The 57,671-nt window shown below is 36.4% G+C and carries 57 protein-coding genes (1 of these 57 running past the window's edge); 32 read left to right on the forward strand and 25 right to left on the reverse strand.

What is annotated here, in order from left to right:
• Positions 1–399: 399 nt before the first annotated feature.
• On the reverse strand, positions 400–1,209 hold the full coding sequence (locus ACTJIP_RS07300; protein WP_428168614.1) for a DUF4197 domain-containing protein: 810 nt from the start codon (positions 1,207–1,209) through the stop codon (positions 400–402).
• A gap of 234 nt (positions 1,210–1,443) precedes the next feature.
• On the opposite strand from ACTJIP_RS07300, the gene ACTJIP_RS07305 reads away from it, so the two are divergent.
• The 6 genes from ACTJIP_RS07305 to ACTJIP_RS07330 all read left to right on the forward strand — a co-directional run bounded on the left by ACTJIP_RS07305 (position 1,444) and on the right by ACTJIP_RS07330 (position 8,039).
• Positions 1,444–3,708, forward strand: coding sequence for a glycoside hydrolase family 20 protein (locus ACTJIP_RS07305; RefSeq protein WP_440704305.1), 2,265 nt, complete (start codon positions 1,444–1,446; stop codon positions 3,706–3,708).
• Positions 3,709–3,726: 18 nt separating this feature from the next.
• Positions 3,727–4,368 carry a Crp/Fnr family transcriptional regulator gene (locus ACTJIP_RS07310; RefSeq protein WP_180565499.1) on the forward strand — a complete coding sequence of 214 codons (642 nt, stop codon included), beginning with the start codon at positions 3,727–3,729 and terminating at the stop codon, positions 4,366–4,368.
• A gap of 275 nt (positions 4,369–4,643) precedes the next feature.
• The gene (locus ACTJIP_RS07315; protein ID WP_219072414.1) at positions 4,644–5,438 is read left to right on the forward strand and encodes a sulfite exporter TauE/SafE family protein; all 795 of its coding nucleotides are present in this window, start codon (positions 4,644–4,646) and stop codon (positions 5,436–5,438) included.
• A gap of 84 nt (positions 5,439–5,522) precedes the next feature.
• Positions 5,523–6,947 (forward strand): MBL fold metallo-hydrolase, encoded by a 1,425-nt coding sequence (locus tag ACTJIP_RS07320; RefSeq protein ID WP_440704306.1) that lies wholly within the window; start codon positions 5,523–5,525, stop codon positions 6,945–6,947.
• Positions 6,948–6,958: 11 nt separating this feature from the next.
• Positions 6,959–7,522 carry a YeeE/YedE family protein gene (locus tag ACTJIP_RS07325; RefSeq protein ID WP_077415228.1) on the forward strand — a complete coding sequence of 188 codons (564 nt, stop codon included), beginning with the start codon at positions 6,959–6,961 and terminating at the stop codon, positions 7,520–7,522.
• A 28-nt stretch (positions 7,523–7,550) separates the two neighbouring features.
• Positions 7,551–8,039: a DUF6691 family protein gene (locus tag ACTJIP_RS07330; RefSeq protein ID WP_428168610.1), complete on the forward strand. Its 489-nt coding sequence runs from the start codon at positions 7,551–7,553 to the stop codon at positions 8,037–8,039.
• A 50-nt stretch (positions 8,040–8,089) separates the two neighbouring features.
• Here ACTJIP_RS07330 and ACTJIP_RS07335 read toward each other — a convergent pair whose 3' ends face one another.
• The 4 genes from ACTJIP_RS07335 to ACTJIP_RS07350 all read right to left on the reverse strand — a co-directional run bounded on the left by ACTJIP_RS07335 (position 8,090) and on the right by ACTJIP_RS07350 (position 11,850).
• The gene (locus ACTJIP_RS07335) at positions 8,090–9,490 is read right to left on the reverse strand and encodes a TolC family protein (protein ID WP_180565503.1); all 1,401 of its coding nucleotides are present in this window, start codon (positions 9,488–9,490) and stop codon (positions 8,090–8,092) included.
• Position 9,491: 1 nt separating this feature from the next.
• Positions 9,492–10,649: an HlyD family secretion protein gene (locus ACTJIP_RS07340; protein WP_077415222.1), complete on the reverse strand. Its 1,158-nt coding sequence runs from the start codon at positions 10,647–10,649 to the stop codon at positions 9,492–9,494.
• A gap of 5 nt (positions 10,650–10,654) precedes the next feature.
• Complete coding sequence (locus ACTJIP_RS07345; RefSeq protein WP_077415220.1) at positions 10,655–11,020, reverse strand: DUF3302 domain-containing protein; 366 nt, start codon at positions 11,018–11,020, stop codon at positions 10,655–10,657.
• Positions 11,021–11,244: 224 nt separating this feature from the next.
• Positions 11,245–11,850, reverse strand: coding sequence for a Crp/Fnr family transcriptional regulator (locus ACTJIP_RS07350; RefSeq protein WP_077415218.1), 606 nt, complete (start codon positions 11,848–11,850; stop codon positions 11,245–11,247).
• Between the two features lie 109 nt (positions 11,851–11,959).
• On the opposite strand from ACTJIP_RS07350, the gene ACTJIP_RS07355 reads away from it, so the two are divergent.
• The 8 genes from ACTJIP_RS07355 (at position 11,960) to ACTJIP_RS07390 (ending at position 24,414) form a co-directional block, all read left to right on the forward strand.
• The gene (locus ACTJIP_RS07355) at positions 11,960–12,958 is read left to right on the forward strand and encodes an isoaspartyl peptidase/L-asparaginase family protein (RefSeq protein ID WP_077415216.1); all 999 of its coding nucleotides are present in this window, start codon (positions 11,960–11,962) and stop codon (positions 12,956–12,958) included.
• Positions 12,959–13,005: 47 nt separating this feature from the next.
• Complete coding sequence (locus ACTJIP_RS07360; protein WP_440704307.1) at positions 13,006–13,560, forward strand: hypothetical protein; 555 nt, start codon at positions 13,006–13,008, stop codon at positions 13,558–13,560.
• Positions 13,561–13,580: 20 nt separating this feature from the next.
• Positions 13,581–14,243 carry a copper homeostasis protein CutC gene (locus tag ACTJIP_RS07365; RefSeq protein WP_440704308.1) on the forward strand — a complete coding sequence of 221 codons (663 nt, stop codon included), beginning with the start codon at positions 13,581–13,583 and terminating at the stop codon, positions 14,241–14,243.
• 126 nt (positions 14,244–14,369) lie between these two features.
• Positions 14,370–16,838, forward strand: coding sequence for a beta-mannosidase (locus tag ACTJIP_RS07370; protein WP_440704309.1), 2,469 nt, complete (start codon positions 14,370–14,372; stop codon positions 16,836–16,838).
• Between the two features lie 137 nt (positions 16,839–16,975).
• The gene (locus ACTJIP_RS07375; RefSeq protein WP_077415208.1) at positions 16,976–17,884 is read left to right on the forward strand and encodes an AEC family transporter; all 909 of its coding nucleotides are present in this window, start codon (positions 16,976–16,978) and stop codon (positions 17,882–17,884) included.
• 439 nt (positions 17,885–18,323) lie between these two features.
• Positions 18,324–20,771, forward strand: coding sequence for a replication restart helicase PriA (gene priA / locus ACTJIP_RS07380; RefSeq protein WP_180565507.1), 2,448 nt, complete (start codon positions 18,324–18,326; stop codon positions 20,769–20,771).
• Positions 20,772–20,932: 161 nt separating this feature from the next.
• Positions 20,933–22,402 (forward strand): D-alanyl-D-alanine carboxypeptidase/D-alanyl-D-alanine endopeptidase, encoded by a 1,470-nt coding sequence (gene dacB / locus ACTJIP_RS07385; RefSeq protein WP_077415204.1) that lies wholly within the window; start codon positions 20,933–20,935, stop codon positions 22,400–22,402.
• Between the two features lie 83 nt (positions 22,403–22,485).
• Positions 22,486–24,414 (forward strand): M1 family aminopeptidase, encoded by a 1,929-nt coding sequence (locus ACTJIP_RS07390; protein WP_077415202.1) that lies wholly within the window; start codon positions 22,486–22,488, stop codon positions 24,412–24,414.
• 66 nt (positions 24,415–24,480) lie between these two features.
• Here the strand turns inward: ACTJIP_RS07390 and ACTJIP_RS07395 are convergent, their stop codons facing one another.
• A complete protein-coding gene (locus ACTJIP_RS07395) occupies positions 24,481–25,359 on the reverse strand; it encodes a cupin-like domain-containing protein (protein ID WP_077415200.1) in 879 nt (292 codons plus the stop codon).
• Positions 25,360–25,517: 158 nt separating this feature from the next.
• Between ACTJIP_RS07395 and kbl the strand changes: the two genes are divergently transcribed.
• The 5 genes from kbl (at position 25,518) to gldG (ending at position 30,638) form a co-directional block, all read left to right on the forward strand.
• Positions 25,518–26,714 (forward strand): glycine C-acetyltransferase, encoded by a 1,197-nt coding sequence (kbl, locus tag ACTJIP_RS07400; RefSeq protein WP_440704310.1) that lies wholly within the window; start codon positions 25,518–25,520, stop codon positions 26,712–26,714.
• A 165-nt stretch (positions 26,715–26,879) separates the two neighbouring features.
• Positions 26,880–27,530 carry a hypothetical protein gene (locus ACTJIP_RS07405; protein ID WP_077415196.1) on the forward strand — a complete coding sequence of 217 codons (651 nt, stop codon included), beginning with the start codon at positions 26,880–26,882 and terminating at the stop codon, positions 27,528–27,530.
• Between the two features lie 93 nt (positions 27,531–27,623).
• Complete coding sequence (locus tag ACTJIP_RS07410; protein WP_077415194.1) at positions 27,624–28,175, forward strand: CopD family protein; 552 nt, start codon at positions 27,624–27,626, stop codon at positions 28,173–28,175.
• Between the two features lie 59 nt (positions 28,176–28,234).
• Positions 28,235–28,963 carry an ABC transporter permease gene (locus tag ACTJIP_RS07415; protein ID WP_047376920.1) on the forward strand — a complete coding sequence of 243 codons (729 nt, stop codon included), beginning with the start codon at positions 28,235–28,237 and terminating at the stop codon, positions 28,961–28,963.
• 4 nt (positions 28,964–28,967) lie between these two features.
• Positions 28,968–30,638, forward strand: a complete 1,671-nt coding sequence (gene gldG / locus ACTJIP_RS07420; RefSeq protein WP_428168608.1) for a gliding motility-associated ABC transporter substrate-binding protein GldG — start codon at positions 28,968–28,970, stop codon at positions 30,636–30,638.
• A gap of 131 nt (positions 30,639–30,769) precedes the next feature.
• Here gldG and ACTJIP_RS07425 read toward each other — a convergent pair whose 3' ends face one another.
• The 3 genes from ACTJIP_RS07425 to ACTJIP_RS07435 all read right to left on the reverse strand — a co-directional run bounded on the left by ACTJIP_RS07425 (position 30,770) and on the right by ACTJIP_RS07435 (position 33,431).
• Positions 30,770–32,002: a serine hydrolase domain-containing protein gene (locus tag ACTJIP_RS07425; RefSeq protein ID WP_440704311.1), complete on the reverse strand. Its 1,233-nt coding sequence runs from the start codon at positions 32,000–32,002 to the stop codon at positions 30,770–30,772.
• Between the two features lie 250 nt (positions 32,003–32,252).
• Complete coding sequence (locus ACTJIP_RS07430) at positions 32,253–32,882, reverse strand: hypothetical protein (RefSeq protein WP_440704312.1); 630 nt, start codon at positions 32,880–32,882, stop codon at positions 32,253–32,255.
• 120 nt (positions 32,883–33,002) lie between these two features.
• Positions 33,003–33,431: a DUF4268 domain-containing protein gene (locus ACTJIP_RS07435; RefSeq protein ID WP_077415186.1), complete on the reverse strand. Its 429-nt coding sequence runs from the start codon at positions 33,429–33,431 to the stop codon at positions 33,003–33,005.
• A gap of 176 nt (positions 33,432–33,607) precedes the next feature.
• Between ACTJIP_RS07435 and ACTJIP_RS07440 the strand changes: the two genes are divergently transcribed.
• Entirely contained in the window at positions 33,608–34,015 is a 408-nt protein-coding gene (locus tag ACTJIP_RS07440; protein ID WP_077415878.1) for an RrF2 family transcriptional regulator, read from the forward strand.
• A 31-nt stretch (positions 34,016–34,046) separates the two neighbouring features.
• On the opposite strand, the gene ACTJIP_RS07445 is transcribed toward ACTJIP_RS07440, so the two are convergent.
• Positions 34,047–34,295: a hypothetical protein gene (locus ACTJIP_RS07445; RefSeq protein WP_139348489.1), complete on the reverse strand. Its 249-nt coding sequence runs from the start codon at positions 34,293–34,295 to the stop codon at positions 34,047–34,049.
• Between ACTJIP_RS07445 and ACTJIP_RS07450 the strand changes: the two genes are divergently transcribed.
• Together ACTJIP_RS07450 and ACTJIP_RS07455 are read left to right on the forward strand one after the other, a co-directional pair.
• Positions 34,283–35,170 carry a sulfite exporter TauE/SafE family protein gene (locus tag ACTJIP_RS07450; protein ID WP_077415184.1) on the forward strand — a complete coding sequence of 296 codons (888 nt, stop codon included), beginning with the start codon at positions 34,283–34,285 and terminating at the stop codon, positions 35,168–35,170. The two genes, ACTJIP_RS07445 and ACTJIP_RS07450, sit on opposite strands and share 13 nt — an antisense overlap.
• An 88-nt stretch (positions 35,171–35,258) precedes the next feature.
• Entirely contained in the window at positions 35,259–35,549 is a 291-nt protein-coding gene (locus ACTJIP_RS07455; RefSeq protein WP_047376912.1) for a putative quinol monooxygenase, read from the forward strand.
• A 131-nt stretch (positions 35,550–35,680) separates the two neighbouring features.
• Here the strand turns inward: ACTJIP_RS07455 and ACTJIP_RS07460 are convergent, their stop codons facing one another.
• Together ACTJIP_RS07460 and ACTJIP_RS07465 are read right to left on the reverse strand one after the other, a co-directional pair.
• The gene (locus ACTJIP_RS07460) at positions 35,681–36,973 is read right to left on the reverse strand and encodes a T9SS type A sorting domain-containing protein (protein WP_077415182.1); all 1,293 of its coding nucleotides are present in this window, start codon (positions 36,971–36,973) and stop codon (positions 35,681–35,683) included.
• Positions 36,974–37,167: 194 nt separating this feature from the next.
• Positions 37,168–37,974 carry a T9SS-dependent choice-of-anchor J family protein gene (locus ACTJIP_RS07465; RefSeq protein WP_077415180.1) on the reverse strand — a complete coding sequence of 269 codons (807 nt, stop codon included), beginning with the start codon at positions 37,972–37,974 and terminating at the stop codon, positions 37,168–37,170.
• A gap of 95 nt (positions 37,975–38,069) precedes the next feature.
• On the opposite strand from ACTJIP_RS07465, the gene ACTJIP_RS07470 reads away from it, so the two are divergent.
• The 9 genes from ACTJIP_RS07470 (at position 38,070) to ACTJIP_RS07510 (ending at position 47,616) form a co-directional block, all read left to right on the forward strand.
• A complete protein-coding gene (locus tag ACTJIP_RS07470; protein WP_180565514.1) occupies positions 38,070–40,175 on the forward strand; it encodes a TonB-dependent receptor plug domain-containing protein in 2,106 nt (701 codons plus the stop codon).
• A gap of 16 nt (positions 40,176–40,191) precedes the next feature.
• Entirely contained in the window at positions 40,192–41,307 is a 1,116-nt protein-coding gene (locus ACTJIP_RS07475; protein ID WP_440704313.1) for an HmuY family protein, read from the forward strand.
• Positions 41,308–41,329: 22 nt separating this feature from the next.
• Positions 41,330–42,208: a heme/hemin ABC transporter substrate-binding protein gene (locus ACTJIP_RS07480; protein WP_426480309.1), complete on the forward strand. Its 879-nt coding sequence runs from the start codon at positions 41,330–41,332 to the stop codon at positions 42,206–42,208.
• The gene (locus ACTJIP_RS07485; RefSeq protein ID WP_077415173.1) at positions 42,192–43,232 is read left to right on the forward strand and encodes a FecCD family ABC transporter permease; all 1,041 of its coding nucleotides are present in this window, start codon (positions 42,192–42,194) and stop codon (positions 43,230–43,232) included. The genes ACTJIP_RS07480 and ACTJIP_RS07485 overlap by 17 nt, the downstream gene beginning before the upstream one ends.
• Positions 43,232–44,005 carry a heme ABC transporter ATP-binding protein gene (locus ACTJIP_RS07490; protein ID WP_180565515.1) on the forward strand — a complete coding sequence of 258 codons (774 nt, stop codon included), beginning with the start codon at positions 43,232–43,234 and terminating at the stop codon, positions 44,003–44,005. The genes ACTJIP_RS07485 and ACTJIP_RS07490 overlap by 1 nt, the downstream gene beginning before the upstream one ends.
• Before the next feature lie 2 nt (positions 44,006–44,007).
• On the forward strand, positions 44,008–44,658 hold the full coding sequence (locus ACTJIP_RS07495) for a class I SAM-dependent methyltransferase (RefSeq protein ID WP_440704314.1): 651 nt from the start codon (positions 44,008–44,010) through the stop codon (positions 44,656–44,658).
• A gap of 4 nt (positions 44,659–44,662) precedes the next feature.
• Positions 44,663–45,691 carry a hemin-degrading factor gene (locus ACTJIP_RS07500; protein ID WP_180565516.1) on the forward strand — a complete coding sequence of 343 codons (1,029 nt, stop codon included), beginning with the start codon at positions 44,663–44,665 and terminating at the stop codon, positions 45,689–45,691.
• A 168-nt stretch (positions 45,692–45,859) separates the two neighbouring features.
• Entirely contained in the window at positions 45,860–46,732 is an 873-nt protein-coding gene (locus ACTJIP_RS07505; RefSeq protein ID WP_219072425.1) for a ChaN family lipoprotein, read from the forward strand.
• A gap of 248 nt (positions 46,733–46,980) precedes the next feature.
• Positions 46,981–47,616: a peptide deformylase gene (locus tag ACTJIP_RS07510; protein WP_077415163.1), complete on the forward strand. Its 636-nt coding sequence runs from the start codon at positions 46,981–46,983 to the stop codon at positions 47,614–47,616.
• A gap of 52 nt (positions 47,617–47,668) precedes the next feature.
• Here ACTJIP_RS07510 and ACTJIP_RS07515 read toward each other — a convergent pair whose 3' ends face one another.
• The 4 genes from ACTJIP_RS07515 to ACTJIP_RS07530 all read right to left on the reverse strand — a co-directional run bounded on the left by ACTJIP_RS07515 (position 47,669) and on the right by ACTJIP_RS07530 (position 49,798).
• Complete coding sequence (locus tag ACTJIP_RS07515; protein WP_426480304.1) at positions 47,669–48,103, reverse strand: hypothetical protein; 435 nt, start codon at positions 48,101–48,103, stop codon at positions 47,669–47,671.
• A gap of 170 nt (positions 48,104–48,273) precedes the next feature.
• A complete protein-coding gene (locus ACTJIP_RS07520; RefSeq protein ID WP_077415159.1) occupies positions 48,274–48,699 on the reverse strand; it encodes an organic hydroperoxide resistance protein in 426 nt (141 codons plus the stop codon).
• The gene (locus tag ACTJIP_RS07525) at positions 48,700–49,134 is read right to left on the reverse strand and encodes a MarR family winged helix-turn-helix transcriptional regulator (protein WP_077415157.1); all 435 of its coding nucleotides are present in this window, start codon (positions 49,132–49,134) and stop codon (positions 48,700–48,702) included. It abuts the gene before it with no gap.
• Between the two features lie 31 nt (positions 49,135–49,165).
• Entirely contained in the window at positions 49,166–49,798 is a 633-nt protein-coding gene (locus tag ACTJIP_RS07530) for an NAD(P)H-dependent oxidoreductase (protein ID WP_440704315.1), read from the reverse strand.
• Positions 49,799–50,058: 260 nt separating this feature from the next.
• On the opposite strand from ACTJIP_RS07530, the gene ACTJIP_RS07535 reads away from it, so the two are divergent.
• A complete protein-coding gene (locus ACTJIP_RS07535; protein WP_077415155.1) occupies positions 50,059–50,811 on the forward strand; it encodes an SDR family oxidoreductase in 753 nt (250 codons plus the stop codon).
• Positions 50,812–50,839: 28 nt separating this feature from the next.
• On the opposite strand, the gene ACTJIP_RS07540 is transcribed toward ACTJIP_RS07535, so the two are convergent.
• From ACTJIP_RS07540 to trpC, 9 genes are all read right to left on the reverse strand, one after another.
• Positions 50,840–51,115 (reverse strand): hypothetical protein, encoded by a 276-nt coding sequence (locus ACTJIP_RS07540; RefSeq protein ID WP_077415153.1) that lies wholly within the window; start codon positions 51,113–51,115, stop codon positions 50,840–50,842.
• A gap of 105 nt (positions 51,116–51,220) precedes the next feature.
• Positions 51,221–52,180 (reverse strand): protein-glutamine glutaminase, encoded by a 960-nt coding sequence (locus ACTJIP_RS07545; protein WP_139348487.1) that lies wholly within the window; start codon positions 52,178–52,180, stop codon positions 51,221–51,223.
• Between the two features lie 373 nt (positions 52,181–52,553).
• Entirely contained in the window at positions 52,554–53,282 is a 729-nt protein-coding gene (gene lipB, locus ACTJIP_RS07550) for a lipoyl(octanoyl) transferase LipB (protein ID WP_077415149.1), read from the reverse strand.
• A 31-nt stretch (positions 53,283–53,313) separates the two neighbouring features.
• On the reverse strand, positions 53,314–54,048 hold the full coding sequence (trpA, locus tag ACTJIP_RS07555; RefSeq protein WP_426480298.1) for a tryptophan synthase subunit alpha: 735 nt from the start codon (positions 54,046–54,048) through the stop codon (positions 53,314–53,316).
• A 52-nt stretch (positions 54,049–54,100) separates the two neighbouring features.
• Complete coding sequence (gene trpB, locus ACTJIP_RS07560) at positions 54,101–55,279, reverse strand: tryptophan synthase subunit beta (RefSeq protein WP_428168606.1); 1,179 nt, start codon at positions 55,277–55,279, stop codon at positions 54,101–54,103.
• A 4-nt stretch (positions 55,280–55,283) separates the two neighbouring features.
• The gene (locus ACTJIP_RS07565; protein ID WP_077415143.1) at positions 55,284–55,829 is read right to left on the reverse strand and encodes a GNAT family N-acetyltransferase; all 546 of its coding nucleotides are present in this window, start codon (positions 55,827–55,829) and stop codon (positions 55,284–55,286) included.
• Positions 55,826–56,338, reverse strand: a complete 513-nt coding sequence (locus tag ACTJIP_RS07570) for a hypothetical protein (protein WP_077415141.1) — start codon at positions 56,336–56,338, stop codon at positions 55,826–55,828. The genes ACTJIP_RS07565 and ACTJIP_RS07570 overlap by 4 nt, the downstream gene beginning before the upstream one ends.
• A 25-nt stretch (positions 56,339–56,363) precedes the next feature.
• Positions 56,364–57,044 carry a phosphoribosylanthranilate isomerase gene (locus tag ACTJIP_RS07575; RefSeq protein WP_175627213.1) on the reverse strand — a complete coding sequence of 227 codons (681 nt, stop codon included), beginning with the start codon at positions 57,042–57,044 and terminating at the stop codon, positions 56,364–56,366.
• A 20-nt stretch (positions 57,045–57,064) separates the two neighbouring features.
• Positions 57,065–57,671: the 3' portion of an indole-3-glycerol phosphate synthase TrpC gene (gene trpC / locus ACTJIP_RS07580; protein ID WP_077415139.1), read on the reverse strand. The gene runs 167 nt beyond the window's last position; the window shows 607 of its 774 coding nt (coding positions 168–774); its start codon lies beyond the right edge, outside the window; its stop codon occupies positions 57,065–57,067.

Consider the following 57,671-nt stretch of genomic DNA (forward strand, 5'->3'; position numbering starts at 1 on the left):
TGTTTCTTTTGTTTCAAGACAAAAGAAATTAAAACCCAACAAAAAAGCTGCCTCAACATAAAACAGTTTTTTTATCATTTAAAATTTGACAAATATCTCTAATGATGACCCTAAAGCGACATAGGAAATCGTAGCGTTAAGAAAATAATCCTGTGAACGTTAAGAAAATTCTCCTGTCCGAAGCGCTAGACGAATTCAGTACCAATTAAGAAATAATGACTTCGCGCAAGTTTAGAATTTTTAGAGAGCAGGAATTATTTTTAGCGGAGAGGTCCCAGTCTTGAATTTTTGTTTCTTTTGTTTCAAGACAAAAGAAATTAAAACCCAACAAAAAAGCTGCCTCATCAATGAAACAGCTTTTATATATTTTAACGGTTAGTAGGTCATTCAACCTCTTAATTATTTCCCATCCTGAGCCCCAAATACCTTCTGCAAAATGCTTGTCGTCCTCATTGCAGGTGTATTTCTGATTCCGCTTTCTTTATCGGCTACCATTTTGAATACGCCGTTGATGGTTTCTGTAGTAACATATTCGTTAAGATCTGTTGTTACAGACTGTCCCGTAAAAGTATTATATTTTGAAATCAGATTTTTCCAAAGCGTATCAGCTCCTACTTTTCCTAATGAGGCTTTTACTTTAGGCTGAAAAGCACTGAACAGCTGAGATTGGGTTTTCCCCTGAAGATAACTTGTTGCTGCGTTATTACTGCCCAATAAAATATTCTTGGCATCCGTAATGGTCATAGAGGTAATAGCGTTGGTGAAAATAGGAGCAGCTTCCGTTACGGCATCTTCAGCAGCTCTGTTTAATAATTTCACACCTTCATCAGCAAGGCTTCCCATACCGATGGAACGTAAAGTAGTGTCGATCTTTCTTAATTTTTCAGGCATTAAAATTTTTACCGCTTCATTTTTAAAAAAACCATCTGTAATCGCCAGTTTTTTGACTCCGTCCGTTACCCCCATGCTTAAAGCTTCTTTTAAACCTGAAGAAATCTGGGTAGAAGTAAGGTTTCCAAGATTGGCAGATGAATTATTAGTCTGACTGGAAGTTGTGGTGGTAGTGGCTTTAGTACCGTTAGTTTTTACCGGAGCATTCAGATCTACACCTGTTTTATCTTTAACGGCAGATTTTATGATATCGAAAATCTGTGCCTGTGTTGACATTGAGAATAATAATCCGGCTGCCAGAAAAATGTTTTTTTTCATCTTATTTTTTTACAAATTTAAATCTTTTAATTTTTTTAAGTCGTCTAAGTTGATCAAAAAGCAAACCATAATGTACAGAATATAATAGAAGAATATCTAAGAACATGTTTTAGCAAATGGTAAATTGTCCATTCATAAGAATCTAAACAATTGAAGGTGCTTAAATTTTGTTTTTAAAAAGACCCCAAGAGTTTTGAAAAATAATTATCTTAGCTCAAACCTTAACCACTTCCAATGATACGGACTTTTTTAGTATTTTTTGTATTGATTTCAAACGTGATTTTAGCCCAAAATAAATTGAATCTAATCCCTTACCCTCAAAAAGTTGAATCTTTACAGGGAGAATTTATCATTCCTGAAAAATTCGTATTAAGTGGTGATCTGCCAAAAGAGGAAACAGAATATTTCAAAAAAAGGATAGGATCTCAGTTCGAATTTCAATATGCTCAGAAGAGTGGTGGTATTCATTTAACGAGTTCTATGATTCCTCCGCTTTCTCCGGCAGATGCTGAACAGAAAAAAGAATATTACTCAATAGAAATTTCTCCAAACCAAATTCATGTAAAGTCTTATACCAAGCAAGGATATTTTCTGGCTCTTCAAACTTTAGTTCAGATTATTGAGCAGTTTAAAGAAACAAAAAAAATTCCGGCAATGAAGATTGAAGATCAGCCGAAGTTTGCCTGGAGAGGAATGCATCTGGATGTATGCCGTCACTTTTTCACAGTGGATGAGGTGAAACAGTATATCGACTATCTGGCCATGTACAAACTGAATACTTTCCATTGGCATTTAACAGATGACCAGGGATGGAGAATTGAAATAAAAAAATATCCAAAGCTTACTCAGATTGGATCAAAACGTAAAGAATCCATGATTGGAGCTTATGTTGATAATACTTTTGACGGAAAGCCATACGGACCTTATTTTTATACCCAGGAACAAATAAAAGAGGTGGTAAAATATGCTCAGGACAGACATATCATAGTAGTTCCGGAAATCGAAATGCCGGGCCATGCTTTGGCTGCTTTATCCGCATATCCTGAATTGGCCTGTACAAAAGGGCCTTTTGAAGCCGCTACGAAATGGGGTGTTTTTGATGATGTTTTCTGTCCGAAGGATGAAACATTTATGTTCCTGGAGAACGTTTTGGACGAGGTGATGAAGCTATTCCCATCCAAATATATTCACATCGGCGGTGACGAATGCCCGAAGACGAGATGGAAAGAATGTGCACACTGTCAGGAATTAATTAAGAAAAATAACTTAAAAGATGAGCATGGCTTACAAAGCTATTTCATTCATAGAATTGAAAAATATGTCAACAGCAAAGGACGAAAAATCATTGGCTGGGACGAAATTTTAGAAGGAGGATTGGCACCCAATGCTGCTGTAATGAGCTGGACTGGTGTAAACGGAGGTATTGAAGCTGCAAAATCAAAGCACTTTGCTGTAATGACGCCCGGAGCATATTGTTATTTCGACCATTATCAGGGAGATCCGCAGTCAGAGCCAAATGCTTTTGGAGGTTTTACTCCTTTAGACAAAGTATATTCTTATAATCCTATTCCTTCCGAACTGAATGCAGAACAGGCAAAATATATCATGGGAGTTCAGGCCAATTTATGGACAGAATATATTTTAGACTTTAAACAGGTGCAATATATGATCTTTCCAAGATTAATGGCACTTTCTGAAGTAGGCTGGGGAACATCGGACCCCAAAAATTATAAAGAATTTGAAAACAGGGTAATCAACCAGTTTAAAGTTCTGGATAAGATGAAGGTGAACTATGCAAAGAGTATTTATAATATCACCGGAAAAGTAATTCCTTCAAATAACGGAATTGCTTATGAACTGTCAACTTCACAAAACTCAAGTGGGATCAGGTACACGTTGGACGGAACAGATCCTTCCATCAATTCTAAAACCTATCAGAATGCTGTACAGATTCCTAATTCTTTAACGATAAAATCTGCTTATTTTGAAGACGGCCAGTTGAAAAGCGCTGTTTCTACTCAACAATTTACCATTTCAAAGACCACAGGGAAAAGTATAAGTCTTGAACAGCAGCCCAGTGAGAATTATTCTTTCGGAGGCGCTTTTACTTTAGTTGACGGTATTATTGGAAATGTAAAACAGTTGGGTAAAACATGGCTTGGTTTTCAGGGGAAAGATGTGGTGGCAACTATAGATTTTGGACAGAAAACAGCTTTTTCAGAAGTTTATTTCAATACTCTTGAAAATAAAGGAAGCTGGATTCACCTTGCCAGATCTGCAAAAATTTTCGTTTCTGATGACGGTAAGAATTTTAAAATGATCAAGGAAATTGCTGCTGCAGAGATCCAAAATGCCAAAGGAAAAGTCAAATTGAACGTAAGAACACAAAATGCAAAATTCCTGAAGGTAAGTATTGAAAATGCAGGAATCATTCCGGCAGGAAACCCAGGAGCAGATTCAAAAGCATGGTTGTTTGTTGATGAAATTGGTGTAAATTAGCTTTATTAGAAATAAAAAATGCAGGACGATACCGTACTTTCTTCCGAATTTTCATCATCACCGGATCTGGTAGAAAAGCTGTATCAATATGGTACAACCAAAAGCTATCATGAAGGAGATATTATATTAGATGAAAATGCTTCCATTCGTTCCATTCCTATTGTGATGAAAGGAATGCTGAAAGTCATCAGGACAGAAGAAGACGGACGTGAAATTTTACTGTACTACATCAAAGCGGGAGAAAGCTGTATCATGTCTTTTCTTGGCGGGATGCACAATGAAAAAAGCATTGTAAGGGCCGAGATTGAGGAAGATGCGGAAATCCTTTTTCTGCCTGTAGACAAAGTGTCTTTATTCATCAAAGAACACCCGGAATGGTTAGACTATATCTTCAGATTGTATCATAAAAGATTTGAAGAACTATTGGATATCATCAATGCCATTGCTTTCAAAAAAGTAGATGAAAGACTGTTGAATCTGCTGCAGAAAAAATCAGAACTTATCCATTCTGAAACCATTAACACAACTCATGAGCAGCTTGCGAATGAGCTGGGAACCGCAAGAGTAGTAGTTTCCAGACTCCTAAAACAGCTTGAAGAAGAAGGAAGACTGAAATTAGGCAGAAACAAAATCACCCTTTTAAAAACCCTCAATTCATAAACTATACCTCATTTTAATAAAGGATACTCAAATTCCCATCCTTTGGAGGGGGCAAAAATTCAGAGAATTTTTGACGGGATGGTCAATGATCATCACAAACCAAAAGTAAAGCAATCTCAAAGTTGAAAGATTACTCTATCTCCCAACATAATCTCTTGTGTCCTTTGTGAACATATTAGTGCTCATTCGTGTTAAACCTTTCCTTATGTAACAAAAGTAGCTGTAGCCTTCCCCTCACTTTCCCATTTTTGTATCAGAATTATTTGAATAGTGAAATGGAAATTATAGGATATGCAGCAGCAGTTTTAATCGGGATCTCTCTCGGTCTGATCGGAGGTGGAGGAAGTATTCTCACCGTTCCCGTTTTGGTTTATCTCTTTGGTCTCGATGCCTTTCTGGCAACGGAATATTCCCTTTTTATAGTGGGAGTAAGCAGTTTGGTGGGGTCAATGTCGTATTTTAAAAAAGGGTTGGTCAATTTTAAAATGGCAATGATATTTGGAATTCCTTCTGTGATTTCCATTTTTCTGACCAGAATATATCTTCTTCCTTTTATTCCGGAAGAGGTGCTCAGAGTGCAAAACTTTATCATTACCAGAGATATTTTTTTATTATTGGTTTTTGCAGGTCTGATGATTCTGGCTTCTTATAAAATGATAAAAAGTAATGTTTCAGAAAAACTTCCAGAAAGGACTTTGGATAAGAATAATGCTTTGCTGGCAGCTGGGCAGGGTTCTGTTGTAGGCGTTCTGACCGGATTGGTAGGAGCAGGAGGTGGTTTTATGATCATTCCTGCGTTAGTCAACCTTTTGAAAATTCCAATGAAGATTGCGATAGGAACTTCTTTGGTCATTATTTCCTTCAATTCTTTGATAGGCTTCTTCTCTTCTGTAAATCAAGTAAAAATAGAATGGAAACTATTGATCTCTATTACAACAATTGCCATTGCAGGAATTGTAATAGGTTCACAGTTATCAAAAAAGATAGACGGTAAAAAACTGAAACCGGCATTCGGATGGTTTATCCTTATCATGGGCATTTATATTATGTCTAAAGAAATATTCTTTTAAATTTCTTATGTAACAAAAGTAGCTGTAGAGGAAAAAATAAAGCAGGAAATTTGTATCAGATAACAAAATCAAAAAAAATATATAATGAAAATAGAACAGATTTATACAGGATGTCTTGCGCAGGGAGCTTACTACATTACTTCAGCTGGGGAAGCAGTAATTATTGATCCTTTAAGAGAAACACAGCCTTATATCAACAGATTGCAGGAAGATGGAGTACAGTTGAAATATATTTTTGAGACTCATTTTCATGCAGATTTCGTAAGCGGGCATCTTGATTTAAGCCATAAAACCGGAGCTCCGATTGTGTATGGACCGAGCGCAAATCCTGAGTTTAAGGCCATCATTGCAGAAGATCATCAGATATTTGAAATAGGAGATATTAAAATTAAAGTCCTTCATACACCTGGACACACTCTTGAGAGCTCATGTTATCTCTTGATGGACGAAAATGGCGTTGAAAAAGCACTTTTCAGCGGTGATACCTTATTCCTTGGAGATGTAGGCCGTCCGGATCTGGCACAGAAAGGAGCGAATATGACTCAGGAAGAACTGGCAGGACTTTTATATGACAGTTTGTATCATAAAATTTTGCCTTTACATGATGATATTACTGTATATCCTGCCCACGGGGCCGGTTCTGCCTGTGGTAAAAATATGCAGAAAGAAACGATAGATACATTGGGAAACCAGAAAAGAACCAATTATGCTTTGAATCAAAAAGACAGACAAAGTTTTATAAAAGAAGTAACAGATGGACTTTTACCTCCTCCTGCTTATTTTGCAATGAATGTTATGATGAATAAAAAAGGATACAACAGTTTTGATGAAGTTCTTTCTCAGGGATTGCATGCTCTTGCTCCGGAACAGTTTGAGGAAATTGCTGAAGTTTCAGGAGCTTTAATTTTAGATGTAAGAAACAATCGTGAATTTGCAAAAGGTTTTATCCCACAGTCGGTAAATATAGGACTGGATGGTGATTTTGCCCCTTGGGTAGGAGCTTTAATTGCTGATGTAAACCAACCTATTCTTCTGGTAACGGAAAAAGGAACTGAAGAAGAAGCGGTAACAAGATTAAGCAGAGTGGGATTTGATCATATTTTAGGATTTTTGGAAGGTGGATTTAAAGCTTGGGAAATGAATGGAAAAGAAACAGACTTTATCAACCGAATTTCTGCAGAACAGTTTGAAACCAAAATAAAAGAAAAAGAAGAAAAAATCATTGATATAAGAAAAGAAAGTGAATACAATGCAGAACATATTCATGAAGCCTACAGCATGCCTTTAGCGTATATTAATGAATGGATTAATGAATTACGGGCGGAAGAACATTTTTATATGCATTGTGGAAGCGGATACAGAAGTACAATGGCCGCAAGCATCCTTCAGGCAAGAGGATATAGGAATTTTACAGAAATTGAAGGAGGTTTTAAAGCTATTGCATCCACTAAAAGTATTCCTAAAAGTGATTTTGTGTGTCAGACTAAAATTTTAAATAAATTAGATTAAAAAAAGAAAAAATGCTGGAGATTATAAAAGAACCGTGGCCATGGTATATTGCAGGCCCATTAATTGGTCTTACCGTTCCTGCCTTATTGCTGATGGGAAATAAATCCTTTGGAATAAGCTCTTCGCTGAGGCATGTCTGTGCTGCCTGTATACCGGCAAATGTGAACTTTTTCAAATACGACTGGAAAAAAGAAGCCTGGAATTTATTTTTTGTACTAGGAATCTTCTTCGGAGGGATGATTGCTGCCAATTTTTTGCTTAATCCTGCAGAAATAATAGTTAATCCTGATCTGAAAACCGAACTGGCAGGCTACGGAATTACAGATTACAGCAGTCTGATCCCGGTACAACTGATGAATTTTGAAAATCTGCTGACCTGGAAAGGATTTATCACAATGGTTGGTGGTGGTTTTTTAGTAGGTTTCGGAACAAGATATGCAGGAGGATGTACCAGCGGGCATGCAATTATGGGGCTTTCCAATTTGCAGTGGCCTTCTTTGGTGGCAACAATCTGTTTTATGATCGGAGGTTTTGTAATGGCCAATCTTATTCTGCCTGTGATCCTTTCCCTGTAAGTTTAATTTGTAAAGAGAATTTGAAATAATGATAAAAGAAAAAGAACAAGATATACGCCTTCAGGATACTGTTTGTGTAAATGAAAGTAAGCTTACGCATCAATGGTATCACAACCTGAAATACCTTGCTGCAGGAATTATTTTCGGGATTATATTTGTGAAAGCGGAAGTGATCAGCTGGTTCAGAATACAGGAAATGTTCCGTCTGCAGTCTTTCCATATGTACGGAATCATCGGAAGTGCTGTATTAGTGGGAATGATTTCTGTAGAGTTGATCAAGAAATTCAAGATAAAAACAATATATGGCGAACCCATTACACTGGCTCCCAAGAAGTTCAATAAAGGTCAGATTTATGGAGGATTGATATTTGGTTTTGGATGGGCCATCACCGGAGCTTGTCCCGGACCTCTTTTTGCTCAGATCGGAACAGGAGCTTTGGCAGTATCTGTTACTCTGTTGAGTGCTGTTGCAGGAACATGGGTATATGGATATTTCAGAGACAGATTACCCCATTAATATCTTAAAAAAGACTGTAGAAAATAATCTGCAGTCTTTTAAGTATAAAATTATGAATAAATGAAGTTCTCTGCGCCTAAAGCCATATAAAGATTAATGCGCTCTATTCTGTACTGAAGCTCCAGACTGATGAGGTTCATTTCGTTTTTCAGGAGATCCCTCTGTTTACGGATCAATACAAAACTGTTGTTTGTGCCTACTTTTATTTGTTTCTCGGTGAGCGTAATATTATTTTTCAGCTCATTGACGGCCTTAGTAGTAAAAGTAATCTGTTTTTCAATAGAACGGAGATTGGCCAAAGAAGACTCCACTTCGTTCAAAGCATTCAGAACAGCTTTTGAATATTCTTCAACAACCTGTTTCTGCTGGGAAGTTTTTATTTCCACATTCTTTTTTAATTTTCCGCTGTTGAATAGCGGAGAAACCAATCCGCCACCCACTTTTAATAAGGGACTTGAAAATAAAGAATTGATAGATTCCACATTACTTCCGGCAGATCCAAGAGATGAAGTTATGTTCAATGAAGGAAGTCTTGCTGCCTTTGCCTGCTGTACTTCATAAAAAGCCTTTTCAATCTGAAAATGACTGGCCTGTATGTCTGATCTGTTTTCCAAAAGTTCAAGAGGAAAAGACTCAGGAATACTATTCCCGGCAGGATTAAAAAAGTTTTGGGTTGCCAGTTTCCCTTCCGGATATTTTCCGGTGAGCAGTTCCAGTGATCTTCTGGATTGTGCATTCGCATTTTTTACCTTTTCCAGATAGCCTTGCAGGGAAATAATCTCTCCTGTTATATTAGAGATATCCAAAGCATTTGCTGTTCCAACCTTCTTTTGAATAACATATAGCTTTTCCAGGTCTTTAGATTTCTGAATGTAACTTTCAATCTTATCTTCCTGAATATTTCCTGCGATATTCAGAAAATAAGCTTTAGCAATCATCCCGGCGATAGATTGATGCAGCAAGGTATTCTGATGTTTTGCAGAAAAATAATTGCTGGTGCTTGCCATCTGTGAAGATTTGTTTTTCCCCCAAAGATCAATCTCCCAATTAGCTTTTAATGCAAGACGCCTGATCTGGCTGTCACTTACTAAATTATTAGAAGTATTGGCTACTGCGCTTACACTGGGATAAAGATCACTTCCTGCAATTTCCATTGCCAGTTCAATCTGATTCAGTTTTTCCTTTGCAATAATCAGATCAGCATTGTATACCATTCCTTCATTAATCAGGGTTTCCAGTTGAGGTGTTTTAAGATCATTGATCCAGTCATAGGAAATGGATCTGGAGTTCGCTTTTCTGTCGAAGATCCATTCATCCGGGATTTCTATATGAGAAGCAATTTCACTCTTTTCTTTAAGCTGGTTTATATTTTCCTTAGTTGGCTCTTTATAGCCAAGGCATGAACTTAAACTTACGGAAAGTACACCCAATAAAATTAATTTCTTGTACATGTTAATGAAGTTTAGGAATCAGATAGTTGATTTTACTGCTGACACGTACCATTACTTTTCGGATAAGATGAAGCGGTTTGATATGGTCAGAATAAATGACAGCCGTTCCCCTTGCCCCGACGGTAAGCTGTTTCTGGCTATCTTCCAATACAAACTTGGCGATAAGTTTCCCATCAGTTTCCGGTAATTGTCTCGCAGTATCAGGAAGCCCCGCTGTAGAACCGTTTCCTCCCAACATTCCTCCTGCATTATTCATAATTCCCTGGCTGGTAGCATCAATCACGTATTCAAGTCTGGCCTTCACTACTTTTCCCGGTTCTGTTTTAAGAGCCAGCTCCACTTCATCACCGTTTTTTACCGTTTCCAGTTCGTTCTGGGCAAAAAATCCAATCACTGACTGTTGCTTCTGAATCAGAACGAAAGCAGATTTAAAAGGTGCCATGATTGCTCCTTCATTCAACTGAACATTGGGAATTACTCCATCGGTGGGAGCCAGAACAACGGTTTGGGAAAGATTCCATTTTGCCTGATCCAGCTTTGCCTGAATTTCAGATACCGATGAATTTTCTCCACCATAAGAAGCATTGGATTTAGTCTCCAAAGATTGTTGCTGTGACTGTGCAGCACTGATTCTGGACTGCAGATCCTGTACATTGGTGACTGCCTGCTCAAGATCAAATTTATTAGCCGCTCCTGCTTCCACCAATTCCTTATACTGAACTGCTCTTTTATTAGCTAGATCCAGCTGTGACTGTAAACCTGCAATATTTTTCCTGGAAGCTGAGATGTCTGTATTATAAGAACTTACAGTAGCTTTCATATTGCTTAGTTTAGCTTCCAGAGATTTGATTTCCTGTACATAAGGCTCTCTGTCCAGTACAAATAAAGTGTCTCCCTTTTTTACTTCCTGATTAGTGGTGACATATACTTTTTTCACTTTCCCTAAAACCTGAGTGGTAATATCCACACTCCTGTTTCCCACCTTTACATCAGAAGTGATAGGACAGTAGTAATTTAAGCTTAATATCAAAGCAATAGATCCGAAGATAGGTAATGAATATACCACCACCTGTGTGGTAAATGTCCAAGGGATCAGTTTTAATTTTTTAATAAGGAGCCAGCATATTCCGGCATATATTGCGACGAGTAGTTCCAGCATATTTGTTAATTTTCGAGGGTTTTAAATTCTTCTTCAGTAGAATCTGTGTTATCCATGTCTTTTTTAGGGGGTTCTGGGTTTCCGTAATCATAGTTGGCCCAGATTAACGCAATCGGCCATAAAAGGCCTCCGAAAACAAGGGAAAGGAGGCACATACTTTTTATGGCGTTCAGCTGAGGATGTTTTTTTTTCTCAGCTACTTTTTCCGGATAGATATGAACTTTCCAGAAAAGATAAATTCCTGCAATAGGTAAAACAAGTAAAATTAACCAAGAAGCAGAATTTGCTATATTATCTTCTAAGCTGCCTGTTGATGCCTGAACAAAATTGCATGATAATAACAGGCAAAGAAGTAAGGATATTCTTTGCATAAAATAATTGTATGAGGTAATAATAAAATGTAAACAAGGTTGTAACCTGGCGGTCAGTATTTAACCTGCCGATTACTGTGAATCTTAAGAAATATTAAAGGTAATTCAATAATAAGTCGTTTTTTTAGGTGATATTTTTCTCATTTTGCTTTTTAATTAATGGTATAATAGTGTTTTGAGTAAGCAAAAATAGAATGAATAAAGTGAGAAAAAGTATTCCTAAGTTATTTTTTTCTTTCGTTCCTTTTTTTATGGATACGGGCTGTCATTCTTGAAAGTGAGTTGGGAGTGATACCCAGAAAATTAGCAATATACTTTCTGTTGGCATTCTGTGAAGTAAAAGGACGGGTTTCCAGAAACTCTTCATACCGGGAATGCGGGGAAGTAGAACAAAACTGTTCTGTACGTACTTTTAATATACTGATGATCTGTTTCAAAGATTTGAGATATACATTATAAATCCCTCTGTTCTGAAATGCAGCTTCTTCAAATTCATTCTTGTTGAAAAGGAAAATCTGACTTTCCAATACGGCTTCTATAGTATATTTTCCTTCATTTTTATTAGCATATGACTCCGGGCTTTCCATAATGGCAGCTTCCTTTTCAGAAGGGAGAAAAAGATTGCTTTCAACGCCGTCTTCATCATCAAAGAAAAACCTTAATAATCCATGGGAAAGAATGAATAATTGATTAAAAGACTTGCCGGGTTCTGTAAGCTTTTCTTTTCTTTGAAGCAATTTTGGGGTACTGATATTAACCAAAATAGTAATTTCTTCATCAGAAAGTTCCTGAAAAAAAGAGATATTTCTGAAAGTTTTAAATGAGTCCATTACAGCAGTAAAGATAAATAAAAATAATACACGGATATTCGTTGAGCCGCCATGAGGATTTCATAGAAGTTTTTTTTAGATTTGTGGGTATTATACAATTTGAGATACCATGAACAATAACCGAAGAAGTTTTATTAAAAAACTGGGAATTGCAACAGCCGCACTTGCCGTAAACCCACTGGATCTAATGGCTGCCGAATTACCTGAACCTATTGTCACAGCTGTAAATAAACCGATTGTCCTTTCTACCTGGAATTTCGGATTAAAAGCTAACGAAGAAGCATGGACGATCCTTGGAAAAGGAGGAAAGGCTTTGGATGCAGTAGAAAAAGGAGTTCGTCTTGTAGAATTAGATCCTAAAGAAAGAAGTGTGGGGTATGGAGGCCGTCCGGACAGAGATGGAAGAGTAACGCTGGATGCCTGTATCATGGATGAAAATTATAATATTGGTTCAGTAGCATGTCTGGAGCATGTGAAAAACCCTATTTCCGTTGCCAGAGCAGTTATGGAAAAAACACCCCATGTTATGCTGGTAGGTGACGGAGCATTGCAGTTTGCCCTTTCACAAGGATTTAAAAAAGAAAATCTTCTCACTCCGGAATCTGAAAAAGAATGGAAAGAATGGTTAAAAACCAGCCAGTATAAGCCCATAGCCAATATTGAAAATCACGATACCATAGGAATGATCGCGTTGGATGCCCAGGGAAACCTTTCCGGAGCATGTACAACCAGCGGAATGGCTTTTAAAATGCATGGAAGAGTAGGAGATTCCCCCATTATCGGAGCAGGCCTGTTTGTAGATAATGAAGTAGGAGCGGCTACGGCAACCGGTCATGGCGAAGAAGTGATAAGAACGGTAGGAACCCATCTTGTGGTTGAACTGATGAGACAGGGTAGAAATCCACAGGAAGCCTGCAAAGAAGCAGTAGACAGAATTGTAAAAATCGCACAGCGAAGAAACAAAAACCTAAAAGACATTCAGGTAGGCTTTATTGCGATTAATAAACAGGGAGAATATGGTTCTTACTGTATTCAGGACGGATTCAACTTTGCCGTTTATGATCAGAAAGGAAACCGCCTTGAGAAACCGGAATTTGCTTTGAAATAATTTAAAAATTCAATAGGAATGAGCTTTATCCAAAACATACAACAAATATGAAAAGAACGATTATCGCTTCTTTATTTCTGATTATTGCATGCAAAGAAGAAAAGAAGGAGATGAAAACAGCCATAGAACTACAGCAGACAGAAAAAAAAGTAGTTTTAAATAATGAATCCAATGAAGTAGAAGATGCAAAAAAATGGTTGGAAAAGAGCATTGTTGATTATTTTAAAGCTGATATCGGAAGTGAAGAAAAGAGTATGCAGAAGATCACAACCAAAGATTATTTCGATTATAAAACGGATGCAACAAATGTAGATATGGATGTAGATGGAAGCCTTACAGAAAAAGAGTTTCAGGATAAGTGGAAATCGAAATTTGATACGAGTAAATCAGGGATTGGAGTAGGTTTCTTAATTACGGCTCAGGATTGGAATAAGATTGAAGTCGGAAGCTGTGATTTAAAATCTTCCTCAAAAGATGAATATACCTTTAATGTAGTGTTGGTTGATGATGGTTTTAAAGCGAAATATCCTTCAGTAATAAAAGTAGTAAAAGAAAACGGTTCCTTTCTCATTGCAGATGTATTGCAGGACGAACCAAAATAGAATTAAACAGATATAATACAATGTCAAAGATAGAAATAGCGTGTTTTAATCCTGAATCAGCAATGATTGCTTTTGAAAACGGAGCTGACAGAATAGAATTATGTGACGGTCTCAGTGAAGGTGGTACAACCCCGGATTTTGAAACCATGGAAAAGCTTCATGAAAAAATTAATATCCCAATTTTTGTAATGATCCGTCCTAGAGGAGGAGATTTTACTTATTCTGATTCAGAATTTGAACAGATGAAAAATGATTTGGTTTATTTGAAATCTTTAAAGGCAGATGGCTTTGTATTCGGTATTCTCGACGAAAATGATGAGGTTAATATTGAACAGAATAAAACATTAGTAGAACTGGCTGCACCGCTTCCATGTACTTTCCACCGTGCCTTTGACCGTGCTGCAAGCCTGGAAGAATCGTTAGAAAAAGTAATTGAATGCGGCTTTACAACCATTCTTACTTCCGGCCAGAAACCCAATGTATCAGAAGGAAAAGAAAATCTGAAAAAGCTGGTTGAACTTTCCGATGGAAGAATAGAAATACTTATAGGAGGTGGACTTCGTTCATCCAATATTGAAGAAATAAGAGCAACTACAAATGCAGATTACTTCCATTCTTCTGCAATTACTGATGGCGGGGCTTTTGCCAATCCGGATGAGGTGGCTGCATTGAAGAGTAAATAATAAATGATATACGCTCAGTTTGTCATTCCAAGCGCAGCAGGAATCTAAATTCTTAGAGTAGAGATTCCTTCGTTCCTCGGAATGACAAAATCACTGGTATTGTAATGATACAAAACAAATTTATTGATGAATAGAACGATCCTTTTTGCTTTTCTTTTCACGCAGAATATCCTTTCTGCACAGTTTTCCCAGAGAAGTTTATCTTCCGAAAACTGGCAGTTTAAAAATTCAAAAGATCAAAACTGGCTTCCTGCGAAAGTACCGGGAACAGTTCATTTGGATCTGATGAATAACAAGATTATTCCTGATCCTTTTAAAGATGAAAATGAAAAAAAAGTACAATGGATAGAAAATGAAAATTGGGATTATCAGACTCAATTTACGGTTTCATCTCAGGAATTGAAAAATGATAATATTGATTTGGTTTTTAATGGTCTGGATACATTTTCTGAAGTTTATCTTAATGGAAAGCTCTTAAAAAAAACGGATAATATGTTCAGGAAGTGGAATATTCCTGTAAAACAATATTTAAAAGCAGGTAATAATATCGTACAGGTAAAGTTTCAATCTGCCGTCAATACCGGAAAAGAACTGGCTAAAAAAGTCTCGTTTACGATGCCGGAATCACCAAGAAGCTTTGTGAGAAAAGCACAATATCAGTTTGGCTGGGATTGGGGACCAAGGCTTGTTACTGCAGGAATCTGGAAGGATGTTCAATTAGAATTCTGGAATAATGCTAAAATTATTACCGTTAAAGATATTCAGAACAAAACTTCTAAAACTATTAATGATTTACGTTTTGACATAGAAATTTATGCTGAAAATACAGGTGATTACACCTTAGATCTTAATAAAATTCACCAAAAAATATCTTTAAAAAAAGGAATCAATACAATTTCGGTTCCTTACGAAACAAAAGGAATGAAGCTTTGGCAACCTAACGGACGTGGTGATGCTAATCTTTATGATTTTAAAATAAAACTTTCAAAAGATCTTAAGAATATTGATGGTAAAAATATCAGGATAGGATTAAGAACGGTTGAATTGGTACAGGAAAAAGATGAAAAAGGAAAGTCGTTCTATTTTAAAGTGAATGGACATCCGTTATATATTAAAGGAACCAACTGGATTCCGGGAGACAGTTTTTCACCTAGAATGACCAAAGAAAAATACCATCAGCTGATCAAAGATACCAAAGACGCCAATATGAATATGATCCGTATCTGGGGCGGAGGTATTTATGAAGACGATGAGTTTTATAAAGCATGCGATGAAAACGGGATTTTAGTCTGGCAGGATTTTATGTTTGCAGGAAGTTTCTACCCTGCAGACGAAGCATTCTTGAACAATGTAAAAGAAGAAGTAAAAGACCAGGTCAGCAGACTTCAGAATCATCCTTCGATTGCTTTGTGGTGCGGGAATAATGAAATTGATGAAGCTATTGTCAACTGGGGATATCAGAAACAGTTTAAATATTCAAAAAACGATTCGCTGCAGGTTTGGAAAGACTATAAAAAGTTATTCCATGATGTGATTCCCAATGCATTGGCAGAAAGCCTGAAGTCAGATAAAAATATATATTGGCCGAGTTCGCCGTCCATTGGCTGGGGACATAAAGAAAGCCTTACAGAAGGAGATTCTCATTATTGGGGAGTTTGGTGGGGTGAGCAGCCATTTGAAATTTACAACGAAAAAGTAGGGCGTTTCATGTCTGAATATGGTTTTCAGGGAACACCCAGCCTTGAAACTACAAAATCCATGTTTTCAGGAACTCCGGATTTAAATCTACAAAACTCAACCATCAAAGCGCATGAAAAGCATGCCCGTGGCTGGGATATTATTAATGAATACCTGAAACGCGATTATAAAATTCCTGCAGATTTTACACAATACAATTATGTTTCACAGCTATTGCAGGCAAGAGGAATGCAGATCGCGATCGAAGCTCACCGCCGTGCAAAACCTTATAATATGGGAACACTGTATTGGCAGCTTAACGACTGCTGGCCTGTAGTTTCATGGTCGTCTATAGATTATCTTGGAAACTGGAAAGCCTTCCATTATCAGGCAAAAAGAAGCTTTGAACCTGTATTGGTATCAGTTGTAGAGACCGAAAAAAACTATGATATTTATCTGATAAGCGATCTGTTGAAAGAACTGAAAACAGATATAAAGTTTGAACTCATTGACCTCAAAGGAAAAACACTTTGGAAAGCCAATCACTCAGATGTTGTAAATGCCGATGTAAGTAAGAAAATTAGAAGCATTAACAAATCAGAATTGGCTCAGTTTAATCTGTCTGAAACTGTTTTAAAGATCAGTTCCGAAAAAGATGCAGCACTTCAAAAACTGTTCTTTTTCAATAAACCAAAAGATATAAAGCTCCCAAAACCTGAGATTAAAATCAGAAAAATATCACCCACTGAAATTGAAATGTCAACAGATGTCTTGGCAAAAGATATCTATCTGATCGGAGATACTCATTTCAGTGATAATTTCTTTGATCTGTTACCAGGAACTTCAAAAAGAATTACCCTTTCCAAACCTTTGGAAAAAATTGAAGTCATGAGTCTTTGGGATGTGATGAAGGACTAATGTTTTTCTAACGCTCTCAAGTAGTCAAACCATGTCAAGGTTCTAAACCTTGACATGGTTTATACCTAAAAAAATATAAATTTTACCCTTCCAACTCAAAAATCAGCCGTAAATTTGCATCATATTTCTTTATAATTATGGTAAATTTTGTTCTGATTGCAGTGTGTATCATTGCAGGAATGATATTCAAAGCAACAAAATCTATCCACCCCGATGCCCACAAGGGTATCAATACCTGGATTCTTTATCTTGCTCTTCCGGCAGTTTCGTTTAAATATCTGCCTAAAGTAAAATGGACAACAGAAATGTTGTTTCCGATTGCAGCCACATTTTTAATTTCTGTGTTCTGCTTTTTCTTTATGATGTTTTACAGCAAGAGCAGGGGATATTCAAGGCGTTCAAGAAGTACTTTGGAACTGGCAAGCGGTTACAGCAATACATCATTCATAGGATTTCCCTTAATCAGTGCTTTTTATGGAGAAGGTCTCCTGAGTATTGCCATTATTTGTGATCAAACAATGTTCTTTGCCCTTTCAACCCTCGGAATTATTGCTGCAGTGAAAGGAGGAAGCAGATCAGGAAAAGTAAGTGCAGTATTTATTTTAAAAAGGCTTATTACGTTTCCACCATTAATTGGCTGTATCTCCGCTTTAGTATTATCGCAGTTCATTGATTTTACCGTTGCAGAACCGTTTTTTGATAAGCTTGCAGCTACGGTAAGTCCATTAGCCCTGTTTTCGGTTGGACTACAGCTGAAATTTAACGGATGGAGAAAACTCATTCCGCAGATGTCGATGTCAATGCTTTATAAGCTTATTCTGGCACCGGCAATTGTTCTTGGGATGGCTTTATTATTGGGAATAAAAGGAGATTTAGCTAAAATTACTGTATTTGAAGCGGCAATGCCAACATTGGTTACCTCGAGTATCATTGCAGAACAGTTCAGACTCAATACAAAACTGACCAACCTGATCATTGGAGTCAGTATCATTGTAGGATTTTTTACTTCTGTATTTTGGTATGAGATGACCGAATACTTTTTTTAACGATAAGATGGCTCTTTCTCAATACTGTCAATTGATATCGGTTTTATACATGTTATTTGTCATTCCGTAGGAATATCTTAGCTAAGTGAAACGCCTTTGCGAACGAATTAAACCAATTAATAATACCTTTGCGAATATTGCGTTGTAATCTAGGTTTTGGCTAAAGCCAATTGAAATTTTAATTTTTATCAAACGGACTAAAGTCCGTTCCTATTGAATTATTATTGATTTTTTTTGCAAATTTCGCTGATTGAACAGGTTGTATTCCTGAAGTATATCAAACCAATTGTCATTCCGATTTCTATGGCAAAATGAAAGGTGGGAATATACCTCATAATTCTTAAGTAGGATTCTAAGGTTTGTTAAAGAGCATCAAAGAATTTCTGCAAAGTTGCAGTTCTCTGAAGAAAAATCTAATTTTACACTTTAAATATTTCCCTTGCAATACGCTCAAATTGTTTTACCACTGAACCTCAAAGGATCTTTCACGTATAAAGTTCCCGAAGAAATGATGTCCGAAATTCAGTCCGGAATGCGTGTTCTGGTACCGTTTGGAGGAAAGAAAATCTATACAGGACTTGTATTTGAGCTTCATAATAACGCACCGGAAAACTTTGTAGCAAAGGAAGTCATCAGCATGCTGGATGATAAACCGATTATGCCTCAAGAGCAAATTGATTTCTGGAATTGGCTATCGGAATATTACATGTGCAGTCTGGGAGAAATCTACAGGTTTTCATTCCCTTCTTCATTAAAACTGGAGAGTGAAACCTATTTAAAATTAAAACCTGGAGTCGTTGTAGATTTTGAAAATCTTGATGTCAACGAAATGTACCTGATTCAGGCACTGGAAGTTCGGCAGCTGATCAATCTGACGGATATTGAGGCTTTTATTCCTAAAAAAGATATCATCAAGACTGTCAATTCATTGATTGATCTTCAGTATATTGAGATTGACGAGAAAATTGCTGAAAAATATAAAGCCAAAGAAGTAGCTTACGTAAGAATTAAGGATGAGGTTTTGGCCAATCAGAACCTTACGGATATACTTTTAAAACTAAACAGAGCCCAAAAGCAGAAAGATCTGTTCCTTCTTATTTTAGAAAAACAGACAGAAAATCCTGATGCTCCTATCAAAAAATCTGAGCTGTTTGAGGATGGTTATTTCGGAAGTTCACACTTTAAGCCTTTAGCAGATAAAGGTCTGGTGGAGGAATACTACATGCAGAAAGACAGAATTGAAAGCTATGAAGGAGAGATTGAAGAACTGGAAGAGCTTTCAGAACAGCAGAAAATTGCTAAATCTGAGATTGATGAAGCATTTGAAGAAGGGAAAAATGTCCTGCTTCATGGGGTAACTTCATCCGGGAAAACACATATTTATTTAGAAAAAATTGAAGAATGTATCAAAGAAGGAAAGAATGTTTTGTTTTTACTTCCTGAAATTTCCCTGACCAAACAAATTACCCAGAGATTAGAAAAAAAATACGGCCGGCAACTAGGATTTTATCACCAGAAACTGACCGATTTTGAAAGGGTCGAAGTCTGGAGAAGAATCAGGCAGAATGATATCCGCATTCTGATCGGAACCCGGAATGCTTTGTTTTTACCTTATCAGAACCTGGGACTTATTGTGGTAGATGAAGAGCATGATTCTGCCTACAGACCAAGAGAAGTGACCCCTTATTTTAACGCTAAAGATGCATCGTTGGTATTGGGTGGATTTTATAATGCGGGAGTGATCCTGGGATCTGCAACACCTTCTGTTGAAAGCTACTACAGAGCCAGAAAAGATAAAATGAAATATATTTTCCTGAATGAAAGATTCGGGAATGTAAATCTGCCGGAATATGAACTGATCAATTTCAAAGAAGCCCTGGAATCTAAAAAAGTTTCCGGAAATTTCTCTCTGAAACTCGTTGAAGAGATTAAGAAAACGGTGGATGAAAAAAAGCAGGCGATTGTTCTGCACAACCGTCGTGGCTATTCCAATGTAATAGAATGTGAGAGCTGTGGGTATGTCAACTACTGTTCCAATTGTGATGTGGTAATGACCTATCACAAGGCAGCGAATGAAATGAAATGCCATTACTGCGGACAAAGAGCTTCCAAGCCAAGAACCTGCCCGAAATGCAATTCCGAAAAGCTGAACGAAAGAGGAGTAGGGGTAGAGCAGATTCATGAAGAGGTTTCCAAACTGTTCCCTGAAAACGAAGTGGACAGAATGGATGTAGATTCTATGCGTAAGAAATTTGCATACGAAAAGCTGTATGAAAAGATTGAAGACGGAGAAACAGATATCATCGTAGGAACTCAAATGATTTCCAAAGGACTTGATTTTGATCATATAGAACTCGTTACAATTCCAAAAGCGGATTCCTTATTATATGTACAGGATTTCAGAGCAGAAGAAAGAGCTTATCAATTGATCACACAGGTTTCAGGAAGAGCCGGAAGAGTTTCCGGAAAGGGAAGAATCCTCATTCAGACTTTCAATCCTGATCATTCTGTATTCCAGCTGATCAAGATGAACAATCCTGCCAAGATCTATAAATATATCCTTACTGAGCGCCAGAAATTCCATTATCCGCCATTTACCAAGCTGATTATGATTGAAATGAAACACAGAAAGGAGGATAAAGTGGACCGAGCTTCTCAGTTTCTGGGTTCTATTCTCAGAAAATATCTTCCTGAAGATTGTGTTTTAGGCCCTGAAAGAGCTCAGATTGCAAGGCTTAATAATCTGTACCAGTTCCAGATTATGCTTAAGCTTCCCCGTGGGAAAAACTATGAGAAATTCAAAAGCCTGGTTTTGATAAGTTTAAAAGAATTTGATGAAATCACTGCATATCAAAGCATTAAAAAAGATGTTTTTGTGGATTTTTAACAATTTTTAACAAACTTTACACTCTTTTATAATGGGTCAGTGGTCCGTTATATAACAATAATTTCTACTTTTGGACGTTGATTAAGTGTTTGGCTCTTTTATTGAATGATTTAACCTTTCATTTTTTATAGAGTCAAAACTATAGAACAAAAAGAAGATAGATGGTAAATTTCAGAAAATATATTTCAAGTGCGGCGGTGTTGGCTTCTGGTCTTTTCCTGGCTCAATCTACCGTTTCTACCGTTCTTTATTCTCAGAATTATGACAGTCAGAAAAGCAGTCTAAACCTGCCTTCACCCGTTAGTACGATGGTGGAGAAAACTGTGTTGTCAGCAAAAGAACTTGTAGATATTAATGTGAACACAATGATGGCGGATCCTGTGCTGAAAAATGCAAGCTGGGGATTCGTAGTGTACGATCCGAAAACGAAGAAGGTAATTTCTTCGTACAATGAAAATACTCCTTTAGTACCTGCTTCTACTACAAAGCTGCTTACGACGGAAACAGCATTAAACCTGCTGGGTGAAAACTACCGTTGGATGACTCAGCTTGAGTATTCAGGAACTATAGATGAAAATGGAGTTTTAAATGGAAATCTTTATGTGATAGGAAGCGGTGACCCTTCTTTGGGAACAAACAAAGCGGGTGCATCATCTTACAGAGATATTATTTCAGATTTCGTAGGCGGAGTTTCAAGAGAGGGAATCAAAAAGGTAAATGGTGATATTATCATTCAGACAGCGCTTTTCAAAGGCAATATTTCAATGCTTCCGGAAAATGTTGTATGGTTGGAAAACAATAATTATTATCTGCCTGCAGGAAGTACCCGTGATATCAACCCAGCTAACGAAAAACTGATCGTTAAAAAAGGAGGTTTCTCAACGGAAAAGAAATTTTTCTATGTTTCCCCTTACGCTCATCAGATGGTGTATGCTGATAAATATGAAGGAAATGGAGTTTTAACAACCAAACTTCCTGATGCTCCTGCATATCTTGCGAACTCTTTCAGAACAACATTGGTAAAAAGCGGAATTCCTGTTACCGGAAAAGTAAGTCCAAAAATGACAGATACAGCTCCGGAAGGAAGAAAAATGCTTTCAGCTTATAAATCCCCGACTTTAGGTGATATTATTTATTATACCAATCAACACAGTGATAATTCATTGGCTGAAGCGTTGCTAAGAACTGTTGGTTATCAGAAAATGGGTGACCAGACCTCAGAATCAGGAAGAATTGTGGTGACTAATCACCTGAAAGATGCCGGTTTTGATATGGTTGGTCTTAATTATATGGATGGAAGCGGACTTTCAAGAAGCAATAATGTAACTCCTATTTCCCAAGCGAAGTTTCTTACTTCTTTGATGGATCAGAAATATTACAGATCCTATCTTACTTCTTTACCGATCGGAGGACAATCCGGTACTTTAAAAAGAATGTTCATTGGAGAAGGTAACGGACAGGTTTTTGCGAAAACAGGAACGTTGAATAAAGTAAAAACATTAGCAGGTTATCTGAAGACGAATTCCGGGAAAACATTGGTGTTCTCTTTAATGGTGAATAACTATTCCGGATCGGTAGATATGGTGAAAAAGAGAATGGAGAAAATTCTTGAACCTGCACTGGATCTTTAAATATTTTTTATTTTATATATTATAACAGCCTTTTAATCATTGATTAAAAGGTTTTTTTTATATTTGATTAAATTTTTCTAAACATGACAAAATTGTACCTTTTGGTGTTGGGATTTTTAATTTCCCAGCAATTCTATAGCCAGAAGCATGAGCAAAACATCGATATGAAAGGATTGATCGAAAAAGAGAAAAAATCCTTTACGCAAAAAATGAATATCGGGAATACAAATCCCAATACTCTGAATTACGATTTACAGTATCAAAGAATGGATGTTACTCTTAATCCGGCTTCCAATACTATTTCCGGATCGGTAACTTCTCATTTTAAGCCTACTCAGAATATAGGCAGTATTTATTTTGATCTGACAACTTCTTTAACGGTTTCTCAGGTTAAATATCATGGGAACAACCTTACTTTTCAACAACTTCCTTCCAACGAAGTGAAAATTGATTTTCAAGCTCCGCTCACTGCCAATACACTGGATTCTCTGACGATTCACTATTCAGGTACGCCGCCTAGTGCCAATGGAGCCTTCACAACAGCTACTCAGGGCGGAGTTCCGGTACTTTCTACGTTAAACGAACCTTATGGTGCACAAGACTGGTTTCCAACAAAACAAAGTTTGAATGATAAAATTGAAAGATTTGATTTCAAAATTACAACGCCATCCAATTACAGCGTTGCTGCCAATGGAAAACTAATGTCCGAAACTTTTCCTACAGGATCTACGAAGCTTACTTTCTGGAGAACAATGTATCCTACACCCGCTTATCTGATTGCACTTTCCATTACTAATTTTGTCAAGCTTACTGATACCATCGGAAACCCTCCGTTTCCTTTTGTCAACTATATTTATCCTTCCACCAATTCAAATCAAACCAGTCTGAATAATATTGAATGGACGAAACAGGTGATGAATACTTTTGAAACCTATTTTGGTTCTTATCCTTTCCGAAATGAAAAATACGGACATATGGAATTTATGTATGGAGGAGGAATGGAGCATCAGACAATGTCTTCTATGGGAGGTTGGAGCAAGCAGCTTATTGCCCATGAGCTTACTCACCAATGGTTTGGAGATAAGGTAACTTGTGGTGCATGGAATGATATCTGGCTGAATGAAGGTTTTGCTACTTTTGGAGAACATCTTGCCAATGAAAAACTACTGATGACCAATACAGAGTTTCTGAATTATCTGCAAGGTCAATCCAGTTATATTACAGCAAGTACAACAGGAACGGTGTATGTACCGGATACCGGACTTTCAAGTATCAACAGAATATTTGACAGCAGACTGTCTTATTCCAAAGGAGGATATGTATTGAGAATGTTGAAGTGGATTTTAGGTGATGCTGTTTTTTATCAGGCGCTTAAAGATTATCACGCGAGACCGAATCTGGCTTACAGCTATGCGCGTACTGCAGATTTTAATGCTTCTTTGCTTCAGTCTACCGGGACAGATTTTACAGGATTTTTCAATGACTGGGTGTATGGGGAAGGATATCCTACGTATACTATAAAATGGATGCAGGGCGGTAATCAGGCTTTATTTAAAGTTTCTCAGACACAAAGCAGCTCTGCCGTAAGCTTTTTTGAAATGCCTTTACCTATAAAAGTAACCGGAACTTCAGGGCAGACTGCGTATCTGGTTCTTAACAATACTACAAATAACCAAAGTTTTTTGGAATCTGTAACATTCCCTATTGCTAGTGTTCAGTTCAATTATGAGTACCAGATTCTGGAGAAAAACTCTACTGTTACCCAGGATAATACTTTAAGTGTTTCTTCTGTTGAGAAGGAAGGTTTTGGTCTATATCCAAATCCTGCAAAAAATGAAATTAATCTGAAAGGAATAAACAGAGCTTCAGATTTTACGATTCATGCTGTAGATGGAAAACTGGTAGGAAAAGGAACGTATCAGCCAGGTAAAGCGATTGGAATTTCAGAACTGATTCCAGGAACTTACTTCATTACGATTGATGAAAAGAGCATCAAATTCATTAAACATTAAAATTAAAAACTGTAAAATATCAATAAGTATTTTACTTGTCATTAACGATAAAATAACAGGAAGCTTTCAGATTTGAAAGCTTCTTTGTTTTCTGGCCGCTTTAGCTCCTCTTTTTCGGGCTGTCTTTATTTTGTACTCAAACCATTTTTCTTTGAATAATTTACGCATGAAATTATCAAAATGTCTGGTGATGACTAAATTTTTAAATCCTCTCCATTTTTCGAGAGGGCTTGATGGAAGCGCTCTTACTGAGATAGAATATCCCTCCGTATCATACTGGATATAGTGCCACCATCCGGAAGGAATATAAAGTGTCTCTCCGGGATGAATGACTGCTTCATAACCACTTAAATAACGTAGAGCCGGATATTTTCTGTAATCTGGATTTTTAATCTGAGCCAGGCTGTGAAAATTGTAGGGGAGTTTATACATTAAATCGGACTGTTCCCACGGGAAGAGCCAGATTCTTTTGGTTCCCTGAAACTGGGTAATGAAGACATGTGACATATCAATATCAATGTGGTTTCTGGTTACAGAACCTTCACCTCCAAAAAACATAAAAGGCAGCCATTTCAGTATTTTACCACTCGTAACATCATTGTAGATAAGATCATTTTTAAGTTCGGGTTTTATTTTCAATAAATTAAATAAAAAAAGGCGGTGTTCAGTAGGAGCAGACTGTATAAGATTCAGATATTCTGAAAATGTGCTTTGGGCTATAGGATCACTTGCCACTCTATCAAGGGAATCAAGTTCACTACCGTAAATGTTTACCTTATGATCTCCTGCAATTTCTTTGAAATAGTCATAATTCCACTTTTTGAAGGCAGGGCTTTCCGGATGTATAAAATCTTCAATAATAATTGGAATTCTCGGCTTCATATGGTTATTAATAAAGGTTTCTGAATTGATTGTCTTTATTTTTTGTACCGGCTTTAATCTCATGCTCTCAAATTTTAAACAAATATAAATATTATCCTACTAAATTTATAGACTAATAATGTTAAAACTTAAACCTGAATTGATTTTTTAGAATTAAACATATAAAAGGTTTTATTTTACTGCCTTTTTAGTAAATTAGCACATCTAAAAAATTACCAAAAATGATCTCTGAAAAATACCTTCAACATTTACAGAACGAACTTCAGAATATTGAGAATGACGGACTTTACAAAAGAGAAAGAATAATCACCTCTCAGCAAAGTGCAGAAATAGAAGCTAACGGAAAAAAGCTTTTGAACTTCTGCGCGAATAATTATCTGGGATTATCCAACAACCCGGAAGTAATGAAAGCGTCTCAGGAAATGATTCAATCTCATGGATATGGGATGTCATCAGTGCGTTTTATCTGCGGAACACAGGATATTCACAAGGATTTGGAGAAAAAAATCGCTGACTTTTTAGGTCTTGAAGATACCATCCTTTATGCAGCAGCATTTGATGCAAACGGTGGTGTTTTTGAACCATTGTTTACGGAAGAAGATGCTATTATTTCAGATGAATTGAATCATGCCTCTATCATTGATGGTGTTCGTCTTTGTAAAGCAGCGAGATACAGATATAAAAACAATAATATGGCGGATCTTGAAGCTCAGTTAATTGCTGCTTCTGAAAAGAACCACCGTTTCAAAATTATCGTAACAGACGGAGTATTCTCAATGGACGGTATTGTTGCAGACCTAAAAGGAGTGTGCGACCTTGCTGATAAATATGATGCTTTGGTAATGGTAGATGACTCTCACGCAACAGGTTTCATCGGAAAAACAGGCCGTGGAACTCACGAAGCTAATGAAGTAATGGGTAGAGTAGATATCATCACTTCTACTTTAGGAAAAGCTTTAGGAGGTGCTTTAGGAGGTTTTACTTCCGGTAAAAAAGAGATCATTGATATGCTGAGACAGCGTTCAAGACCTTATTTATTCTCCAACTCTTTAGCGCCTGGAATCGTAGGAGCTGCTCTGAAAGTATTGGATATGATTTCTGATAACACTTCCCTTCGTGATCAGGTAATGGAAAATGCAGAATATTTCAGAACGGAAATGAAATCGAAAGGTTTTGATATTCCGGACGGAGATGCTGCGATTGTTCCGGTAATGCTTTACGATGCACCTCTTTCTCAGAAAATGGCTGAAAAGCTTATGGATGAAGGTATTTACGTAATCGGATTCTTCTATCCGGTAGTACCGAAAGGAAAAGCGAGAATCAGAGTACAGTTATCTGCTGCTCATACTAAAGAACATTTAGATAAAGCGATTGCTGCTTTTGAAAAAGTTGGGAAAGAATTAGGCGTGATTTCTTAATATAAAAAGTTCTACGTTTGTAGAATGAAAACAGGATTTCTTATATTTAGAGAAATCCTGTTTTTTTATGAAAAATCTTCAGTACTACATTAATCATCATAAAATGCTATTGCTGAATAGACGTTAATATAATATATTTGGAACACTAATTCTAATAACCATTTTGTGAAAAAATATTTATTTCTTTTTGTTTTTTTTAGCTTTTTCAAAACAATTTATGCTCAATCTGATGATTACAAATCAATACTTACTGTAAGTGCTTTTGCTCCTTTTCGTGACCAACGCTATAATATAGGTTATATGCGGAAAATAAATGAAAGATGGTGGGTGGGAAGCGAATTGGCATATGGAACCGACAAAATAACACCCGTAAATATTGGCAATTTTGAGGGGAAAAATAGGGTTTTTGAGATAAAACCGGAAATTTTTTACAGCCTGGCGCCTCAATCAAGATTAAAACATTTTGTATCAGCAGAAGCTTTCTATTTAAATCAGATAGGAAAAAATATTTCAGGAAAATATTATGACGAAAATGATGTTTATTATTCTTTTAGCTCAGCAGACTATAAAAGAACTAAATATGGCTTAAATATTAACTACAGCATTTTGATTCATAAAGAGTCTTCATGGTTTGGCTTTATGCCTAAAATTGGCTTTGGTATCAGACAAAAAAATATTTCTTATACTAATATGACAGGAAAGGAAGAAGACTATGCTCCTGTAGATGGTCTTCCCTTTGATTATCATTCAAATCGGCAGGGTTCCAATTTGAGTCTCAATTTTAATGTTGATATGAAATTCATTTTTAAATTCTAAAAAATATTTAATCTTTATTATTTTAAGCTAAAGATTTTAGATTAAATTCTCTTTTTTTCCGAAATAAACTATCTTTGCAAACAAATTTTTAGGATGCTGTATACCATCATCAAAGCTTTACATATTATCTTCATGGTAAGCTACTTTGCGGGAATTTTTTATCTCGTTAGGATTTTCGTTTACTATAAGGATACTGATGAATTTCCTGAAGAGAAAAAGAAAATTCTGAGAGAGCAGTACACCTTTATGGCCAGAAGACTGTGGAATATTATTACCGTACCTGCGGGGGTAATCATGACAGTATGTGGATTGGTCATGATTTTTTTAAATACCGGTTTGATGAAAATGGGATGGTTTCATTTAAAACTGACCTTCCTGATCGGGCTTGCCATTTACCATTACTGGTGCTGGAAAAAAGTCCTTCATTTAAAGGAATTACATGGAAATACACTGCCAATTGCCAATATAAAACTTAGACAGGCCAATGAAATTGCTACCTTCATTCTGTTTCTAGTCGTATTTACGGTGATTTTAAAATCAATGGTGATCGAATACTGGTGGCAATTAATTGCAGGATTTTTCGTTCTTGTATTTCTGATCATGATGACAGTGAAACTGGTTAATAAAAATAAAAAAAACAAATAATTGTGGAGTAGGGCGCATGTCTGAGTACATTCATCCTTTTTACATCTTACAAAAAAACTATGATTGCAATTTTAAAGAAAGAACTTTGGAGTTACTTTGGAAACTGGAGTGCATGGGTGATCATTGCCGCTTTCAGTTTGATAGCAACTCTTTTCCTGTTCTTTTTCGACAACGATTCTAATATTTTTGAGATCGGAATGGCCTCGCTTCAGAGCTATTTCGTATTGGTTCCATGGCTGCTGATGTTTATCATTCCGGCCCTTTCTATGAAAACTTTTGCGGAAGAACAGCAAACAGGAACATTAAACTGGCTTTTTTCACAGCCGTTAAAAGTTTCTGAACTCGTAACCGGAAAATTCCTTTCCGTATGGATTGTTGGGATTCTATGCCTTATTCCTTCATTGATTTACCTTTATACAGTATATGTGCTGGGAGTTCCTGCAGGAAATATAGACCTTGGAATGACCTTTGGGAGTTACCTTGGATTGATTATTTTAATTGCGGCATTTGCTGCAGTGGGAATTTTGGCTTCTTCATTATCACAGAATCAGATTATGGCTTACCTGTTGGGTGTTTTCATGTGCTTTATTATGTATTTCGGAATCGAGCAATTAGCAAGTTATAAACTTTTGGGAGGAGCAGACTTTATCCTTCAGAATATTGGTTTTTATCAGCATTTCTTAGGTTTTACAAGAGGGCTTATTGATTTTAAAGATATAGCGTATTTTGTTCTTGTTATTGGTGCTTCATTAGTATTGTCCAATCATTTTATAAACAAAAAGAAGTAGAGTTATGAAGAAGATCAATGCTAAATCTCCACTGGGAATTTTCTTATTTGCAATTGTTCCATTGGTAATTATCCTGACCTATTCGGGCATAAGATTAGACTTAACAAAAGAAAAAAGATATACCCTTTCTGATAGCACAATCAAAGTACTGGAGTCCGTAAAAAAACCTCTGACTGTTGAAGTGTATCTGGAAGGTGATTTTCCGGCAAGTTTCAAACAGCTGCAAAGTGAAACGAAATTCATGCTGGAAGAATTCAGAAAAATTAATCCGAAGATTGATTTTAAATTCATCGATCCGATTAAAACAAAAATGTCTCAGGACACTTTGATGGCGATGGGGATGCAGCCGTCTATTCTTCCGGATGTAAAAGACGGGAAGATCTCACAGATCACGCTTTTCCCATATGCTGTGATCAAGCATGGAAATGATGGCGTTTCTATACCATTAGTGGTACAACAGGCAGGAATTGATGCCGATCAGCAGTTGACAAGATCTATTGAAGGATTGGAATATAACCTTGTTTCCAACATTAGAAATATTGCAGCAGCAAAAAGAAAGAAAATTGGGATTTTGGTTAATCAGGATGAATTGAGTCCGGACGAATTCCAGGGATTTGTACAGCTGGCAATGGAAAACTATGATGCAGGGCCTATTATTCCTAAAAATCAAACTGAACTTTCATTGGAAGATATCCCGTTATTGAAGCAGATGAGTGCTTTGGTGATTGCAAAACCGAGAAAAGCATTTACAGATAATGAAAAAGTAATTCTTGATCAGTACATTATGAACGGAGGGAAAACCCTTTGGATGATTGATGCCGTAAATGCTGAAATGGATACCTTAACAAGATCCAAAAAAGTAATGCCTTTCCCTGTAGATATCAACATGACAGACTTCTTTTTCAATTATGGGCTGAGAATTAATCCTGCTTTGGTAAAAGACGTTAAGAAGTTTGCCCTGTTAAGATTAGTGACAGGAGAAGTGAGTGGAAATCCTCAATATACAAGCTTACCCTGGCCATATTTTCCGCTTGGAATAGCCGAAAACAATAATCCGGTTACAAAAAATATTAACCCTGTAAAATTTGAATTTCCAACTTCTATTGATACTTTAGGAGGAAGAAAGAATATCAAAACAAAAGTTCTTTTCGAATCCAGTGAAAGGACATTATTGAAACAGGTTCCGAACTATGTGGATCTGAAAGAGGTTGCAAGCGTAGACAGCCTTGGACAAATGGAAAAACCAAGTACACCGAAAATCTTTGCGGTAGCATTGGAAGGGAAATTTAATTCTGCTTATGCATCAAGAATTGAAAGAAAATCCTATCCTGGATTCAAAGCATCCAGCCCGGAAAACAAAATGATCGTTATTGCAGACGGTGATGTAGGAAGAAATAAGGTGATCAAAGGAAAACCGCTTCCACTAGGGGTAGATTTGCTTACGAACGAGCAATTTGGAAACGAACAGTTCCTTAGAAACGCCTTGGATTATCTGTTGGATGACAGTAACCTGATGGAGCTTAGAAACAGAAATATCGAAGAAAGACTTCTTGACAGACAACGAATTACTGAAGAGAAATCCACATGGCAGTGGCTGAATTTACTGCTTCCACTGGCGATTATCGGCCTTATCGGAGGATTGTTCTTCTGGTTGAGGAAAAAGAAATTTGGATAAAATATAAAAGTCCGGGAGAAAAAATCTTCCGGACTTTTTATTGTAATATGATTCAATCCTGTTTAGAATCAATTCAGTTTAATGAATTGTTCGCAGAATTGTTATTAATAATCGATTGTAACTCGGCTGGCTTATAGTTTCAATTGGTACTTCTCCAGTACATTCCAGATTCCATAAAAAGCATCATTCCCTTTCTTATCCGAGAAATTTGTATTAAAAATCATAATCCTTCCCAGATTATTTTTCGGATCAAAAAACAGCATAGACATTACTCCCGGATCACCTCCGGTATGGCCAATATATCCTGTATAACCAAAACCCATAAATATTCCCACATTATAAGATTCGCTGTAGGGATTTTTATCATTTCGTTCCGTGAAGTTGGAAGCCGTAAGCTGCTGGGTAAAATATTCTTTATAGCTTTTCTGAGTCAGAATGGTTCCCTTTCCAATGTAGCCTTTGATAAGTTCGGTTAAATATTTACTCAGGTCGTTGATGCTTGTAATAAACCCACCATCAGGATATGTTGCAGATAGATAATAGGGAAGTGGAGTCTGGGGATTTTCATACAGCCTGGAGAATTTAGAAAACTTTACTTCTTCAAATGACCAGCCTGAACCTTTCATATGTAAAGGTTTCAGGATGTATTCTTTTGTGAAATTATTGAAGGTTTGTCCGGTAGCTTTTTCAATAATAAAGGCTGCCAGAGCAGTTCCTACATTGGAATATTCATAGATTGATCCCGGTTTGTTGGCAGAGAAACTGTTTGTATTCCATTTTCCGTTTTCTGCCAGTACATTTTCTAAAAAACCAGACATTGAAATTATTGAATCTGCAGGGTTGAATACCTGTTCATTATCAAAATTGAGCTTTACTCCATTCAGGTTCTGATCAGGTTTCAAAAAGTAATTTCTAGATAAATAAAATTCGTTGTCAAGAATAGAAGAGGTATGGGTTGCTAGCTGTCGAATGGTAATCGGAGTTTGTGGGAAATGAGGATTAACCACTTTAAAGGGTAAATATTTTTGAACAGGATCATCCAGATTCAATTTTCCGAGTTCCTGAGCTTTAAGAAGGGCAATTCCAACGAATGTTTTGGAAACAGATGCAATATTCTGTATCGTATTTTCAGTATACAATCTCTTTTCTTTCACATCTGAAAAGCCAAATCCCTTTTGGTATAAAGTCGATTTTTCATTTACAACAGAAACCGCAAACCCGTTGAATAAGCCTTGCTGGTATATTGCATTGACATCCGAATCCAGAGAATCTCTAACATCATAATTAGCATGACGAACCTCCTTCACCGAATGGCATGATATCAACATCACTGAAATTACCATTGATAATAAAATCCTTCCCATATGTTTTTTAATAATAAGACACCTGGTGAAATAGTTTTGTTACAGATTGAGTAGGTTAAAAAATAGAAAGACTGTCTCAAATCCTGAAACAGTCTCTATTTATTTTTCTAAAGATTAATCTTCAATGCAGGAAAATCTGTTTTAAATCCTGCAGTTTTGTAAGCTGGACTTCAGTTTTTTCCGGGCGGTAAAAAAGTTGAGGTCACATCTATATTCAATAATGTTTGAGATTGGTGATAAAAACTATAGATTATTGCTGATAGGTTTCTTTTGGAAGTAAAGCAGCAGTTCTGTAATAACTGATATCAGTAGAGATCTGTGCCTGAAGATCCTGGAAGGTATCATAATCATACTGGACCCAGTTTTCTTCATTGTCGGGATCAGGAGTCTTGTCTACAGCCAGTTCAAGCTTTCCGTCTTCCTGATAGCTGCATTCTATAGCAGCATATTTTTCACCGCTTTCGTCCTGTGTATACCAGCATTTTATGGTTCTTTCGAGTTGTGGCTCATAAGTTTCGTTATCGATGACCTGAGAACAGATAAAGTTTTCAGGGTCGTCCGCTTTGAAAACAGTTTTAGAAATTAAGGGCAGCTCGTCCACTGATAAGGAATACAATTTATTGGTAGAAATAATAAATCCGTCGCCTGCCTCTTTTTTTTCAATATCAAAAAAGTCAGATTTTTCCCTGAGATAATCTACTACCTTTGCTTCGTCTTCTTCGTCACTTAGAAAATAATTGATATTGTAAACACTGTCCTCGTTGATGAATTCGATTTCTTTTAGAAAATCAGAATCTTCCTCATAATAATACAGATGATATTCGTTTAGCTTCACAGCTTTACTTTTGGAGATAATTTCTCCAAAAATGTTTTTGTACACTTTTCTCATTTTTAATCATATTATTTAGTTTCATCTATTAGTTTAAGTGGGTATCACAAAGATAAGTTTTCTTTTTTATCTAAGCTTGAAGTGTGAAACAGTATTTATTTCGTAAGTATTTCATATATCCTTTATAAAATCCTCATATTCATAGTAAAACCTTTCGAAACCGTCCATTTTGTCCACAAAAAACTCAAAAATTTCTTGCCATGTATTTTTATTAAAAATGGAAACACCATGTTTTTCTATCCATATCCTGCTGATAATCTTACCGTTTTCAAGGGTGAAGTATTCTTCTTTTTGAAAATCTCCAATGAAATCTTTTAAAATATCTTCCAATGACCAGATCTTTTCGTAATAGGCGTTTCGGAAAATTTCGTCTTTCATTTCTATATCCAGAGAAACTTCTGCTTTTTTATTATCGGCAGAAAATTTAAATGCCATATCCTTGATTTTAGTATCATAAAGAATCCATTTTCTGGGAAATGATCTTCCAAAAGCTGTCCAAAATTCCTTTTTTAACTGCTGTGCTTCTTGTTTACTGAACATACAGCAAACATAATGATTTAATAGGAGAAAGGCAAAAATGTGGTACTGAAACCGTAAAATTACGGATAAGCCGGATACGCAAAAATACGTAATGGAATACCTCAAATTTACAAATTTACCTGTCCACCTTTATCTGCTCTTTTCAAATGTTAAACAATTTTCTTATTTTTGCTGTAATGCTTTCAAAAAAATCTCAATATGCGTTTAAGGCGCTTTCATATCTTGTAGAAAAAAGAAATGAAGGCCCGATTCTTATTTCCGAAATTGCGGAACACAAAAAAATTCCTTTAAAGTTTTTGGAAAATATTCTGCTTGAACTAAAAAAGGCGGAAATTCTTGACAGTAAAAAAGGAAAGGGTGGAGGATATTTTCTGAAGGAAAAACCTGAAAATGTGAAACTGGCCAAAATTATCCGTCTTGTAAACGGTCCTATTGCCATGCTTCCTTGTGTAAGTCTGAATTTTTATCAAAAATGTGACGACTGCAATGAAGATCACTGCGGACTTCATGATGTACTGATAGAAGTTCGGGATGCTTCACTGAATATTCTTGAGAAAAAAACTTTAATGGATCTGGTCGACTGACCTGATCCTTTTTTTTGAATTATTAGTCTACTTATTTTGTAGAATAAATATTTTTATCAGATATTTGCAATACTTCAAATGAATAAATTATGGTTTCAAAAGAAGAAGCATACCCATTACAAACGTTTACCTCTTCCAGCGTGACAGTATCTTCAACTGTTGCATCTGCTTTATCCGGAAAACAAATCTTATGCAGGCAGATATCAGATGTTTTTGTTATCGAAGCCGCAGGTAATGAGGTAATATGTACTAAAACAACTCTGTGATATGGTGATTTCAAGAAAAATTCAGGTAAGGCTTAATGTCCTTCTGGTGACGGCTGTCATTGTATCTATTGCTGTTTTTTCAATGTATGAGCTGGGATATCTGGAAGAGCTGCAGACCATTCTGGCAAAAGATAACTACATTTTTTACTGGATGCTTCTGGTAGGCGTTTTTGCAGAAATTGTTGCAGGATCAATGGGAATGGGCTATGGAGTGATCTGTACCACCACACTTATGCTTCTGAATATTCCGCCTCATATTGTGAGTGCAAGTATCCATTCGGCAGAAAGTTTTACAACGGCAGCGGGAAGTCTCAGCCATATCAGATTGAAGAATGTCAGTAAGAGTTTAGTGAAGAAGCTTGCAGTGCCGGCAGTTATCGGGGCAGTTATTGGTGCGGTAAGCCTTACTTACCTTGGAGAATATTATGCGAAGATCACCAAAACACTGATTGCTTTTTATACTTTATATCTCGGAATTCAGATTTTATCGAATGCTTTTAAAGAAAAACAGAGCAAAGCATTGAAAAGAAAAACCAATCTTACCAGACTGGGAGTGATAGGAGGGTTTATAGATTCTTTTGCCGGTGGTGGGTGGGGACCTCTGGTAACCGGAACTTTGATTAAAAATGCTTTTACCCCAAGATTTGCAGTAGGAAGTTCTACCGTAGCCAAATTTATCCTTACCATAACGGCTGCTGTTACCTTTTTCTTTACTCTGGGAATCCAGCACTGGAATATCATTCTCGGCCTTTTGATTGGCGGAATTATTACGGCTCCTTTTTCAGCGATGCTTACTGCAAAGCTTCCTGTGAAGAAAATGTTTGTGATTATCGGAACATTGGTGATTGTGATGAGTTCTATAACTATTTATAAATCAGTTTTTAATTAAAAATTATGCATTGTATTGAAAAATAAAGAGCTTAAAAAGATATTCGGTTTTGAAAATATTTTACTTTTACATCACTAAATATTAGAACATGAATTTACATATCATTGCACTTTTTAAGTTTAATGAAAATTATCTGATGGATGCCGTAGAGCTGTTTCAGAACCTTGTGAAAGAAACAAGAAAAGAAGAAGGCTGCCTGCAGTATGACCTTATTGAAGATAAAGATAATAAAGGAACTTTCTTCCTGATTGAGCTTTGGGAAAGTGTAGAGCACCACAACAGACACAACGGTCAGGATCACCTTCTGGATTTCCGTAAAGATGCTTCCAAGATCATGGAGAGCTCAGCAGAAGTGTATAAAGGATTTAAGATATATTAATATCGAGGATTGAAAGATTTAAGAATAAAGACTTAAAGATTTTTTCGGTTTCCTTAAAAAATAAAAGGCGGTCTCAATAGCTTGAAACCGCCTTTTTATTAGAAAAAATAGAAAGTATTAAAATAAAATATTTATTTTACGATAAGCTTTTTCGTTTCCGAATGACCTCCGTAAGTAATTTTTACAAGGTAATTCCCTGATGTAAGTGTAGAAAGATTCAGATCCTGTTTGTAGAATCCTGCCTGATTCGTAAGTTCAGCAGAATATACCTTTTTACCGGTAAGATCATAGACTTCTACATTTCCTTTGTTGCTTGCTTTTTCTTTAACATCAAAAAGAACCGTTATTTTTTTATCAGCTGGTGCAGGGTTAGGATAAATACCAAAAGAAGCCTTTTTCCCAACTTCTGTAATACCTAATGTTTCAGTAATCTTCTTGTATTTAAAATACATATTTCCTGTACTTGCTCCACCGTTTGTAGTAAAGTACATTCTATAGTAATCATTTCCCTTTTTGACGTAGTAGACAACATCATTTTTAACGGTTCCTATCCCTTTCCAAGAATGTCCTACAGTAGTAATAGCTGATGAGAAACTTGCTGTGGCAGGAATTGTATAGGCTGTTGTGGCCTGAGTTTCCGGCTGTACCATTGCTACTTTAATGTTTGGGCTCTGGATTGCTCCGGAAAGTGGATACATCTGTACCCCCATATAGAATGTATAATATTTAGTAAATATGAAATCCCATGCAGTTCTTGATGGTTCCAGACTAGGAACTTTTGCTCCTGTATCAAATGAGAAATAATTAAAATAAGAATCATCCGTTCCATTAGCGATTGTTCTTGTTTCTGTAGCTCCCCATGCAGTACCGTTCCATTTTGAATATTTAAAAGTATATCCTGCAAAGGCATCTTCAATGGCAAATTTGATGTATGTTCCTGAAGGGTATTTTAACACAAAAATAGCTTTCCCCTGGATATGGTGATTTATCGGGTTGTAAACTCCCCATCCTGTTGAAGGGATATTGGGGTTTGGAGATGTCACAGGTCCCTGTTCAAAAGCTCCCTGGCTCCAGTCAGTGGTCTGATCCGGGTTATAAAGAGGGTCTCCCCATGAAGATTCATTGCTGATGCTGATGTTATCCCAGTCTGCTAGATTTGTTGAAGCAGTGAATACTTCGATATCTTTTGCATCATTTATTCTTGATCCAAATGCATAGTTTGAATTTCTATAAAAAGCAACATCCCAGGTATTGGCAGGTTGAGAAACCATATTACCATCTGCAAGGTTTACAAAAACTCTGTTTTGATATCCGCTTCCCATTGTCATATTTACCTGTGAGTATCCAAATGCATCAGTTTGTGCCAAAACAGTCTGCTGAACAGACATTGCCAATACTGAAGCCAATAATAGTTTTGTTTTCATAACTTATTTTTTAAATCCTTATTTAGAATGATTCTACAAAATTATATAATTATTTTTAATGAGTCTAAATAAAAACATGATTTTTATCGTGTTTTTATTTTAATCATACTTTTGATAAGTAAAAAATAAGAATAAAAAAGCCGGAAGGAATAGTCCCGCCGGCTTTGAAAAGGTAGATAATAGTCTAATAAACCTTATTTCTTGATAAATTTTGATTGGATAAGTTTTCCTTCTGCAGTTTCAATATTCATGTAATATACTCCTGTCTGAAGTGTACTGATATCAAATATTTGTCCGTTTGGTTTTCCTTCTGCTGCTTTCTGTCCTGCAGCAGAATAGATACTGATATTTTTAAGATCTTTTTTTGATTTAAATTCCAATGCTGTCTGATCAGAATTTAATGCAAATCTGAGATTTTCTGTCACTTTATTATTGTCATTTACTCCTAAAGAAGCTGTTGTGTTATAAACGACATTATCAACCTGGATCGCAACGTGTGTTGCTGTAGGAGTAAATTTAAATACAATATATGAACCTGTAGATGCCGGAATATTTACACTGATATTCTGAACTGTACCAATAACTGATACATTGATAGGGCTTCCGACAGGAACAAATGTTGACATATCCGCAGGATTGGATGCTACTCCAATCTGAATACTTCCCGGACCAGGAGATGGAGACACTAAAGTAGTATCAAAAGTCAATGTTTTATTTCCGGTTGGAGTTTCAATTTGTGGTGAAATCAGATATGAAGACCCTGTCGCATTATTTCCTGCGTAGGATTGAACGAACCTGTTTGAATCACCTGCTACAATCATTCTCGGAGGTACGGGAGGAAATTCTCCGGTTATTGGAGCAACAATGGCAGCCCATCCAAACTGAGGGAAAGTAGTATTACCTGCAGTAAAGTTATTGAAATTTTCATTGATGTTAGATACCTGAGCATTTGCTGTTAAGGCTGTAAACATCAGAGTTCCTAAAAGTAATTTTAATTTCATGAGATTATTTTTATTTAGAATTATTCCACAAAAATATATATTTATTTTTAATGAGTCTAAATAAAGTTTTATATTTGTCGAAAATTTGTACCCTTATGAAGAAGAAAGTGCTTTCCGTTCTATCATTATCTGTAGCCTTATGGATGAATGCACAAGAAAAGGATTCTCTTAATCAAAAGAAAATTGAAGAAGTTGTTATTACAGGACAGTATATGCAGCAGTCCATTAACAAATCAATATATAAGGTTGAGGTTATTGATGCAGAACAGATTAAAAACATGGCGGCGACTAATGTTGCCGAGGTTTTAAATCAAAGTCTTAACATACAGATCACTCCGGATACCCGTTCAGGAAATTCCACTGCCAATATCATGGGACTTAATGGTGATTATGTAAAAATCCTTATAGACAATATTCCGGTAGTAGGAGATACAGGATTGGGAAGTAATATTGATCTTACAAAAATTACCTTAAGCAATATCGAAAGAATTGAAATTGTAAAAGGAAGTATGGGCGTTGAATATGGAAATGGAGCTGTTGCCGGGGTAATCAACATTATCACCAAGAAAACCAGTACAAAAAAAGTAAGTGTAAGAGGTTCAATACAGGAAGAAACCGTAAGAGATAATTACGATCTTAAGAAAAGAGGGAACGGAAGACATATTCAAAACCTGAATATAGATTATAACATCAGCAATGAATGGTTTGCAAGTATCAATTTCAACCATAACCAGTTTATGGGATATGAAGGAGAAAGCAAAGGTTACAAATATTTCGGACAGGACAATCAGAGAGGATATGAATGGAATCCGAAAGACCAGTATGATGCTTCTGCATTGCTAAGATATACGAAAAATAAAACAACATTCTTCTACAAGCTGTCCTATCTTAATGAGAAATTCAACTTCTACAACCCGGAAGTAAGCCGAAACCCGCTTAATGACGGTGTAGGTGGAGTTTCTTATGAAAGTAGAGACAGAAGGTACAATACAGACCGCTGGGTACACCAGTTTAACATTCAAACTAATCTGGGGCATATCCGGTACATGGGAGACTTCTCCTATCAGAATCAGGACAGAAAGTATTACGACTACAATTACGACATTCCAAACAGAGCGATAAAGAGCCGTCAGGACGAAAAATCCTATTATAAGACAGATGTCATCTACTCAAGAGGGATGTTCAGTAACTTCCTGGATAGCAAAGTTTTTGATTTTCAGTTAGGATATGAATTAGACTATACTAATGGTTATGCTGCACTGATTGCAGGAGATTTCTTTGGAGAAGCCGTAAAAAGAAAAATATTTACCTATTCCAACTTCCTTTCTGCAGAATGGAATGTTTCAGACAAACTTTCATTAAGACCGGGAGTAAGACTTTCCCTTAGTGAAAACTTTAACAATCAATACAACTATTCCTTATCAGCAAGATATAAAACTTCTGAGAATTCAAATCTTAGAGCGATCGTAGGATCAGCAAACCGTTTTCCTAAATATGACGAACTGTACACCTATTTTGTAAATCTTAACCATGATGTACAGGGAAATCCGGATTTAAATCCTGAAAAAGGATTCTCAGCAGGACTTTTCTGGAATCAGAATTTTTCAGTGAATAATGGCTGGAAAATAGCTTACGGAGTAGATGCATTATATCTGGATGTACGTGACAGGATTGAAATGGTGGTGGTAAAACAACCTTCTACCTACAAATACATGAATCTTAATACCTATAAAAATCTATTATTCTCAGCCAATGTAGATTTTAGAAAAGATCAGTTTGCTTTGTCTTTAAGAGGATCAGTAAACGGAACATCGGTATCAATGAATGAATTAACATCCTCTTCTCCTACAGACTTCCAGTATTTAGTACAGGCAGGAGCTTCGGCAACTTACAAACTGAAAAATACCGATACCAATTTTGCCCTTTATTACAAATTTACAGGTCCGGACAGAATCTATGTGTCTGACGGGGCAAGTGGCTTCCGCCTGGGAAAAGTAGACAGTTTTCATATGATGGATTTCATCGTAAGCCAGCCTTTCTGGAATAAGCATTTCGAAATTTCTGCGGGGGTGAAAAATATATTTGATGTGACGAGGTTAAACTCTACTGCAATTGCGGGTTCAGCCCATACAGCAGCGAACGGTTTTGTTAATTTATACTACGGCAGAAGCTATTTTGCCCGATTAATGTTTCAATTTTAAATAATAAGTTACTGTTATGAAGTATTTAAAAATATTTTCTATTCTTTCCGTCATGGTGGCCACTCAGTCTTGCCTTTCTGCAGATGAAGATCCGGTTCCGGTTCCACCTATGACTGGGTCAGAAGTTAACGTAAAAGTGGGTGGTCCTACAGAACCTAATCAGGTTTGGATTGATCTGAGTGATTACACCAATCCGGCTATCAACAGCAGAACAGATTGGGATCTTGGTTTTTATACAGGAGATAAATTTCGTGTGATTATGAACGGATCTCTTGCTATGACAGTTATTAAAATACCTGATGCTACAGATATCAGTAAAGTAAAAGATGCTGATGCAGCAAGCTTGAAAGAAATTGCTCAGGTAGGAACATTTGATGCTGCCAATATGAAATATATTGACAATCCGAATGGAGATTTCCTAAATCAGACTTCCGGAATTGATGCCATCAAAGAAAATGACGCTGATAATCCTGTTTATCTAATCAATATGGGAAGAGAAATACCTTCCGCAGCCAATATTGGGGCCGGTTCCGTTTCATTATCCGGTGATCCGAGAGGATGGAAAAAAATTCAGATTCTGAGAGCTCAAAATGGATACAAGATTCGCTATGCCGATTTGAATGCAACAGGAACAGATATTAAAGAATATATCATTACAAAAGATACTGAATACAATTTCACATTCTTTAATCTGAAAACGGGTACACCGGTAAAGATTCAGCCTAAGAAAAAAAGATGGGATTTAGCATTCACAACGTTTACCAATGAGGTATTCATGGGACCTACAACCAGTGCGGGAAGCTACTTCTATGCAGATTTTGTAACTACCAATACCTTAAATGGAGTAGGCGCTTATCAGGTAAGTGTTACAGGAAGTCTGGATCAGGCATATACTGCATTTAAACTGAAAGATGTTGAGCCCGCCAAATTTGTATTTAATGATCACAGAGCCATTGGTGATAAGTGGAGAACAACCACGGGGACGGCATCGAATCCGGTTCCATTTGTATATTCAGACCGTTTCTTTGTATTGAAAGATGCTGAAGGGTTCTACTTTAAACTGAGGTTTAACAAAATGAAAGACGAAAACGGAAACCGGGGGTACACCAATTTTGAATTTGAACCTTTATAAAATAATCAAATAATAGTATATCATGAAAAAATTCATTCTTGCAGCTTCTGTACTTGTAGCAGTGTATTCTTGCAAAAAGGCAGAAGGATCACCAAAAGAAAGTACAACGGAAGCTACTTCTGAAGCACCAAAGACCAACAATAAAATAGTAACATTAAGTGGAGGAATTACTGAAATAGTATCTGCCCTGGGCCACGAAAAAGAAATCGTAGGAACGGATGTTACAAGTACTTATCCTGCATCTTTAAAAGCTACAGCTAAAGATTTAGGCCACATGAGATCAATGACTATTGAGCCGATCATGGCAGTCTCTCCGACATTAATTTTAGCTTCTGATAAAGATATCAACCCGGAATTGATGGGGAAAATAAAATCTTCAGGAATTAAAACTGAAGTATTCAAACAGGAGTATACGGTAGAAGGAACTAAAAAGTTGATTGAATCTGTAGCAAAAGCTATCGGAAATACAGACTACCAGAAACTGAATGACAAGATTGATGCAGATCTTAAACAGGTACAGACTATTGCTAAAAAGCCAAAAGTATTGTTCATCTATGCCAGAGGAAATATGCTGATGGTGAGTGGTAAAAATACACCAATGGCTTCATTAATTACCCTTGCAGGCGGTGAAAATGCCGTAACTGATTTTGAAGATTTCAAACCATTGACCCCGGAAGCTGTTGTAAAAGCCAATCCTGATGTACTGTTCTTCTTTGAAACAGGTTTACAGGGAGCTGGAGGAAATGAAGGCGCTCTTAAAATGCCGGGTGTTTCCCAAACGAATGCAGGGAAGAATAAAAAAATCATCGCAATGGACGGAGGTTTAGTATCAGGTTTCGGGCCGAGATTAGGAGAAGCAGCAGTAGGATTAAACAAACTTTTAATTGAAAACACAAAGTAAACTATACTTTTATCTTATTATAAGTGCAGTACTGCTTACTATTATAGCAGTACTGTCACTTAATACAGGAGTTTATGATTTTGGAGGAAACTCTCCGTTCATGGCACTGTGGCAATTTATAAAAGGAGATTCCAATTTATCATTGAGTGATAAATATGTAATCTGGGACGTAAGAGCAGCCAGAATTATCATGGCAATTTTAGTAGGAAGTATGTTGTCGGTTTCAGGAACAAGTCTTCAGGGACTTTTCAAGAATCCTTTGGCAACGGGAGATTTAATAGGACTTACATCGGGAGCAACTTTGCTGGCAGCAATTGCGATTGTTTTAGGAGGACATTTCAAAGAATATCTTCCTGAGGCTGTACAATTTTCACTGGTAGGAATCGCGGCGTTTATCGGTTCTTTTTTATCAATGATGTTGGTCTACAGAATTTCAACAAGCGGAGGAAAAACAAATGTGGTCATGATGCTGCTTACGGGAGTCGCAATAACGGCTATCGGTTTTTCAGTAACCGGATTTCTGATCTACATCTCAAAAGATGAGCAGCTTAGAGATCTTACCTTTTGGAATTTAGGAAGTTTGGCAGCAGCAACATGGACTAAGAATATCATTCTGGCCATTGTTATGATCATTGCCTATATCATTTTATTGCCGAAAGGTAAAGCTTTGAATGCAATGATGCTGGGAGAAAAAGATGCACACCATCTGGGAATCAATGTGGAAAGGCTGAAAAAACAGATTATTATTATTGTAGCTTTAATGGTAGGGAGCTGTGTGGCATTCTCAGGAACTATAGGTTTTGTAGGTCTTATTGTACCTTATATTTTAAGACTCTTATTCAAATCCAATTATGCTTTTATTTTGCCATTATCGGCAATGTGCGGAAGCATTTTAATGTTGACAGCAGATACCTTCAGCAGAAGTATTGTAGCACCGTCAGAACTGCCGATCGGTATTTTAACAGCCTTAATGGGAGGACCTATTTTTATCGCTATTTTGGTTAAATTTAAAAAGTCACTGTAATGATCAAGGCACACCAGATTAATTATAAACATAAAGATTTCCGAATTCTGGACGGGGTAGATGTCTCTCTGGAGTATGGTGAATTTTTGGCTATTGTAGGACCTAACGGAGCAGGAAAGTCAAGTCTTCTGAGCGTATTGGCAGATGAAGTGAAATCCGGAAATAATAAGGTTTTATTTAAGGATAAACCCATCAGAGAATGGAATATCAAAGAGCTTTCAAAACATAAAGCAAAGTTCTCACAGCACAACAGCAATGATATTCCGCTTGAGGTAAAAGATGTGATCATGATGGGAAGATATCCGTATTTTGATGCTCAGCCCGGAAAAGAAGATCTGGAAGCCATGAACAATATGATGTACGAAACTGATATTTTTCATCTTAAAGAAAGAGAATACAATACACTTTCAGGAGGAGAAAAGCAGCGTGTACATCTTTCAAGAGTAATGGCACAGCTTGAAAATGAAATTGCCCACAAACTGGTTTTTCTGGATGAACCTTTGAACAATTTGGATATAAAACATCAGTATAAGGCGTTGGAAATTATCAAAAATTTTACAAAAAAAGCCAATAGTGCCATTGTTGTTTTGCATGATCTCAACCTTGCGGCACAATTTGCAGACAAAATTTTATTAATGAAATCAGGACAGGTTTCCGCCTATGGAACTCCACAGGAAGTTTTTACAGCAGAAAATATCAGCAATGCCTATAATTTTCCCTGTACCATTTGCGAACACCCAATTACCAATAACCCTATGATCATTTTTGGATAACCATGGAAAAAGAAGAACTCAAAATCCTTGCACAGAATCTTGCCAATCCTCAGGGGGAAAAAGGCATCGAGATTGGTGAAATGATGAATGCCACTAACATCAGTATGACGTTAGAAAGTATCAAAACACTGGTGGTAGATGATGATCAGCAAATCCTCGAAATAGGACACGGGAATGCCGCACACCTGAAAAGTATAATAAGTCTTGCCAAAAATCTCAGATATACCGGGATTGATATTTCTGAAACCATGCATAATGAAGCCAAAAGGCTCAATAAAGAATTTGAAAGCCAGGCAGATTTTGTTTTGTATGAAGGCAGTAAACTCCCTTTCCAGGACAGAGCTTTTGATAAAATATTTACAGTCAATACAGTCTATTTCTGGGAAAATCCGGTAGAATTTTTAAATGAGATATACAGGGTTTTAAAAGATGACGGAACATTCGTTCTTACATTCGGACAAAGAGAATTCATGGAAAAACTGCCGTTTATGGAATATGACTTCATCCTGTACAACAACAGTGAAATGGAAGAACTGATCTCCAAAAGTCATTTTAAAAGAATGAAAACTTCTGAAAAAGAAGAAGAAATAAAAAGTAAAACAGGAAACGAAACAATACAAAGAATTTATACAATTTTAACCATAAAAAAGTAAAGTAATGAGCACATTAGTTAATGATTTAAAGGAAAAATGGGAAGCTCTGAAAGCAGAAAATCCACATATCAGAATAAGAAATGCAGCAGCACAATTAGAAGTAAGTGAAGCCGAATTATTGGCAACAAGCATTGGAGAAGGAGTTACTGTCCTGAACCCGGATTTCCAGGGAATCCTTACAGAAGCTGAGCAGTTAGGAAAAGTAATGGCTCTTACCCGTAACGATGAGTGTGTTCATGAAAGAAAAGGAACGTATCTAAACGGAGATTTCAGCAGCCCTCATGCACAGCTTTTTGTAGGTGAAGATATCGACCTTAGAATTTTCCTTAACCACTGGAAATTTGCTTTTGCAGTACTGGAAGGAGATAAGAAAAGCTTTCAGTTTTTCGGGAAAGACGGCTTGGCACTTCACAAGATTTATTTGACTAAAAATAGCAATGAAGCTGGTTTCGATGCGATTGTAGAAAAATTCAAAGCAGAAGATCAGAATCAGGTATTGGCTTTTGAAGCTGTAGCTCCAAAACAGCCAGAAAAAGCAGATTCTGAAATTGATGTAGAAGGATTCAAAAAAGCTTGGACAGAATTGAAAGACACACATGATTTTTTCATGATGACAAGAAAATATGGAGTAAGCAGAACACAGGCATTAAGATTAGCTCCGGAAGGATTTGCTAAGAAAATCGATAACGCAAAAGTGGTAAACATCCTTGAAGATGCTTCTGAAAAAAATACACCGATCATGGTTTTCGTCGGAAACAGAGGAATTATTCAGATTCACACAGGAAATGTGAAGAAAACACTTTGGCACCAGCAATGGTTCAACGTAATGGATCCTGATTTCAATTTACACCTTGATGTAACGAAAATTGCAGAAGCTTGGATCGTTAAAAAACCAACGGAGGACGGAGAAGTAACAGCTATCGAAGTATTCAACAATGAAGGAGACTTTATTGTTCAGTTCTTTGGAAAAAGGAAACCTGGAATTCCTGAGCTTCAGGAGTGGAAGGACCTTGTAGCAGCATTAGAAAAGTAATAATTAGATGATTTGAATGAGACCGTTTTGTTTTTGAAATTCAAAGCGGTCTTTTTTATTTCAGGTTTTGGCGAAAAATAATTTTAAGATTTAAATAAAGAAGATGTGCTGTTACAGTGCAATAACTGCCAAAATATTTGTGTAATTTGTGGTTAAATATAAAATAAAATGAAAAATATTTTCATAGCGATATTGCTTGCCGGTTTCTGTTCATTGAAGGCCCAGGACTTTAAAGCTTACCAGTTTTATGATAAGAAAGGAAAGGAAATAAAGACTGACAAACTGGTGAAAGAACTGGCGGATTATGATGTGGTCTTTTTTGGAGAAAATCATAACAGTTCTATCAATCATTGGCTTCAGCTTAAAATTACAGAAGCCTTGTTTGCAAAAAAGAACGGTCAGCTTATTTTAGGCGCAGAAATGTTTGAACGAGATAATCAGGCACAGCTGAATCAGTATTTAAACGGGAAATTTGATGCTAAGACATTGAAAGACTCTGCCCGTTTATGGAACAATTATGCAACAGATTATAAACCTCTGGTTGATTTTGCTAAAGATAAAAAACTGAATTTTATTGCTACCAATATCCCAAGGAAATATGCCTCTCAAACCGCGAAGGAAGGTCTTGAATCCCTGAATAAATTAAGCGGAAAAGAGAAAACATACATTGCTCAGCTGCCTATCAAAGTTACGCTGGACACCCCAGGATATCCAGAAATGAAAAAGATGATGGGAGATCATGCAGAAGGAACAAAAGTGATGAATTTTATTTCAGCCCAGGCAACGAAAGATGCTACAATGGCAGAATCTATTCTGAAAAATTATCAGGCCGGAAAAACATTTATCCATTACAACGGAAACTATCACAGCAAAGAATTTGGCGGAATCTATTGGTATATCAAACAGAAAAATCCTAATTTGAAAATGGCAGTAATCTCTGTTTTTGAATCAGGAGATCCTGAACTGAAAGTGCCGGCCAAAGACTATATCCCGACAGATTTCAATCTGATTATTCCGGGAGATATGACTAAGACTTTTTAATTTTTTTTACAAAAGTGTCATTCTGACGAAGGAAGAATCTTACTATTAATTATGAGATTCTTCACTGCATTGCATTCCTTTCAAAATGGCAAAAATAAACTACTTACATTGAATTCAATAGGAACGGGCTTTAGCCCGTTTATTTTTTATAACAAAACTTCCATTGGCTTTAGCCAAAACGTAAAATTAATTATTGAATAATCATTTTTATTCCACAATTTTTACCTTTGTACAACATTCCAAAAAACATGAAAAAAATATCCATTCTGCTGATCTTTCTTATCGGACTGATCAATGCCCAAAAACTCACTTCCAATGAAATTTCGTTAATTAATCAAGGTGATACAAATACTGCATTGCCCATCTATCAGACTACCGATACCAATCAACATAAAACACTATTGAGTATTTCTTCAGAAATTGATCCCCTTGATCCGAATACAGCTATTCTGGTAAAAAGAATGAAAGAATCTCTTCTTTCTACGGATGGCGGAGTAGGAATTGCAGCGCCTCAGGTGGGAATCAACAGAAAAGTTATCTGGGTACAACGTTTTGACAAAGAAGGAACTCCTTTGGAATATTTTATTAATCCTGTCATTGTTTGGCATTCCGATCTGCAGAATCTTGGGCCTGAAGGAGATTTGTCTATTCCCGATTTCAGAGATCAGTTCTACAGAAGTAAAGTGATTCAGCTGGAATATATTGATTTGAAAGGACAGAAATATTCAGAAATTGTAGAAGGTTTTACAGCGGTAATTTTCCAACATGAGATCGACCATCTTTTCGGAATTCTGATTTCCGATAAAAAAGAAAAAGAAAAAAATGATTCTTATAAAAAGGTAGATGCCTATCAGAAAAGTGATGTAAATAAAGACAGGAGGTGATGATGAGTTATGAGTTATGAATTATGAATTATGTCAGTGCGCTATAATTTGTTTATCTATATTTCAAAATAAAATCTTCTCCATCTTCATAATCTGAGGGATCAACGTGTGAAATCACTCCAATATCAGATTGTAAAATACTTTTGAGCTGGTCGAAATACATTTTTTCAGTTTCCTTGGTACCATTTAAGGTCAGGCTCATAATAAGTTTGTCGTCATCAGTAATATCTGCACCTACCATGATTTTGTTGGGATTATCATGATATTTATTCCAATAAAAAGTCTGGGTGATGGAAGGCGTTTCAATGAAATAACCAATCATTTCATCTTCCGTTTTAAAAATATAATTCCTGTCGTGTCTTGGATAAGTATAATCAAGATTTAATTTTTCGTAGCCGGGAAGAAATGTATTCAATACCAAATTGATTGTCTTTCTTGATTTTTGTCCTGCATACACCTGACAAACGATATCTGTAATAATGTCCATGATACAAAATTAATCTATTTTTAAGAGAGTAATAGCCGAATCAGTCTTTTAAAATAAACGCAATCATCTGTGTCCATCTGAGAAATCTGGGGTTAAAAATATAAAATAGAAATGAGCTGTTTCCATGGAAACAGCTCATTTCGTTATAACTATGCTTAAAAAAAATTGGATTAATCGTTGTTGGTTACTGATAGTTTCACCTCCATATTATTTCTGGTTGCATTAGAATAAGGGCAGATCTGGTGTGCCTTTTCTGTCAGAGCCTGTGCTTCCTCAATAGAAACTCCGGGAATGTTGACGTCAAGCTCTGCTGCCAGACCGAAACCTCCGTTCTCAAGTTGGCCAATGCTCACTTGTGCAGTAACAGTTGTTTCTCCGGTTTTCACTTTAGAAAGGCTGATTACTCTGTTCAGAGCGCTGTCGAAACATGCAGAATATCCAGCTGCAAAAAGCATTTCAGGATTGGCAAAATCATCATTGGCTCCTCCCAGATTTTTTGGCATTCTTACTTCAAGATCCAAAACTCCGTTTTCACTTTTTACATGTCCGTTTCTGCCTCCTTGAGCAGTTACCTGAGTTGTATATAATGTTTTCATTTATTTTTCTATTTTGTTTAATATTTTTAGGACTGTGTCTTTAAGATGCAGCAGTTCTTCCGGCTGTATACCCAGTTTTTCCTGAATTTTTCCCGGAATTTCACATGCCTTTTTCTGAAGCTGTTTGCCAGCCTCATCTAAAAATACTTCAACCACTCTTTCGTCCTCTTTTTTTCTTTTTCTGCTGATAAATCCTTTAGACTCCAGTCTTTTAAGAAGAGGTGTTAAAGTTCCACTATCCAGATACAGTTTTTCTCCGATATGCGTTACCGTAAGTCCGTCACCTTCCCATAATACCATCATTACAAGGTATTGCGGATACGTCATGTCAAGCTCATCGAGGAAAGGACGGTAAAGTCCTGTAATCTCCTTGGCAATAACATACAGCGGGAAGCAAATCTGGTTTTCTAGTTTAGGTGTTTTCGGATTTTCCATAAGTTTTGGTACGAAAGATTCGATGAAGGTATTACTTTTTTATGATAAATTCATCCATTGGAATTCTGACTTTTTTCATAGAAGAAAGCCAGTCATTAGCTTCATCACGGTATCCAAGATATAAAAGAGTTACACTTTTTAATCCCAGTTCTTTTAATCCCAGTACTTCATCCACTACAGCATTGTTGAATCCTTCTGCCGGAGTACTGTCGATTTTAAGTTCTGCCGCCTGTGCAAGAGCAATTCCTAAGGCAATATAAGTCTGGCGGGCAGTATGTGCAAAATGCTCTTCAGGAGTCTGTGCTCCGTACATTTTCTTGATTGTATCAGTATAGCTTCCGAAACGTCCTCTCGGAAGATCTCTTACATCCGTATGATAATCGTAAACTTTGTCAATTTTTTCATTAGAATAGCTGTCCCATGCTGCAAATACCAAAACGTGAGAAGAATCTCTCATTACTTCAGGGTTTAAAGCTCCGGCTACCATTTGCTCTTTCAACTCCTGGTTTTCTACTACAATAATTCGGAAGGGCTGCAATCCGGATGAAGTAGGAGCCAGTCTTGCTGATTCTAAAATAGTAGTAAGGTCTTCCTGTGAAATTTTTTTGTTCGGGTCATAAGCTTTTACAGCATGTCTCCAGTTTAGGTTTTCTATTAATGACATTTTTTCTTTGTTTTAAATTATACTACTTGGCGATTATTAAACTTCCTGATTTTTTTATATTGAAGTAAAACAACACTGCAAATATACAAGCAATTAAATTGTATGCAATTTAATTTTGAAAGATTTTATTGATGACAATTATTGATGAACTAAAATAAGCAGAAAATAAGCGATTTGCTTTTAATCCATTTCCGCATGATTCGGATTTTTTCAAAGCCTTTGTATTCCAATCTTTGCAATAGAAATTTAAACTAAAAACAATGCAGAGATTTAAAAACAAAACCGCTTTGATTACAGGTGGAACCAATGGGATGGGTTTGGCTACTGCTCAAAAATTCATCGAAGAAGGAGGAAAAGTTATTATCACAGGGAGAAGTGAAGAGACCGTCAATATCGCTTTAGAAAAACTGGGGGAAAAGGCTTTTGGAATCGTATCCAACGCAGGAAATATAAAAGACCTGATGAACCTCCGGCAGGAAGTCAGAAAATATACAGAACATATTGATCTGGTCTTTGCCAATGCAGGATATGGAAAATTTGCGCCTGTAGAATATGTGGATGAAAATCAGTTTGATGAACTTTTTAATCTCCTGGTAAAAGGTCCTTTTTTTACAGTGCAGCAGCTATTGCCATTGATGAATAGCGGAAGCTCCGTTATTTTTAATACTTCTGTGGCGACAGATATTGCGATGCATAATTTTTCCGTGTATTCTTCGGCCAAATCAGCAGTGCAGTCTTTCATTAAGACATTTGCGGTAGAGCTTACTGAACGAGGTATCCGTGTCAACGGGGTGAGTCCCGGACATATTAAAACAAACATTTTTAATAATACAGGCTTAACCGGAGAACAGATTGAAAGTGCCATTGAAGATATTATTCCTACCATACCTTTTAAAAGACAGGGCGAACCGTCAGAAATAGCTAATGTGGTTCTGTTTCTTGCTTCAGAGGAAGCCTCCTATATTCATGGAGCTGAAGTAAAAGTGGATGCCGGAATTTCTGTGATCAGATAATGGCGTACAATTTCAGAGAGCGTAAAGATTATTTAACCTCTTTAATTTCTTTGATAATATTGGTCTTATTTTCAATACCAATATTATAGGTCTTACTTTCTTTAAAGCTCAGTGTAGCTTTTTCTATGAGACTCTTGTAATCCGGTGACTTCTTTGATATATAAAAAACCTGCGCACTGATTCCAATGGCAACGCGTACCACTTCATTAGGTTTGTCCGGATCTTCAGTAATATTTGTGATGGCGGAATTGTTATACCATGTTAATTTTTGTGAACTGGAATTACCGGAACAGGATGTAATCATAATAAAAAGTAATAGTAAATAGGACCAGGCTTTCATAGCAAAAAGTATTAAGTAAAAAGCTCCTGCAATGTATCAAAATAAATGCAGGAGCCCTATATAAATTAGTTAAAATCCACAACTTCCTACGCTAGGTGCAGGAGAAGGAGAACATCCTGAAAGGGATGAGAAGATATTCAATACACAATTGGTATTTACATAATTGTTATCATACAGTAAAGATCCTGCCGGGCTTCTGTAGTATACATTTCCTGCTGTATTGGCATAAGAAGATACAGAAGCAGATCCACAGCTTGTATTGGTACATGCAGCTCTCCATGCAGCATCAGTTACAGGTCCGCTGGAGAATAATGATGGATCAATGATTCTTTTTTCAACAATTCCGGAAGCATTTTTAAAGCTTACCAATATCGCTACGTGATATACCCATGATACGCAGCATGTTCCTGTAGAAGCTCTAAGGTTACCATATACAAACTGTTTTTCACAGTCATATCCTGCATTCAATAGTATTTGTCTCATTTTGTGAGCTCTTGCGTAGCATCCGTCAACAGGATATCTGAAGGTGATGCACGGAGAAGAAGCTGTAGAAGTTCCGCAAGCCTGGTTTTTAATCTGAGCAAACAGACTGTTTAAAGTGGCAAGGTTAGGAATGACACTTACAGCCTTTCTGCTTTCTTCTTTTACATCTTTAGTAAAGATAGATTTGAAATAACGGATATCTTCATCTGTTGCTTTGTCTACTTTTGCGATTTCGCTGGTATTGGTTTTAAGGAAAATCTGAACAGGAGTTTCATTTTCAACTGCCTGTCTGATCATGGAAATATAACCTGCATTTTCTTTACTGTCCTTTATGTAGTAGGGCTGGGCAGTAATCATAAATGAGATTTTAAATTTCCCATCTTCTTTTTCAATCCCTACCGGAACAGTTTTGCCGAAATCTTTCATTGCAATTTCGTTTGACTCTTTGGCAACAAGATTCGGGTCCTGGTTGGCATTTGAATCTGAACAGGCGTTGAATGACAGCATCGTTACGAAAACCATCATGGATAACAGAAATTTTTTCATAGTTTTTATATTTTGGTGGTTAATTTTCTGTGAACTTTCTAATGATAATAGTTCACTATTTTGTGATATTAAAAATAATAAAATTTAAAATATATACAAGATTTTTTTTCAAAAAAACGCATTATCCTGTTATATTTTTGATTTTATGATATTGAAAATGGCAAAAAACTAATGATTATGGTGGTAATTGAGGGAAATAGTTCTTTTTGATTAAGTCTGGATTTCTACAGAATGACACAATTGAAATGGAGTTTTATCCACAGTTTGTCATTCTGTAGGAATCTAAATGTTCTGATAATATGATATTATTTAAACTAAAAAACCAGTTTCAACATTTGAAACTGGTTTTTTATTATATCTTAAGCTGTCTTGATTATTTGTAGATCAATTCTGCTTGGAAAACGTCTGCAAAATGTTTTCTGATTTTTGCTTTCAGTTCTTCCACTTCTTCGGATGTCAGCTCTCTTTCAAGTTCTCTTTTCAGAGAAGTCACCTGCTTATCTTTGATTCCACACGGAATGATATATTCAAAATAACGCATATCCGTATTTACATTTAAGGCAAAACCATGAAGGGTAACCCATCGGGAAGCTTTCACCCCCATAGCACACATCTTTCTGGCGTAAGGTTTCCCTACATCCAGCCATACTCCTGTTTCTCCCGGAGAACGTTCACCTTTAATGCCATATTCGGCAATAGTTCTGATGATCACTTCTTCCAGATTTCTCATATATAAATGAATGTCTGTGAAAAAGTTTTCAAGATCCAGGATAGGATAGCCTACAACCTGTCCATAGCCGTGATACGTAATATCTCCACCGCGGTTTACCTTTACGAAAGTAGCATCAATCTCTTTCAGTTTATCAATGCCGGCAAGCATATTTTCTTCATGTCCGCTTTTTCCCAAAGTATAAACATGAGGATGCTCTACAAAAAGAAGATGATTGGAAGTAGTACTATGTTGTTCTGCAGGAAGATCCCTGTTTTTTATTTTGGTATCAATAATATTTTTCATCAGCTGTTCCTGATAATCCCAGGCTGGCTGATATTCTTTGACCCCTAAATCTTCAAATTCTACTGATTTATTTTGATTTGTATTCATTTCAATTTTTGATATACAAATTTAGTGAATTTTACCCTTTGATTGAATGGATAAAATCTATGGCACTTTTCTTCCAGTCTTTATCCTGAAGCAAAATATTCACAAAGGCTGTTCCTATGATACCGCCATCTGCTTTTTCCGTTACATTTTCAAAATCCTCTTTCGTTTTGATTCCGAATCCAATCATCACAGGATTTTTAAGCGGGAGGGATGCTACTCTGGAAAGGTAGTTCTCATTTTTTAAAACGGCATTTTCATTTCCTGTTGTGGAGGAAGAGCTTACTGCATACAGAAAACCTGAACTTAAAGAATCCAGATAGATCATCCTTTCATCAGAAGTCTCCGGCGTTACCAGAAAGGTAAAATTAAGGTTATATTGTTGTAAAATCTGCTGATAATTTTTCTCAAACTCGATTGGAGGAAGATCCGGAAGAATCAATCCTGAAACACCACTTTCGGAGCATGCCGCACAGAATCTCTCAAATCCGAAACTCAATACAGGGTTGATATAACCCATCAGAATAATCGGAATTCTGATTTCGTTTTTGATCGCTTTTAATTGAGACAACAGTTTTTCAATCGTCATTCCGTTTTGTAAAGCCAGTTCATGAGCCTTCTGAATCACCGGTCCGTCTGCTACAGGATCAGAATATGGCATTCCGATTTCGATCATATCTGCTCCGGAATCCTGAATCAGTTTTATAATATCAGCGGTATCTTCCAATTGTGGAATTCCTGCGGTGAAGTATATATTTAGTTTTTTCATTTTTTATGGTATTAAAGTATAATGTAATGAATGTCAGCCGGGGAAATACATTCTACAGGTTTTTCAGATACGTTTCCATGTCCTTATCTCCACGGCCGCTCAGACAAATAACGACAACATCATTTTCATTAAATTTCTTCTTGTCCAGAACAGCAAGCGCATGGGAGCTTTCCAATGCCGGAATAATTCCTTCCAGTCTGGTCAGTTCAAAAGCACATTTTAAAGCTTCATCATCATTAATGCTAAAGAATTCAGCACGTTTTTCTTTAAATAAATGGGCATGAAAAGGCCCTATTCCCGGATAATCCAGTCCTGCAGAGATAGAGTGGGGTTCTATCACCTGGCCGTCTTCCGTCTGCATCACAAGGCTTTTGCTTCCATGAAGTACACCAAGAGTTCCTAAAAATGTAGTAGCTGCAGATTTTCCTGAATCTACTCCCAATCCTCCCGCTTCTGCAGCAATGATTTTTACTTCTTTTTCTTCTGCAAAATGATAGAAAGTTCCTGCAGCATTGCTTCCTCCACCTACACAGGCAATCACATAATCAGGATTTTCTCTACCGATTTTTTCTTTAAGTTGTTCTTTAATCTCTTTTGAAATAATGCTTTGGAATCTTGCCACAAGGTCGGGGAAAGGATGAGGACCTACCACGCTTCCGATTACATAATGAGTTGTCTGAGGATTGTTGATCCAGTCTCTTAATGCTTCATTCACGGCATCTTTAAGGGTTTTTGATCCTGAAGTAGCTGGCACAACTTCCGCACCCAGCATTTTCATTCTTGCAACATTCGGGGCCTGTCTCTGGATGTCAATTTCTCCCATATAAACGATGCATTCCAAACCAAGTAAAGCACACGCTGTAGCAGTGGCAACACCATGCTGCCCGGCTCCGGTTTCAGCAATAATCCTGGTTTTTCCAAGACGTTTTGCCAATAGAACCTGTCCCAGAGCGTTATTGATCTTGTGAGCTCCGGTATGGTTGAGGTCTTCACGTTTTAAATAAATCTGAGTCTGGTATTTCTGACTTAGATTTTTAGCAAAATATAATGGTGTTGCACGGCCTACATAGTTTTTCAGCAAATCCTGATACTCAGTCTGAAAATCTTCAGATTCTATAATTTCAAGATAGTTTTTTTGTAATTCTTCTACATTAGGATAAAGCATTTCGGGGATAAAAGCACCTCCAAACTCTCCATAATATCCGTTTTCATCGGGGTTTTTATAATTCATTTTTTTATTCTTTACTAATTAAATAAGCATTATTCTGTGAGCTCAGCTGATTGAGCAGTTCTTTTGTTTCCTTTGAAACATTAAAAATCAAAATATCATCATCTTCAGAGTTTATCCATTCCGAACCGATACTTTCTTTGATCATTTTGGCTTTATCATGAAGAATTTCAATCGAACACTTTTCATAAAAAGGACGAAGATCCGAATGACAGAAACCAATAGTATCCAAATTTCTCTGAATGACATTTTCTTCGAAATGATGGACTAAAGCTGCTCCATATCCTTTCTTTTTATGTGCAGAAACGAGACCTACAGCTTCTCCAAAAGAATAGTCAATGCCCGTTATTTTTAAGGTGAAATCAAAATTTACACGCATCAATGCCAGTATATTCTCATCGCTATTCAGCATAAAATGAAATTCTGAATCTTTGAAAAAAGTCCGGAAATAGGCAGGTTTCATAGTATTCCAGGCAGAAATATCCCAAAGCTGCAAGATATGTTCTATCTCGCTTTCCGTTAAATCCTTAGTTTCTTTTATCTGATATTTCATGAATTCAAACTATTAATAAATGTAAGATGGTAATCGTGTTGTTGTTTGGTAATCAGTTTTTTATAATGTAATAATTCTATTTTATGCATCAAATCAATCAAAGTTGCTTTATCTATTTGTGACTGATACATGGTAATTGCAATTTCCAGATTGTCAATCAGATAATAAGAATCAGCATCTTCATACAGCAGAAATATTTTAGCATAAATCAATCCTAAGTCATATTTTATAACTGATCTTACATGGTTTTCCAGAAACTTATCTGAAATAATAACAAGATAATAGCTGTTCCATAAACTGATTCTTTCAAAAAAATACTGGATATCGGTTTCCTGAAAATCTTTAATAATATCAATGAACTCAGACAATAATCCACCAACTTCCCAATGCTCGATATTACTGTCATTCTCAGCAACAAAATGGTACAGAGACTGTATTTTTTCATTCCCGAACTTAGGAGGAAATAAGGTTTTATAAAATGTCTTTTTTAGCAAGTGTATGTTCATCATTGTGTTTTTTTAGTTGTTATATCTTTTACTGATATAGGTCTTTAAACTTTTTTATGCGGTCAATATCTTTATATCCTGGTTCAGTTTCAAATTTTGAATTGATATCTAAAGCATATGGTTTTTGTTGTAATGCTTCGATATTTCCAATGTTTTCCTCTGAAATACCTCCACTTAAAAAATAGGGCAGAGGAATAGTAAGGTCTTTCAATAAAGACCAGTCAAACTGTTTTCCCGTTCCGCCGAATGTTTTTCCATCTGTATCGAAAAGGTAATAGGAGATAGGTTGTAGAGTCGAGGTTGCTGGTTGCAGGTTAAAAGTTTGCAATATTTTATTTTTGGTATCTGAATCATTTTCTCCTATTCTTATCACTTTAATGATCTTAACTTCGGGATCCAGTTTTTGTCTTAATTCAGCAATGAAACGATCACTTTCGTCACCATGAAGCTGAACAAAATGTAATCCTGCTTTTTGAATAATTTTGAGAATGTTATCCGTGGCTTCATTCACAAAAACACCTGTTTTCCCGTGATGATCAATAGTAGAGATCTCTTCCAGGCTCAGATGATTCAACACATATCTTGGTGATTTTGCATAGAAGATAAAGCCAAGGAAATCTACGTTCATAGCGATCAGCTCCTGAATCTGGTTTAATTGTGTTAAACCACATACTTTGAGTTTTGGAGTGCTGGAAGGTTGCAGATTCATGATCAGGTATGGTTTATATATTAAATTTGTACTGAGAAATTTTCAAATGCTTTGGCAGGATTCGTATTTTTCATAAAATATTCTCCCATCAGGAAGCCGTCAAATCCTTTTTCTTTTAAAAACTGAAAATCTTCAAGATTGTAAATGCCGCTTTCCGCTACAGATAAAACTTCTTTGGGAAGCTGATTTTTCAACTGAACAGAATGTTGAAGATCCACTTTGAAATCCTTAAGGTTTCTGTTGTTGATCCCCACAAGATCAATTTTTGAATTAAAATGTTTCAGTTCATCTTCGGTATGAATTTCCAATAAAACTTCCATTTCCAGTTCGTGGGCAAGTGCTGTGAATTCATCTACCTGAGCAGGTGAAAGGCAAGACGCAATCAGTAAAATAACATCTGCTCCTATACTTTTGGCTTCATAGAACTGGTATTCATCAATCATAAAATCTTTTCGCAGGATCGGAATTTTAATATCATTTCTTACACTTAGAATATCATTTAAATTTCCTCCAAAAAAATCATGATCGGTCAGGATAGAAATTCCGCTGGCTCCAAAGCTTTCGTAAGCTGAAACCACTTCTAAAGGCTCTACACTATTGTTGATAATCCCTTTTGAAGGAGATTGT

It is taken from the genome of Chryseobacterium sp. 22543, assembly GCF_052044565.1.
Lineage (GTDB): Bacteria > Bacteroidota > Bacteroidia > Flavobacteriales > Weeksellaceae > Chryseobacterium.

Coding starts and splice junctions, on each gene's coding strand:
- ACTJIP_RS07330 (WP_428168610.1), top strand. CDS start 7,551: ATGATAAAAGAAAAAGAACAAGATATACGCCTTCAGGATACTGTTTGT.
- ACTJIP_RS07565 (WP_077415143.1), bottom strand. CDS start 55,829: ATGAAATATCAGATAAAAGAAACTAAGGATTTAACGGAAAGCGAGATA.
- ACTJIP_RS07495 (WP_440704314.1), top strand. CDS start 44,008: ATGGAAAAAGAAGAACTCAAAATCCTTGCACAGAATCTTGCCAATCCT.
- ACTJIP_RS07475 (WP_440704313.1), top strand. CDS start 40,192: ATGAAGTATTTAAAAATATTTTCTATTCTTTCCGTCATGGTGGCCACT.
- ACTJIP_RS07515 (WP_426480304.1), bottom strand. CDS start 48,103: ATGGACATTATTACAGATATCGTTTGTCAGGTGTATGCAGGACAAAAA.
- ACTJIP_RS07440 (WP_077415878.1), top strand. CDS start 33,608: ATGCTTTCAAAAAAATCTCAATATGCGTTTAAGGCGCTTTCATATCTT.
- ACTJIP_RS07490 (WP_180565515.1), top strand. CDS start 43,232: ATGATCAAGGCACACCAGATTAATTATAAACATAAAGATTTCCGAATT.
- ACTJIP_RS07370 (WP_440704309.1), top strand. CDS start 14,370: ATGAATAGAACGATCCTTTTTGCTTTTCTTTTCACGCAGAATATCCTT.
- ACTJIP_RS07545 (WP_139348487.1), bottom strand. CDS start 52,180: ATGAAAAAATTTCTGTTATCCATGATGGTTTTCGTAACGATGCTGTCA.
- ACTJIP_RS07530 (WP_440704315.1), bottom strand. CDS start 49,798: ATGTCATTAATAGAAAACCTAAACTGGAGACATGCTGTAAAAGCTTAT.
- ACTJIP_RS07320 (WP_440704306.1), top strand. CDS start 5,523: ATGAAAATAGAACAGATTTATACAGGATGTCTTGCGCAGGGAGCTTAC.
- ACTJIP_RS07375 (WP_077415208.1), top strand. CDS start 16,976: ATGGTAAATTTTGTTCTGATTGCAGTGTGTATCATTGCAGGAATGATA.
- lipB (WP_077415149.1), bottom strand. CDS start 53,282: ATGAATACAAATCAAAATAAATCAGTAGAATTTGAAGATTTAGGGGTC.
- ACTJIP_RS07435 (WP_077415186.1), bottom strand. CDS start 33,431: ATGTTCAGTAAACAAGAAGCACAGCAGTTAAAAAAGGAATTTTGGACA.
- ACTJIP_RS07325 (WP_077415228.1), top strand. CDS start 6,959: ATGCTGGAGATTATAAAAGAACCGTGGCCATGGTATATTGCAGGCCCA.
- ACTJIP_RS07575 (WP_175627213.1), bottom strand. CDS start 57,044: ATGAATCTGCAACCTTCCAGCACTCCAAAACTCAAAGTATGTGGTTTA.
- ACTJIP_RS07335 (WP_180565503.1), bottom strand. CDS start 9,490: ATGTACAAGAAATTAATTTTATTGGGTGTACTTTCCGTAAGTTTAAGT.
- dacB (WP_077415204.1), top strand. CDS start 20,933: ATGGTAAATTTCAGAAAATATATTTCAAGTGCGGCGGTGTTGGCTTCT.
- ACTJIP_RS07310 (WP_180565499.1), top strand. CDS start 3,727: ATGCAGGACGATACCGTACTTTCTTCCGAATTTTCATCATCACCGGAT.
- trpB (WP_428168606.1), bottom strand. CDS start 55,279: ATGAATTATAAAAACCCCGATGAAAACGGATATTATGGAGAGTTTGGA.
- ACTJIP_RS07415 (WP_047376920.1), top strand. CDS start 28,235: ATGATTGCAATTTTAAAGAAAGAACTTTGGAGTTACTTTGGAAACTGG.
- ACTJIP_RS07345 (WP_077415220.1), bottom strand. CDS start 11,020: ATGCAAAGAATATCCTTACTTCTTTGCCTGTTATTATCATGCAATTTT.
- ACTJIP_RS07455 (WP_047376912.1), top strand. CDS start 35,259: ATGAATTTACATATCATTGCACTTTTTAAGTTTAATGAAAATTATCTG.
- ACTJIP_RS07465 (WP_077415180.1), bottom strand. CDS start 37,974: ATGAAATTAAAATTACTTTTAGGAACTCTGATGTTTACAGCCTTAACA.
- ACTJIP_RS07340 (WP_077415222.1), bottom strand. CDS start 10,649: ATGCTGGAACTACTCGTCGCAATATATGCCGGAATATGCTGGCTCCTT.
- ACTJIP_RS07460 (WP_077415182.1), bottom strand. CDS start 36,973: ATGAAAACAAAACTATTATTGGCTTCAGTATTGGCAATGTCTGTTCAG.
- ACTJIP_RS07425 (WP_440704311.1), bottom strand. CDS start 32,002: ATGGGAAGGATTTTATTATCAATGGTAATTTCAGTGATGTTGATATCA.
- ACTJIP_RS07355 (WP_077415216.1), top strand. CDS start 11,960: ATGAACAATAACCGAAGAAGTTTTATTAAAAAACTGGGAATTGCAACA.
- ACTJIP_RS07540 (WP_077415153.1), bottom strand. CDS start 51,115: ATGATTACATCCTGTTCCGGTAATTCCAGTTCACAAAAATTAACATGG.
- ACTJIP_RS07390 (WP_077415202.1), top strand. CDS start 22,486: ATGACAAAATTGTACCTTTTGGTGTTGGGATTTTTAATTTCCCAGCAA.
- ACTJIP_RS07300 (WP_428168614.1), bottom strand. CDS start 1,209: ATGAAAAAAAACATTTTTCTGGCAGCCGGATTATTATTCTCAATGTCA.
- ACTJIP_RS07520 (WP_077415159.1), bottom strand. CDS start 48,699: ATGAAAACATTATATACAACTCAGGTAACTGCTCAAGGAGGCAGAAAC.
- ACTJIP_RS07535 (WP_077415155.1), top strand. CDS start 50,059: ATGCAGAGATTTAAAAACAAAACCGCTTTGATTACAGGTGGAACCAAT.
- kbl (WP_440704310.1), top strand. CDS start 25,518: ATGATCTCTGAAAAATACCTTCAACATTTACAGAACGAACTTCAGAAT.
- ACTJIP_RS07505 (WP_219072425.1), top strand. CDS start 45,860: ATGAAAAATATTTTCATAGCGATATTGCTTGCCGGTTTCTGTTCATTG.
- ACTJIP_RS07315 (WP_219072414.1), top strand. CDS start 4,644: ATGGAAATTATAGGATATGCAGCAGCAGTTTTAATCGGGATCTCTCTC.
- ACTJIP_RS07480 (WP_426480309.1), top strand. CDS start 41,330: ATGAAAAAATTCATTCTTGCAGCTTCTGTACTTGTAGCAGTGTATTCT.
- ACTJIP_RS07470 (WP_180565514.1), top strand. CDS start 38,070: ATGAAGAAGAAAGTGCTTTCCGTTCTATCATTATCTGTAGCCTTATGG.
- ACTJIP_RS07525 (WP_077415157.1), bottom strand. CDS start 49,134: ATGGAAAATCCGAAAACACCTAAACTAGAAAACCAGATTTGCTTCCCG.
- ACTJIP_RS07500 (WP_180565516.1), top strand. CDS start 44,663: ATGAGCACATTAGTTAATGATTTAAAGGAAAAATGGGAAGCTCTGAAA.
- ACTJIP_RS07510 (WP_077415163.1), top strand. CDS start 46,981: ATGAAAAAAATATCCATTCTGCTGATCTTTCTTATCGGACTGATCAAT.
- ACTJIP_RS07570 (WP_077415141.1), bottom strand. CDS start 56,338: ATGATGAACATACACTTGCTAAAAAAGACATTTTATAAAACCTTATTT.
- gldG (WP_428168608.1), top strand. CDS start 28,968: ATGAAGAAGATCAATGCTAAATCTCCACTGGGAATTTTCTTATTTGCA.
- ACTJIP_RS07395 (WP_077415200.1), bottom strand. CDS start 25,359: ATGAGATTAAAGCCGGTACAAAAAATAAAGACAATCAATTCAGAAACC.
- ACTJIP_RS07410 (WP_077415194.1), top strand. CDS start 27,624: ATGCTGTATACCATCATCAAAGCTTTACATATTATCTTCATGGTAAGC.
- ACTJIP_RS07350 (WP_077415218.1), bottom strand. CDS start 11,850: ATGGACTCATTTAAAACTTTCAGAAATATCTCTTTTTTTCAGGAACTT.
- ACTJIP_RS07450 (WP_077415184.1), top strand. CDS start 34,283: ATGGTGATTTCAAGAAAAATTCAGGTAAGGCTTAATGTCCTTCTGGTG.
- ACTJIP_RS07360 (WP_440704307.1), top strand. CDS start 13,006: ATGAAAAGAACGATTATCGCTTCTTTATTTCTGATTATTGCATGCAAA.
- ACTJIP_RS07305 (WP_440704305.1), top strand. CDS start 1,444: ATGATACGGACTTTTTTAGTATTTTTTGTATTGATTTCAAACGTGATT.
- trpA (WP_426480298.1), bottom strand. CDS start 54,048: ATGAAAAAACTAAATATATACTTCACCGCAGGAATTCCACAATTGGAA.
- ACTJIP_RS07365 (WP_440704308.1), top strand. CDS start 13,581: ATGTCAAAGATAGAAATAGCGTGTTTTAATCCTGAATCAGCAATGATT.